Origin of the sequence: Paenibacillus urinalis (assembly GCF_028747985.1) — a bacterium.
GTDB classification, from domain to species: Bacteria; Bacillota; Bacilli; order Paenibacillales; family Paenibacillaceae; genus Paenibacillus; species Paenibacillus urinalis.
Genome location: NZ_CP118108.1, coordinates 3398059 through 3455729, shown reverse-complemented (window position 1 = coordinate 3455729; position 57671 = coordinate 3398059). Strand labels below are relative to the sequence as shown.

The 57671-nt window shown below is 46.1% G+C and carries 51 protein-coding genes and 1 riboswitch (2 of these 52 only partly in view); of the genes, 45 read left to right on the top strand and 6 right to left on the bottom strand.

What is annotated here, in order from left to right:
- Window positions 1-700 carry the 5' portion of an amidase gene (locus PUW25_RS15880; RefSeq protein ID WP_047910582.1) on the bottom strand. The gene continues 794 nt to the left of window position 1, outside the view, so only the first 700 of its 1494 coding nucleotides appear in the window; it begins with the start codon at window positions 698-700; the stop codon falls past the left edge of the window.
- 218 nt (window positions 701-918) lie between these two features.
- Window positions 919-1878 carry a DMT family transporter gene (locus PUW25_RS15875; protein ID WP_047910581.1) on the bottom strand — a complete coding sequence of 320 codons (960 nt, stop codon included), beginning with the start codon at window positions 1876-1878 and terminating at the stop codon, window positions 919-921.
- A gap of 144 nt (window positions 1879-2022) precedes the next feature.
- Window positions 2023-2180: riboswitch (FMN riboswitch) on the bottom strand.
- A gap of 277 nt (window positions 2181-2457) precedes the next feature.
- Between PUW25_RS15875 and PUW25_RS15870 the strand changes: the two genes are divergently transcribed.
- The 13 genes from PUW25_RS15870 to PUW25_RS15810 all read left to right on the top strand — a co-directional run bounded on the left by PUW25_RS15870 (window position 2458) and on the right by PUW25_RS15810 (window position 16885).
- Window positions 2458-3843 (top strand): amino acid permease, encoded by a 1386-nt coding sequence (locus PUW25_RS15870; protein WP_047910580.1) that lies wholly within the window; start codon window positions 2458-2460, stop codon window positions 3841-3843.
- 171 nt (window positions 3844-4014) lie between these two features.
- A complete protein-coding gene (locus PUW25_RS15865; RefSeq protein ID WP_274338420.1) occupies window positions 4015-5280 on the top strand; it encodes a YCF48-related protein in 1266 nt (421 codons plus the stop codon).
- Between the two features lie 116 nt (window positions 5281-5396).
- A complete protein-coding gene (locus PUW25_RS15860; RefSeq protein WP_047910578.1) occupies window positions 5397-5789 on the top strand; it encodes a DUF2500 domain-containing protein in 393 nt (130 codons plus the stop codon).
- A gap of 227 nt (window positions 5790-6016) precedes the next feature.
- Entirely contained in the window at window positions 6017-6766 is a 750-nt protein-coding gene (locus PUW25_RS15855; RefSeq protein WP_047910577.1) for an SDR family NAD(P)-dependent oxidoreductase, read from the top strand.
- 144 nt (window positions 6767-6910) lie between these two features.
- The gene (locus tag PUW25_RS15850) at window positions 6911-8914 is read left to right on the top strand and encodes a hypothetical protein (protein WP_047910576.1); all 2004 of its coding nucleotides are present in this window, start codon (window positions 6911-6913) and stop codon (window positions 8912-8914) included.
- A 339-nt stretch (window positions 8915-9253) separates the two neighbouring features.
- Window positions 9254-10273 carry a zinc-binding alcohol dehydrogenase family protein gene (locus tag PUW25_RS15845; RefSeq protein WP_047910574.1) on the top strand — a complete coding sequence of 340 codons (1020 nt, stop codon included), beginning with the start codon at window positions 9254-9256 and terminating at the stop codon, window positions 10271-10273.
- Window positions 10274-10335: 62 nt separating this feature from the next.
- A complete protein-coding gene (locus tag PUW25_RS15840) occupies window positions 10336-12636 on the top strand; it encodes a glycoside hydrolase family 95 protein (protein ID WP_274337288.1) in 2301 nt (766 codons plus the stop codon).
- A 129-nt stretch (window positions 12637-12765) separates the two neighbouring features.
- On the top strand, window positions 12766-12930 hold the full coding sequence (locus PUW25_RS15835) for a hypothetical protein (RefSeq protein ID WP_193745995.1): 165 nt from the start codon (window positions 12766-12768) through the stop codon (window positions 12928-12930).
- 221 nt (window positions 12931-13151) lie between these two features.
- Window positions 13152-13520 carry a hypothetical protein gene (locus PUW25_RS15830; protein ID WP_047910572.1) on the top strand — a complete coding sequence of 123 codons (369 nt, stop codon included), beginning with the start codon at window positions 13152-13154 and terminating at the stop codon, window positions 13518-13520.
- Between the two features lie 220 nt (window positions 13521-13740).
- Window positions 13741-14163: a cell wall hydrolase gene (locus PUW25_RS15825; RefSeq protein WP_047910571.1), complete on the top strand. Its 423-nt coding sequence runs from the start codon at window positions 13741-13743 to the stop codon at window positions 14161-14163.
- 38 nt (window positions 14164-14201) lie between these two features.
- On the top strand, window positions 14202-14648 hold the full coding sequence (gerQ, locus tag PUW25_RS15820; protein ID WP_047910570.1) for a spore coat protein GerQ: 447 nt from the start codon (window positions 14202-14204) through the stop codon (window positions 14646-14648).
- A gap of 133 nt (window positions 14649-14781) precedes the next feature.
- Window positions 14782-16164: a hemolysin family protein gene (locus PUW25_RS15815; RefSeq protein WP_081872252.1), complete on the top strand. Its 1383-nt coding sequence runs from the start codon at window positions 14782-14784 to the stop codon at window positions 16162-16164.
- 238 nt (window positions 16165-16402) lie between these two features.
- On the top strand, window positions 16403-16885 hold the full coding sequence (locus tag PUW25_RS15810; protein WP_152557660.1) for a hypothetical protein: 483 nt from the start codon (window positions 16403-16405) through the stop codon (window positions 16883-16885).
- 136 nt (window positions 16886-17021) lie between these two features.
- Here PUW25_RS15810 and PUW25_RS15805 read toward each other — a convergent pair whose 3' ends face one another.
- Window positions 17022-17954 (bottom strand): hypothetical protein, encoded by a 933-nt coding sequence (locus PUW25_RS15805; RefSeq protein WP_205052847.1) that lies wholly within the window; start codon window positions 17952-17954, stop codon window positions 17022-17024.
- On the bottom strand, window positions 17932-18522 hold the full coding sequence (locus tag PUW25_RS15800; RefSeq protein WP_205052848.1) for an RNA polymerase sigma factor: 591 nt from the start codon (window positions 18520-18522) through the stop codon (window positions 17932-17934). The genes PUW25_RS15805 and PUW25_RS15800 overlap by 23 nt, the downstream gene beginning before the upstream one ends.
- Window positions 18523-18719: 197 nt before the next feature.
- Here PUW25_RS15800 and PUW25_RS15795 point away from each other — a divergent pair, with 197 nt between their 5' ends.
- On the top strand, window positions 18720-19856 hold the full coding sequence (locus PUW25_RS15795) for a zinc-dependent alcohol dehydrogenase (RefSeq protein WP_047910565.1): 1137 nt from the start codon (window positions 18720-18722) through the stop codon (window positions 19854-19856).
- Between the two features lie 110 nt (window positions 19857-19966).
- Here the strand turns inward: PUW25_RS15795 and PUW25_RS15790 are convergent, their stop codons facing one another.
- Window positions 19967-21199 (bottom strand): aminopeptidase, encoded by a 1233-nt coding sequence (locus tag PUW25_RS15790; RefSeq protein ID WP_205052849.1) that lies wholly within the window; start codon window positions 21197-21199, stop codon window positions 19967-19969.
- A gap of 244 nt (window positions 21200-21443) precedes the next feature.
- On the opposite strand from PUW25_RS15790, the gene PUW25_RS15785 reads away from it, so the two are divergent.
- The 28 genes from PUW25_RS15785 (at window position 21444) to PUW25_RS15650 (ending at window position 52014) form a co-directional block, all read left to right on the top strand.
- Entirely contained in the window at window positions 21444-21683 is a 240-nt protein-coding gene (locus PUW25_RS15785; RefSeq protein WP_047910744.1) for a hypothetical protein, read from the top strand.
- 196 nt (window positions 21684-21879) lie between these two features.
- Window positions 21880-22686: an MBL fold metallo-hydrolase gene (locus PUW25_RS15780; RefSeq protein ID WP_205052850.1), complete on the top strand. Its 807-nt coding sequence runs from the start codon at window positions 21880-21882 to the stop codon at window positions 22684-22686.
- A 260-nt stretch (window positions 22687-22946) separates the two neighbouring features.
- Entirely contained in the window at window positions 22947-23960 is a 1014-nt protein-coding gene (locus PUW25_RS15775) for an aldose 1-epimerase (protein ID WP_047910562.1), read from the top strand.
- 63 nt (window positions 23961-24023) lie between these two features.
- Window positions 24024-25412, top strand: a complete 1389-nt coding sequence (gene fumC / locus PUW25_RS15770; RefSeq protein WP_047910561.1) for a class II fumarate hydratase — start codon at window positions 24024-24026, stop codon at window positions 25410-25412.
- Between the two features lie 252 nt (window positions 25413-25664).
- Entirely contained in the window at window positions 25665-27260 is a 1596-nt protein-coding gene (gene nikA, locus PUW25_RS15765) for a nickel ABC transporter substrate-binding protein (protein WP_238546299.1), read from the top strand.
- The gene (gene nikB, locus PUW25_RS15760) at window positions 27261-28205 is read left to right on the top strand and encodes a nickel ABC transporter permease (protein ID WP_047910560.1); all 945 of its coding nucleotides are present in this window, start codon (window positions 27261-27263) and stop codon (window positions 28203-28205) included. It begins immediately after the preceding gene.
- Complete coding sequence (gene nikC, locus PUW25_RS15755; RefSeq protein ID WP_274337287.1) at window positions 28205-29128, top strand: nickel transporter permease; 924 nt, start codon at window positions 28205-28207, stop codon at window positions 29126-29128. The genes nikB and nikC overlap by 1 nt, the downstream gene beginning before the upstream one ends.
- Complete coding sequence (locus PUW25_RS15750; protein WP_052511762.1) at window positions 29103-29966, top strand: ABC transporter ATP-binding protein; 864 nt, start codon at window positions 29103-29105, stop codon at window positions 29964-29966. Before nikC ends, PUW25_RS15750 begins: the two co-directional genes overlap by 26 nt.
- Before the next feature lie 47 nt (window positions 29967-30013).
- Complete coding sequence (locus PUW25_RS15745; RefSeq protein ID WP_370510316.1) at window positions 30014-30793, top strand: ABC transporter ATP-binding protein; 780 nt, start codon at window positions 30014-30016, stop codon at window positions 30791-30793.
- Window positions 30794-30854: 61 nt separating this feature from the next.
- On the top strand, window positions 30855-32057 hold the full coding sequence (gene cntE, locus PUW25_RS15740; protein ID WP_047910558.1) for a staphylopine family metallophore export MFS transporter CntE: 1203 nt from the start codon (window positions 30855-30857) through the stop codon (window positions 32055-32057).
- Between the two features lie 186 nt (window positions 32058-32243).
- Window positions 32244-32669, top strand: coding sequence for a DMT family transporter (locus PUW25_RS15735; RefSeq protein ID WP_047910557.1), 426 nt, complete (start codon window positions 32244-32246; stop codon window positions 32667-32669).
- 21 nt (window positions 32670-32690) lie between these two features.
- A complete protein-coding gene (locus PUW25_RS15730) occupies window positions 32691-33161 on the top strand; it encodes a DMT family transporter (RefSeq protein ID WP_047910556.1) in 471 nt (156 codons plus the stop codon).
- Between the two features lie 193 nt (window positions 33162-33354).
- Window positions 33355-34962 carry a PucR family transcriptional regulator gene (locus PUW25_RS15725; protein WP_047910555.1) on the top strand — a complete coding sequence of 536 codons (1608 nt, stop codon included), beginning with the start codon at window positions 33355-33357 and terminating at the stop codon, window positions 34960-34962.
- 152 nt (window positions 34963-35114) lie between these two features.
- Window positions 35115-35633, top strand: a complete 519-nt coding sequence (gene uraD, locus PUW25_RS15720) for a 2-oxo-4-hydroxy-4-carboxy-5-ureidoimidazoline decarboxylase (protein ID WP_047910554.1) — start codon at window positions 35115-35117, stop codon at window positions 35631-35633.
- 5 nt (window positions 35634-35638) lie between these two features.
- Window positions 35639-36622: a factor-independent urate hydroxylase gene (pucL, locus tag PUW25_RS15715; RefSeq protein ID WP_274338419.1), complete on the top strand. Its 984-nt coding sequence runs from the start codon at window positions 35639-35641 to the stop codon at window positions 36620-36622.
- Window positions 36622-36978, top strand: coding sequence for a hydroxyisourate hydrolase (gene uraH, locus PUW25_RS15710; RefSeq protein WP_047910552.1), 357 nt, complete (start codon window positions 36622-36624; stop codon window positions 36976-36978). The genes pucL and uraH overlap by 1 nt, the downstream gene beginning before the upstream one ends.
- Before the next feature lie 60 nt (window positions 36979-37038).
- Window positions 37039-38451 (top strand): allantoinase AllB, encoded by a 1413-nt coding sequence (allB, locus tag PUW25_RS15705; RefSeq protein WP_047910551.1) that lies wholly within the window; start codon window positions 37039-37041, stop codon window positions 38449-38451.
- Entirely contained in the window at window positions 38444-39742 is a 1299-nt protein-coding gene (locus PUW25_RS15700) for a M20 family metallo-hydrolase (RefSeq protein WP_238546298.1), read from the top strand. Before allB ends, PUW25_RS15700 begins: the two co-directional genes overlap by 8 nt.
- A complete protein-coding gene (locus tag PUW25_RS15695; RefSeq protein WP_047910550.1) occupies window positions 39729-40982 on the top strand; it encodes a pyridoxal-phosphate-dependent aminotransferase family protein in 1254 nt (417 codons plus the stop codon). The genes PUW25_RS15700 and PUW25_RS15695 overlap by 14 nt, the downstream gene beginning before the upstream one ends.
- Window positions 40976-42571, top strand: coding sequence for a gamma-glutamyltransferase (gene ggt, locus PUW25_RS15690; RefSeq protein ID WP_047910549.1), 1596 nt, complete (start codon window positions 40976-40978; stop codon window positions 42569-42571). Before PUW25_RS15695 ends, ggt begins: the two co-directional genes overlap by 7 nt.
- 65 nt (window positions 42572-42636) lie before the next feature.
- The gene (locus PUW25_RS15685) at window positions 42637-43971 is read left to right on the top strand and encodes a 5'-deoxyadenosine deaminase (RefSeq protein ID WP_047910548.1); all 1335 of its coding nucleotides are present in this window, start codon (window positions 42637-42639) and stop codon (window positions 43969-43971) included.
- A gap of 104 nt (window positions 43972-44075) precedes the next feature.
- On the top strand, window positions 44076-45179 hold the full coding sequence (locus PUW25_RS15680; RefSeq protein ID WP_052511760.1) for an XdhC family protein: 1104 nt from the start codon (window positions 44076-44078) through the stop codon (window positions 45177-45179).
- Window positions 45127-45777 carry a nucleotidyltransferase family protein gene (locus PUW25_RS15675; RefSeq protein WP_047910547.1) on the top strand — a complete coding sequence of 217 codons (651 nt, stop codon included), beginning with the start codon at window positions 45127-45129 and terminating at the stop codon, window positions 45775-45777. The genes PUW25_RS15680 and PUW25_RS15675 overlap by 53 nt, the downstream gene beginning before the upstream one ends.
- A 21-nt stretch (window positions 45778-45798) precedes the next feature.
- Window positions 45799-46698 (top strand): FAD binding domain-containing protein, encoded by a 900-nt coding sequence (locus PUW25_RS15670; protein ID WP_052511757.1) that lies wholly within the window; start codon window positions 45799-45801, stop codon window positions 46696-46698.
- Between the two features lie 30 nt (window positions 46699-46728).
- A complete protein-coding gene (gene pucD / locus PUW25_RS15665) occupies window positions 46729-49020 on the top strand; it encodes a xanthine dehydrogenase subunit D (RefSeq protein ID WP_047910546.1) in 2292 nt (763 codons plus the stop codon).
- Entirely contained in the window at window positions 49017-49520 is a 504-nt protein-coding gene (locus PUW25_RS15660; RefSeq protein ID WP_238546297.1) for a (2Fe-2S)-binding protein, read from the top strand. Before pucD ends, PUW25_RS15660 begins: the two co-directional genes overlap by 4 nt.
- A gap of 237 nt (window positions 49521-49757) precedes the next feature.
- Complete coding sequence (locus tag PUW25_RS15655) at window positions 49758-50228, top strand: GNAT family N-acetyltransferase (protein WP_047910545.1); 471 nt, start codon at window positions 49758-49760, stop codon at window positions 50226-50228.
- Window positions 50229-50496: 268 nt separating this feature from the next.
- Window positions 50497-52014, top strand: coding sequence for a glycoside hydrolase family 43 protein (locus PUW25_RS15650; protein WP_047910544.1), 1518 nt, complete (start codon window positions 50497-50499; stop codon window positions 52012-52014).
- A 145-nt stretch (window positions 52015-52159) separates the two neighbouring features.
- Here the strand turns inward: PUW25_RS15650 and PUW25_RS15645 are convergent, their stop codons facing one another.
- The gene (locus PUW25_RS15645) at window positions 52160-53026 is read right to left on the bottom strand and encodes an AraC family transcriptional regulator (protein ID WP_205052851.1); all 867 of its coding nucleotides are present in this window, start codon (window positions 53024-53026) and stop codon (window positions 52160-52162) included.
- A gap of 165 nt (window positions 53027-53191) precedes the next feature.
- On the opposite strand from PUW25_RS15645, the gene PUW25_RS15640 reads away from it, so the two are divergent.
- The 3 genes from PUW25_RS15640 to PUW25_RS15630 form a co-directional block, all read left to right on the top strand.
- Window positions 53192-54892: an ABC transporter substrate-binding protein gene (locus PUW25_RS15640; RefSeq protein WP_274337284.1), complete on the top strand. Its 1701-nt coding sequence runs from the start codon at window positions 53192-53194 to the stop codon at window positions 54890-54892.
- Window positions 54893-55207: 315 nt separating this feature from the next.
- A complete protein-coding gene (locus tag PUW25_RS15635; protein WP_047910541.1) occupies window positions 55208-56425 on the top strand; it encodes a Bcr/CflA family efflux MFS transporter in 1218 nt (405 codons plus the stop codon).
- A 156-nt stretch (window positions 56426-56581) separates the two neighbouring features.
- Window positions 56582-57671, top strand: the 5' portion of a protein-coding gene (locus PUW25_RS15630) for a PAS domain-containing protein (protein WP_052511755.1). Its footprint extends 809 nt past the window's final position; only the first 1090 of its 1899 coding nucleotides appear in the window; the start codon lies at window positions 56582-56584; its stop codon lies beyond the right edge, outside the window.

Here is a 57671-nt window from a genome sequence, read left to right as displayed (position 1 = left end):
TCTGAAGCACTTGCAGTACATCGAGCAGTGCCGCACTATCCCTCACCGTTCTCGACAGGGCAAAATCAATGGATGCGCCCTGCCACTGCCGGCCAACCCCGGGTCCTACAGGAGTACGTCCACGGGTAGGCTTTAATCCGAACAGCCCGCTGAACGAAGCGGGGATGCGAATTGACCCTCCGCCGTCACTTGCTCCGGCGATGGGTACCATGCCGGAAGCAACGGCTGATGCCGATCCTCCACTGGAGCCGCCTGGAGAGTGGTCTGTATTCCATGGGTTTCTTGAAGGGCCGTGCAGCTTAGGCTCGGTAATATTCTTAAGTCCAAATTCCGGGGTGTTGGTGTGTCCAATCGGAATAAAACCGGCTCTCCGAAGCTTGGCTACATAATGAGAATCGTAGAGTGGCTTGTGTTCAGCAAATAATTTAGAACCTGATGTCAGAGGCTCACCAGCAATTGCTTGTGAAATGTCTTTTAGCAATATGGGGACACCTGCAAAAGGCTGGGCGAGTGTATTCACCTCACCTGCTTCCTGCAGTGCTGCTTCGTAGCGAGTACGGACCACGGCATTCAGCTCAGGATTCAATTGATCGATTTGTTCCATGGCAGCAGTTACAAGCTCTACTGGAGAAATTTGTTTATCTCTTATCAGCTGTGCGAGCCCTACCGCGTCATATGATGTATAAGGAAAAGAAGTCATAGGCTAATTGATCATCCCTTTCTAATCGTTCTCTCTATCATAACGCATAAATCTGTCAGGTTGCCATGTGCAGTTGGAGGGAAGATGGAGGAGAAAGTAAAAATTTATTTATATATAAAAAATCGCCGTCCAAATGGACAGCGACTTCGCTATAACTCTTCAAGTCTAGAAGATATAGAGATCAAAATCCAGCTCAGCCTCATCTTAATCCTTTCATCTCATGTCGTGCGCGAGACCAGCTGCTGGCTGCTCTGTTGCTGCTGACGAGCAAATATAAACAATGTCGTCCAGATCAGCACAAAACCAATGAGCTGAGCAGGAGTAACCAACTGTCCAAAAGCGATCCAGTTTACGAGCACACCCATCATCGGGAAGCTAAGCTCGGCAAGGGTAGCCATCGATGCTTTGGTCGAAGATAAGCCTTTATAATATAGCAGCAGACTCAGCAGGCCAGGAAGCAAAGCCTGTGCCAGCAAGTTAACTCCGATGCTCGCAAGATCCGCTCCTGCCTGTGGAAGATTCATCGATGCTCCTTCCATCCAGGTCATAATAAGGAGTAAAGGCAGCGCGAGTACATATCGAAGAGAGGTTACTGTCTTGTATTGCGCTTGCCCGAGAAGCAGGCGTCCCATCACCGTAGATCCACCCCATAGAGCTGCGGCGAGTAAGGATAATAGGCTTCCTATTTTAATCCATTCGCTGTTTGTTCCAAAAGGAATGGTGAATCCGAAGGTAAGCAAATACGTTCCCACAATAGCGATAATGAAGAAGAAGACGAAACGTTTGGGCAGCGTCTCCTTGAGAATCAGCCTTGCGAGCAGGATGGCAAAGATCGGCTGCATTTTTTGCAGCAGCACAACCGCATTCAGATCACCACTGGACAAGGCTATTGTAAAAATAACGGTAGCTAGTGCAGATCCTCCCCAGGATATGACAAGCAGAGCGAATACATGCTTCAGACGCAGGTTTTTCAGCTCAGATCGGTTAATCCATAGAATCGGTACAGCAACCAGACAGACAAGGAGATGCTCAATCAGGACGACTTGCGTCGAGGTCATGTAGTCCAGCAGATGAATCCGGAACAGAGGACCGATACCCCATAGTGCTGCTCCGAGTGCGACGAGCCAGAAGCCGGTTGAGCCGGCTGCAGGTAATGCTTTTTTGTTCGTGTGTTCCATATTCCAAACTCCTTCGTAAGTGAGAATTTGAATATGGTATCTTCAGATAGTAAAAAACCCATGTGAATACGCACATGTAACCATGCACAATCAACAGGGGTGATCAAATAAACATGCGTCTTCATATAACAACCGCATGTAATCGATGATCTTCTCTCATCCGGACTGTAACCGTCGGCCTTGGAATTGCACCAAGTCAGTCGCGTGCGCAAGGAATGCTTGAGCAGCGAGTCGCGGGCTTCGTTCTTTATTGCAAGAACGTCACCGCCGATTGGGAATTTCACCCTACCCCGAAGATCCATTATTCATTTATTAAGATAGTATAAAATAGTAAGTAGATGATTAGTTGTAACCTACTCCAACATAATAATATAGAAAGCGCTATCGTAGCAATACTTATTTTTGGCCGGTTGATCAATTTATAATAAAAATTCAAGTTCAGGGCAATCTGTTACCAAAGCTTAAGCCAAATGATTCTAATTCAAGGATTAAAGTTGACAAGCTGTGCTAACTTTCGCATAATAATTGTTTGTGCTTAAATGCACTAAAGCGTTGCAACATTCATCTAGGAGTGACATTATGGATTTATTTCGCAAGAAGCATTTTGACCTGAACAAGGGTACAGGCCTTAAGAAGACACTTGGGGCGCTGGATCTGATATCACTTGGGGTCGGTGCTATTATTGGTACCGGTATTTTCGTTATTACCGGACAAGCCGCTGCAGAGCATGCAGGGCCCGCACTAATGATCTCCTTCGTTATTGCCGCCATCGCTTGTATTCTGGCAGCGTTGTGTTACTCAGAACTGGCTTCCACAGTTACTGTATCGGGTAGTGCCTATGCTTACAGCTATGCCGCATTCGGTGAAGTGGTCGGTTGGTTAATGGGCTGGACACTGGTACTAGAGTATGGTGTTGCTGCGGCATCGGTAGCAAGCGGATGGTCAGCCTATGTTCAAGGGCTGCTGGAAGGCTTCGGCATGCATCTTCCCACCGCTATATCCGGTGCTTTTAATTTGTCGCAGGGACAAATCATAGATTTGCCGGCCGTTCTCATTATTTTGGCGATATGCTTATTACTCACCCAGGGAGCGAGAGAAACGGCAAGATTTAATGCAATTATGGTTATTGTCAAAATAGCAGTTATCATCATATTCATTCTGGTTGGTGCATTTTATGTGAAACCTGACAATTGGACTCCCTTCATGCCATTTGGTTTTACAGGAGTAATGAGTGGTGCGGCCGTTGTGTTTTTCGCCTATATTGGATTCGATGCGGTGGCTACAGCGGCAGAAGAAGTCAAAAACCCGCAGCGTAATCTTCCTATAGGAATTATTGGATCACTTATTGTATGTATGATTATGTATTCACTTGTCGCTGTCGTCCTGACCGGGATGGTTCCTTTTACCAATCTTGGAGTTGCGGACCCTGTCGCTTTCGCATTACGTTTTGTTGGACAAGACTTTGTAGCAGGACTTATTTCAGTGGGAGCCATAGTGGGTATTACGACGGTGCTGCTTGTTCTATTGTTTAGTCAGACCCGGCTCTTGTTTGCGATCTCTCGGGATGGGCTGCTGCCTAAGTTCTTATCTAAAGTGGATGAGAAGAAACAGACCCCTGTTCGCAGTACATGGATGGTAGGCATTATTATCGCACTCCTGTGCGGATTGCTGCCGCTGGATCAGCTTGCCAGCCTGACCATCATTGGAACCCTGTTTGCATTTGCTGTCGTATCGCTTGGTGTTATTGGTCTGCGCAAGTCCAGGCCAGATCTCAAACGAGGATTTTCTGTACCTTGGGTGCCGTTTCTTCCACTGCTGAGCGCTGCATTCTGTGTACTGCTGATGCTTCAGCTGGACGGATCAACCTGGGGTGGATTTGCCGTATGGATTCTCGTCGGTCTATGTATTTATTTCTTTTATGGATACCGGAACAGCGAGCTTGGAGACAAGCAATCTAAGAAATAATAACATGAATAAAGTACAAACAATTTCGCCCTTCTGGCAGATGCCAGGAGGGCGAAATGTATTACAGAATAAAGAGGAACAAGTAACAGTTTTGACTCTCATTCAAAATAAAGTATGCTATAATGTCTAACTTAGAGGACAGCCTTAACAGGCACAAAGAGGTGGAATAGCATGCGAGAAATGACAAAGCGGGCTCTAGTATGTATACTTATGCTCACACTGGCGCTGACAGCTTGCACATCTTCGGAACCCGAGGAGGCTCAGCCAGTAGTCGTAAAGGAAGAGCAGCTGGAAGATGGGCAGACAATTACGCTTATTGAACCTAGTAATTACGAAGTCGATGAAATGAACAAATATCAAATTCAGACACGATTAACGGACTTTCAATTAATTCATGGTTATGGCGGTCTGGCTTGGGGAGTAACGAGAAGCGAGCTGCGTTTATATTATACCCGTGACAATGGGGAGACCTGGACGAATATTTCTCCTTCATCTAATGTGAAGTTTGCGACGAATCCGGTTTACGGAGAGGATATTTTTTTCCTGGATGGCATGAATGGCTGGATTGTTCGTTCCGGAACAGATGGAACTGACAATGTGGTACTGCGAACGAATGACGGCGGGGAGAGCTGGATGATTTCTTCATTGAAGGAGACTCAGAAGGTTACTGCACTACATTTTGCTTCAGCCAAGGAAGGCTACTTAATGACAAGTGACAATGCTGGTACGGGCAAAGAGGAGAAGAAAATATTCTCGACGCTTGACGGGGGAATGAATTGGTCTGAAGTGATGACAAGCTCTCCACTTCAGCAGACGGATCATGCTATACCGCTGCGCGGATATGTTGAAGGCATGCAGTTCACGGGCGGAGAGCAAGGAGTCGTATCCGTGCTTGAGCTTGGCGCTCCTAAGATTTATGTAACCAAGAATGCAGGGAAAGCCTGGTCTATTAACGAGCCGTTTTTCAACAGATCATCAGCATTGTATGAGTCTTGCTCTTCTTATTCTCTTGGCGAGATAGAGAGCTTAAGTGTAGATCATCAGCAAATGTATCTTCCCTTAGGCTGTGCGGAAGGCAGCGGTGTTCAGTACAGCGGTCTGTTTACGACAGATGGAGGCTCTATTTGGGAGCATGTCCAGTTTAATCTGCCTTCTCAGCGTGGTGTGAACAAGGATTTGTATCCTACTTTTGTCAGTGAGTCTGAAGGCTGGGCACTGCAGGGGTCTTATGTCTATCATACGATAGATCAAGGGGAGACTTGGGACAGACTGCCTGTAAGTCAAGTTTTGGCAGAGAAGCTTGTAGATTATCCTGAGGTTGTCAAGCTGCAGTTCGTTAGCCCCAAAGTAGGGTGGGTACTGCTTGAGAATGCCAGTGAGAAAAAATCAATATTAATGCAGACGATGGATGGCGGGACCAGCTGGAGCGTCCTTTAAAATTAATCCCATGAAGTATTTCTTCCGCGAACTGACAAGTTGACCGCACTACGGCATATACATAAACAAGTAGTCGGTTATTTACAGACAAGAATCAGAGGACGGGAGGAGACGGCATGGGATTTGAATCTTTCTGGATGTTTGATTTTTTCGGAACGGTATTCCCGGCGGTATTTGTCGTGATTCTCGGTATTGTCGCATTGACCCTGGGAAAAGAGCTCCTTACTTGGGGACGGAACAATAAGCAGCCGGTATTGACTGTCCCTTCAAGAATTACAGGAAGAAGAATTCAGGTATCACAGCAGAGTCAAAGCGAGGGGCAGAATACGCGGACGCTCTATTTTATTACGTTTGAAGTGGACAGCGGAGATCGGATTGAGTTCAAGGTCGGCGGAGATGAGTATGGTTTATGCGCTGAGGGCGATGAAGGCCAGCTTACTTTTCAGGGGACCAGATATCTTGGGTTCAAGCGTTATAACAGAGTATATACCGAACGTGTTCGAGGTTAGCATGTCATTGATCAGCCGTCCCAATGGGGCGGCTTTTTGTTTTTAATCCTTGTTGAATCTGAACCGTTTCAATTGAGATATACTCGATTAATTATTCTTTATTAGGGGCATGATTTCTATTTCATTAGGTTATTGATTCGGATTTATGCCAGAACCTAAATTTGTGTAATATATAGTTATCAGAAAATTATAGCTGGTTCCAATCTCTAGTCATAAGGAGAGGTATAATGAAATTCAAAGATGATGTTGTTATCGTGACAGGCGCAGCGCAAGGTATTGGTAAAGTTGTAGCTGAAGCATACGCTGAGCAGGGAGCGAAGGTGGTCCTTACCGATCAAAATGAAGAAAAAGGGGCCGCGGCAGCCGCAGCCATTCGTCAAAAAGGTGAAACTGCCATATTTGTTGCCTGCGATGTTAGGTCTGAAGAAGCAATTGTACATTTAATGAATACAGCCATGCGGGAATATGGGAAGATCGATATCCTCATTAACAACGCAGGTTATGGCATCTGGAAGTCTCCGCTTGAATTGTCCCTGAATGAATGGGATGACGTCATGAATACCAATGCTCGCAGCTGTTTTTTAACGACAAGAGAAGCGGCTAAATATATGGGGAATAATAAACAGGGCGGCGCTGTAGTCAATATGGCCTCCACGAGAGCGACGATGTCCGAGCCGAACTCTGAAGCCTATGCGGCTTCCAAAGGAGCCATTGTTGCACTTACTCATGCGATGGCTGTATCACTGGCAGATAAACGGATTCGGGTCAATAGTATTAGTCCGGGATGGATTGAAACAGGAGACTACAGTGAACTTAGAGAAATAGATCATGTCCAGCATCCGTCGCAAAGAGTTGGCAAGCCAGAGGATATTGCAAGAGCCTGTTTATTTTTGACGGCACCTGACAACGATTTTGTAACTGGAGAGAACCTGGTCATTGATGGCGGTATGACAAGAAAAATGATATATGAGCCCTAATCCTGGGACTGTAATCGAATAATCAGGCTAAAGACCGAATATAGAAGAATGAGCCCAAGTTGAGCACCAGGGCTCATTCTTTTACTTTTATCCACTGCTATAATAGCGTTGGTTCAAAAAAGAGAGGAGAATTGGAGGGAGGATATGATACGCAATCAATCCCGCGGTTTATTATGGGTTGTCTTATTCATAAGTGTTATATTTATGACTGCTTTTGAATCGAGTCATTCATCTACGCGGGCAACATGGTTATGGCAGGCAGAGACCATCGCAGATGGCGGCCAAGATGTACTGGAATACGCCGACAATCAAAATATTGATCATATTTACTTAAGAATTGATATGAATCAGCCAGAGGAAATGTATCAGACCTTTGTGCGAAATGCGCAGGAGCGGGGGATCAAGGTTGATGCACTCGCAGGCCATCCTTACTGGGCGACAGAAGGTGGGAGAGAACGGCTGCTTCAATTTGCTAACTGGGTTGTTGATTACAATGCTGAATCTGAGGAATCGGAACAGTTTGCAGGAATTCATCTGGATATTGAACCCTATGTTCTGAATGATTGGAGCGAGGACAGCGAGTCTATCATTCAATCCTATTTAACCAATCTTGAGCTGTTTTTAGACGTTGCGAATCAGGATGCTTCTCTAATCAGTGCCATTGACCTGCCTTTTTGGTATGACCAATATGAAGTGCCTGAGACCGATACGCCGCTAATCCAATGGTTCATGAATAGGTTTGATCAAATCACTTTAATGGCTTACCGTGATAAAGCAACCGGCGATGACAGCATTTCTCATGTAATTGAGCAAGAAATGGAATGGTCGGAAGCTTATGACGCAAAGGTTGTTATCGCTGTAAACACAAAACCGATGCCAGGTGAAGAGTACACCTCATTTGCAGGTAAATCAGCAGAAGAAATGGAAGCTGTACTTAACGAGGTGTCATTATCACTGCAGGAATACCGCAATTTTGCCGGCGTAGCAGTGCATGATTATGTGTATTGGTCTAACCTCAGCGAAAACGGTACAGATCCAGAGCCAACACCGGATCCAGAACCAACACCGGATTCAGAACCAACACCGGATCCAGAACCAACACCGGATCCAGAACCAACACCGGATCCAGAGCCAACACCGGATCCAGAGCCAACACCGGATCCAGAACCAACACCGGATCCAGAACCAACACCAGATCCAGAACCAACACCGGATCCAGAGCCAACACCGGATCCAGAGCCAACACCGGATCCAGAGCCAACACCGGATCCAGAGCCAACACCGGATCCAGAACCAACACCGGATCCAGAGCCAACACCGGATCCAGAGCCAACGCCGGATCCAGAACCGGGCTCTATCCGGGGGACGTACATTTGGCAAGCAGAGCAAGTGATTCATGACAGTGAACGCGTGCTCGAATTTGTAGAAGAGAAAAATATAAATTATTTGTATGTAAGACTTGATTTGGAGCAGCCGTTTGAGCTGTATCGAAATTTTGTCAGTCAGGCAGCAGCCATGGGGATCGAGGTTCATGCCATGGGAGGCCATCCGATATGGGGGCTTGAAGAGAACCGACCCCGTATTACCCGGTTAATCAATTATGTTAAGGAATATAATCAGCATGCTTCGGAGCAGGAGAAATTCCATGGTATCCATGTTGATGTAGAGCCGTATACAAATGAGGCCTGGCATATTGACCGTGACCGTGTACTTACAGAATGGGCCGCAAATATGGAATACTTTGCACGAGAGACCAAAAAAAATTCTGATCTGGAGACGAGTGCCGATCTCGCTGTATGGCTTGACGCATATGAGCTTCCAGGCAAGAATATAACGGTTAGTGAATGGATGATTCAGACACTTGATCATGTTTCATTAATGGCCTTCCGTGATACCGCAGAGGGATCAAACGGAATAGCAGCGGTTGTAGCCCAAGAAATGGAGATTGCAGACCGTTTAGGTAAGCCGCTTCTCGTCTCTGTTGAGATGAAACAAAGCCATGAGGGCGATCATATTACCTTCTATGAAGAAGGAGAAGCTTACATGGAAGAAGAGCTTGCTAAATTACCGGATTTGCTTGCTAACTATGAAGCTTACCAAGGATATGTTGTCCATTCTTACGATTATTGGATTACTGCTAATCCTTAATTAAAAATGTTGAACAGCATGTCAGATATTACAGAGCTGCCCTAATGAGGGCGGCTTTTTTTTCGTCTATAGACGATTATACATATTCAGGATACATAAAAAGAGACAAATCTGTTACAGCAGCAAATTCGATGTACTGCATTCTAGCATTTGTGTCGAGGTTGAACGGTGGAGAACGAGCGGCGGAGATCAAATGGCAGCAGAATATAAAGAATCCTACGAGAATACAAAATAAAACCTACCTGAAGAAGGCAATGGAGGTCCTTCCCGCGAATATTCGATTAGGAAGAAATGTTAAAATGTAACCGCATTCATTGGAAGCCGGGAGGGATATGAAGAATGAGAGGTATCATTTGCGAACAAATCGGAACGTTTCGTTATGCTACAGATTTACCTGAGCCGATACTGGGGCAGGATGAAGCAGTAATTGAAATAAAGCGGGTTGGCATTTGTGGGACCGACCTGCACGCTTATCAAGGGAACCAGCCTTTTTTTGAATATCCGCGCATCTTAGGACATGAACTGGCTGGGATCGTCACAAAGATTAGCAACCAAGATCAAGGCATATTACCAGGAGATCAGGTCACCATTGTTCCTTATTTACACTGTAATCATTGCATAGCCTGCAGATCGGGGAGACCCAACTGCTGCATGCAGCTTCAAGTATTGGGAGTACATGTGGACGGGGGACTGTGCGAAAGAATTAAGGTTCCGATATCACATCTATTAAAGTCCGAAGGATTATCCCTGGACCATACAGCAATGATCGAGCCGCTGGCTATTGGTGCTCATGCGGTTCGCAGATCCGGAATTTGTGAAGGTACAGAAGTGCTTGTTATTGGAGGCGGACCCATTGGACTTGGTGTCATGACACTCGCAAAAGAGGCAGGAGCCAATGTCATTGCTATGGATGTTAACAAGGAACGGTTAGATTTTTGCCGCTCGTGGGCTAAGGTTAACCATACCATTAACGCAGCTGACGAGGACCTGCTTGAGCAGCTCTCAAAATTAACGGCTGGAGCGCTTATGCCCATCGTCATTGATGCAACGGGTAATATTACATCCATGACAAATGCTTTCAATTATACTGCTCATGGCGGGACTTTGCTATATGTAGGTCTCGTTAAGGGCAATATTACGTTCAACGACCCAGAGTTTCATAAACGAGAACTAACCATTATGGGCAGCCGGAATGCAACAAGAGAGGATTTTGCTCACGTCATAAAGACTATCTCCACAGGCAGAATCAATCTGGATCAGTATATTACTCATCGTGCTTCGTTAGAAGAGATGGCTAATTTGTTTGATGAGTGGCTAGAGCCTGAATCGAAAGTGATTAAAGCTGTAGTGGAATTATAGAGGCAAGTCGATTGCAGCTAAAGTAAGAATTATATATACGACTTATATTTCAGGAGGACCGAATGTCATTAACTGCCGAAACGACGTTATGGTACGACCAACCAGCCCTAAACTGGAATGAAGCCCTTCCGATCGGGAATGGAAGATTAGGCGGCATGGTATTTGGCTGCGTTGAAGAGGAGCAAATCCAATTTAACGAAGATTCAATCTGGTATGGAGGTCCGAGAGATCGAAACAACCCGGATGCTCTTGCGAACCTCTCTCTTATTCGAGAGTTACTGTTTGAGGGAAGGCTGATCGAAGCCCATCGTTTATCAGAAGCCGCCTTTTCCGGAACACCACGCAGTCAGAGGCATTATTTAACGGCGGGGGACTTTTTCATTCATTTTGATCATCCTGAAGGGGAGCTGGCCAATTACCGCAGGGAACTCGATTTGGAAAAAGCGGTGGCTATCACAACCTATGAATATGGTGGTATTACCTATCGACGGGAGGTATTTTGCAGTTATCCGGATCAGGTGATGATAATAAGACTTGAAGCGGACCGCCCTGGTGCATTGTCTCTCACTTCCCGATTTGAACGGAAGAAGGGCAAGCATATGGATGAGTCTCATCGGCATGGAACGGACACGATTGTAATGACCAATGATTGCGGTGGAAGGGAGGGGCTCGTTTATAGCGCGGCTGCCAAAGCCATCCCTGTCGGTGGAACCGTTAGGGTAGTGGGTGAGCATCTGATAATAGATCAGGCAGATGAGGTTGTTATCCTCCTCGCTGTCGCGAGCACTTTTCGTTTCAAGGACCCAAAGAAGCAATGCTACGAGCTGTTGAATCAGGCCGCAGTCAAGGAATTTAACCTCTTAAAAGAAACACATATTCAGGACTATCAGCATTTGTTTAATAGAGTGCAGCTTAACCTGGGAAAGCCCTCCGAGTCGCCTTCTGTTGAACCCGTAAATAAGCGGCTGGAAAAGTTGCAATCAGGAGGGGAGGATACGGGTCTATACGCGTTACATTTTCACTTTGGGCGATATTTGCTTATTTCGAGCAGCCGTCCTGGATCACTGCCAGCCAACCTGCAAGGGATATGGAATGATTCCATGTCGCCGCCTTGGGACAGTAAGTTTACGATTAATATTAATACCCAGATGAATTATTGGCCAGCGGAGAGCTGTAATCTTGCAGAATGTCATCTACCGTTGTTTGAATTGATCGAACGAATGAGGGCGAACGGCCGTGTAACAGCAGAGAAAATGTATGGCTGCCGAGGGTTTGTCGCTCACCATAATACCGATATTTGGGCAGATACCGCGCCGCAGGATATTTATCCACCTGCTACACAATGGGTTATGGGCGGCGCATGGTTGACGCTTCATCTATGGGAACACTACAAATATAATCCTGATCCAGCATTCTTGGAACAGGCTTATGAAACGATGAAAGAGGCTACCTTGTTCTTTCAAGATTTTCTCATCGAAAGTCCTGAAGGGTATCTTGTGACGAATCCCTCCGTATCACCGGAGAATCGGTATGGGCTTCCTAGCGGAGAGTCAGGTACTCTATGCTACGGTCCTTCTATGGACAATCAAATTTTAACAGAGCTATTGAATGCCTGTATTGAGGCCAGTAGGTTGCTAAGCACCGATGAGAGTCTTCGTAAGGAATGGGCGAAGATCATTTCTCGTCTACCCGATATGAAAGTAGGCCAATATGGTCAACTGCAGGAGTGGCTAGTAGATTATGAAGAAAAAGATCCTGGACACAGGCACATCTCTCATCTGTTTGCTCTTCATCCGGGAACTACAATTAGTCCGGATTATACCCCGGACTTAGCTGATGCAGCCAGGATTACACTTCATCGTCGATTGAAGAATGGTGGAGGACATACAGGATGGAGTAGAGCGTGGATTATTAATTTTTGGGCTCGTTTGTTGGACGGAGAGCAGGCTTACTATCATACTAGAGAGCTGCTGAAGAAATCAACACTTCCCAACTTGTTTGACAATCACCCTCCATTTCAGATTGACGGCAACTTTGGGGCAGCTGCAGGAATTGCCGAGATGCTGCTGCAAAGTCATCTTGATGGTATCCGGATTCTTCCGGCCTTACCACAAGCTTGGAAGCAAGGGAGTGTAACAGGACTTCGCGCAAGAGGAGGCTTCACAATTGATATCGAATGGGAGGAGCATAAACTCACAAACGGAGTAATTACTTCGGATCGTGGAGAGAAGCTTCGTATTTACTCGGATTCCCTCATACGTATTGCATCAGCAGATGGAAGTGAATTATCGGCAGAACGCGTTGGGAATTTATTAGAGTTGCCGACTGTAAAGGGTGATAAGTATATAATAACTGCTTACTAATATATAATACGCTTATCGATCAACTTGAAATGAGTCATTACCCTATTAACACCGGCGTTATTTGCGTCGGTGTTTTTTTGAATACGAGTGCTATGTCTAACCAACCTATGAGCTTAAGAGGAGAATTCAATGCTATTAGAAGAAGAGGTACTATTATTACTATCATTCTGTATGTTAGCGGTTATGGGAACGGTTGTTGTCATTGTAATTGTGTTAATGGTTAGACATAAAAAAGCAGGCTACGGCTTTATCTTAGCACATTTAGTTTTATTTTCTTGGGGAGCAATGGGGTGAATCCAACTGTTGGAAACGAGAGCAACAGCCAGTTCATCACAGAATTCCCTAACGATCGGATGGATTGGAATACTTTGGGCCATTAGTATGATTTGTATGACTATCGGGTTAATACAATTAAGACCTTAAGCCAAGTAAAGAAGAAGGTTAAGTGCGAGTGTTAGATTCGTTGTTACATTGTTCGTGTAATTTATGGAAGTTAGAGGAAGGAGTGTTATCTGATGAAGAAGAACGTACATATCATTCTTGCTGCGGGTCCTGCTATTCCTACGATTCCAGGGAAAGAACTAAACGCCATGTTGTTTTTACAGAATGAAATAAATATTACCCAAACCAATATGAACAGCATTAAGGAATCCAGGATAAATATAGAGAACGCGGATTATGTTGTTGTTTCGAATGAATGGGATCCGCATGCGTATATTGAATTCGGAATAGCAGTGGAGTTGAAGAAAAGAATGATTGTAATCAAGGATGATGTGTTGATTGGCAGTGGTTTTTTTCCTAAATATATGGACATATCTTATGAAATCTCACATCATGAGTCGTTGAAGGATTACTTAGATCGTTTGTTTAAAGATCAGGATTAAGAAATTTATTTCTAACTGGACAGAAAGTAGTGACACTCGTCTGTTTAACATTATTCGTTATTTTCATTGGTTTTGCCTATCCTGTAGATCGTTGCTTGACGCGGATGCAGGATTTTTTTGTATTTTTTTTGTAGAGAAGTGTCACGAACTGGGCGAATGCACAATAGGATATAGGGTACTAGGCGAGAGGCTTACGACTTACAGGGAGGAGGGAACGTATTTGGCGGTTATTAAAGCAAATTCTGAGGATGTAAAAGTGCTCGCACGGCTTATGAGAGCCGAGGCAGAGGAAGACGGAGAAACAGGTATGCTTCTGGTAGGGAACGTGGGTGTGAACCGGATCCTTGGCGGATGTCTTGATTTTCGTAATATTCGCTCCATTAACGATATGGTATACCAGTCACCAGGCGGCTTTGAGGCGATTCAAAAAGGATACTTTTATCAAGCGGCGAGAGAGTCCGAAATTCGTTTGGCCAGACGTGTTATTAACGGTGAAAAAGTATGGCCTGCAAGCAATGCCCTCTGGTTCTTCAGACCAGCTGGAGCATGTCCGGCAACTTGGTATAACCAACAGAATACCGGAAGATTCCGTGCACACTGTTTCTTCAGCCCATCTGGGGCGGACTGTCCGGCGGTTTTTTAGCACATTGATGCACACCTTACTATTAGGGAGGTATTTAAATGTTTAACCAACCATATCAGCCTGTATCGTATAAGATCGGAAATTCGGGGCCTGCAAATGCTCCAAGAAACATGCAAGGGATGCAGGGAGGAATGACTGTAGTTCCACCCGAAGTATCCAGCGGAAGTGTAATGACGCCGAATGGTGCGGTCATTCAGCAAACTATTCCGTTCACTGAGCAATCTTTTGTTGAAAATATACTTAGATTGAACCTTGGGAAATTCGGTACATTCTATGCGACATATGAAGGCAACAGAGAGTGGAACGCTAAAGTATTCCAAGGCATCCTTGAAGCGGCAGGCCGCGACCACATTATTATCAGTGATCCAAACACAGGTCAACGGATCATCATCCTGATGGTGAATTTTGATTATGCAACATTCGATGAGCCGTTGAACTATGAATATCCGTATGCTCCAACAGCGCCTCGTGGCGGAAGACGTTAATACAGTGACGTCGTAATATAAAATAAGGGATAGCCTTTGATGATCCAGGAGAACGAAAACTCTGGACATCAAAGGCTATTTTTTTGCCATTATTTCAGCCAGCGGAGCATATATATCAGCAATTGTATGTGGTATGAGTACTTCATGCTCGATAAAAAGGAGGTGGACCCGTTACCGAATTCGGGATACGGGACCTTATTTGAGTGACCCTCTATCGTTTGGCATCTATGTAATGATTATATTGGCACTCGCTCTAATCAGCGGGTTGTTTGCAGCTCTAGACAGTGCTATTGGCCGGTTGTCACTAGTGCGTAATCAGGTGAGCAGCCAGGAGACCGATCATCACGAAGTGTTATCTATACTTGCAGCTGACAAAGCTAAATATCGCACCACCTGTCAGCTTGGCATATTTTTGCCCGTTATTGGACTCGGCTGGCTCAGTGAAGCTGCAATCTCCTCGAGGTTATCACCGCTTCTGGAAAATATGGGTCTAGATGTATGGCCAGCAGCAGTGCTGTCTACAACGCTTGCTATTATTGTCATTACGTTAACCTATCTTGGGGCAGGACGATGGATACCCTCTGTTTTGTCTTCTCATGTTCAGGAGCGTCTCTTAAGAAAGTCAGGCAGATTTCTTATCTTGTTTACGTTCTTTATGTCTCCTCTCATTTGGTGCTTGAATATAGGAGCAAGAGGTCCTGCTCATCAGGAGGGGACTCATTTATCTGTGAAGAAGGAAAAGGTACAGAGTGAAGAAGAATGGCTGCAGCTTATGAAGGACAGCAAAAATGACGGTGTGATTGATGCATTTGAATATACACTGCTTGATAACATCTTTGATTTCTCCGCAACAACCGCTAGAGAAATTATGATTCCTCGTACTGAGATGATCTGCTTGAATACGGAATGGACGATTCATGAGAATTTGACCATTGCAAGCATGCAAATGCGGACCCGTTATCCTGTCTGTACCGGTGATAAGGATCAGATTATCGGCTTTGTTCACCTTAAGGATTTGTTCATGTCAGGGATGGAGGAATATTTAACGACGATTCGTCCCATTCTTACGGTTCCGGAATCAACGTCGATTGCCATTCTGCTGAAGCAAATGAAGGTGTCCAGAACTCAGATTGCGATCGTAATTGATGAGTATGGAGGAACCTCTGGACTAGTGACGCTTGAAGATATCGTGGAGGAGATTCTGGGTGAAATCCAAGATGAGTTTGATAATGAAAGACCGCTTGTGGAATATATAGGAGCTTCTGAATACTCCATCGATGGACTCATTCTCTTGGAGGAGCTTAACCAGCTCTTGTCCCTCGATATTGAAGAGTCGGGCTATGACACTCTTGGCGGCTGGGCATTATCCATGTTGAATTCCTTTCCACCGAGGCCAGGGGATTGTATCTCGTATGGTGATTACCAATATCGAATTGAGGAAGTGGATCATCATCGAATATCCAGAATTGAGGTCAAGAAGAAGACAGTGAGCAGTCATAAGGAAGCTGGGGCTTAATTAAATAGTTTAGTCATTGTCTAATACTTTGCGGCGGACATTACCGTAAAGTATTTTTTTGTGTTCATAGAGACGATTACAAAATAACTTCCGCTGCTCAAATCAAGGGATTTTAATAGATTCATAATTTTTTGTCATCACCAAATGACAATCTATTAATCAGTGAAACGAGTACAAAACCTCGTCCGTACTATTTGATAGATTTAACCAAATAACATAGTGAGGAATGGTGATGTTAATGTTCAAATCTAAGAAAAATCAAAAAACGATTATTTTATTTCCTCTATTGCTCATCGTATCCCTGATTGCTGCCAGCTTAGCGGGAGCCGAAGAACAGCGTGAACCCGGGGCATTAACGTCAAAGCCGCCTGAGGAATCGGGTTTTATTACTCCGTTTGCAACGTATCAGTTTCTTGTTGGATTTAAATCGGAGTTAACGATGAATGCCAGCAGTATTTACATAGCAGGACATACAGAAGCGAAGCTTGCTGCTGATTTCATCAGTGTGGATGTGACACTGCAAAGATGGGATGGCTCCGCTTGGAGGAGCGAAAGAGCAGTTTCGAATTCTACAACGCATTCCAAAAGTGTCGAAACCAACCAGACGGTATACAATCTAAATAAGGGTTATTATTACAGAACGCTCTCTACACATATGGTTAGAATCAATGGTACCGTGGAAAAGGCTTCATTTTATACACCTGGCTATTTGTATAACTAGCATCTAGAGAATGTGGAATTAATCTTCATTTAATATGAATAATTCATATAACAACGATTTATCGTAATTTTAAATAGACCAAAAGAACATGAAAGAGGTGTCCTACGTAAACGTAAGACACCTCTTTATCTCTCAGCTATTCTTTCATTGGAAATTGATTCGTCTCTTGAATGATGTTAGCGAATTTAAGAAGCTCTTCCTTCGAAATAGATTCGGATCCCATCAGCATGACCATAACGAGATTGCTTCGGTAAGCGAGCTGATCATGTTCCATATTCTCATAGAAGACAGCGACTGTACCATCATCAAGTGCAACTTCCTCAGGAACTCCGCTGAATGCCGGACCTGACTCTGGTGCACCAGGATTCACGGAGAACATTTTCTTAACAGAAACTTTCGCTATTCGTTCATCTCCATCGAAATACTCAATATAAATTTCATTTGATAAGTAAGGATTCTCAGGGTAAACCGGATTCTCCTGATCCAGCAGCAGATGATATTTGATATGCGTTGGAGTCAGCGGGAGATCGAAATTGTTTATATGAAATGTGGTATTGCTGAACGCCTTTTCTTTGGGTACCTCCACGAGAAATAAATTGTGCTGTACACTGACTTGATTCTCGAATTGGCTGTACAGCTCTTCTGGATCCCCGCTAAAATTGTAGCTTGGATTCTCAATCATACCTGGAGGCGGAGGGGTCTTCGCTCCCGAGAAATCCTGCCTAGGTCCCTGGAACACAAGAACCAAATTATCGCCAACCTGCTGCAGTCTCTGAACAAACGTATTTGCCTGAGTTCCTATTGGAGAGCTGAATATGGTTGCACCCATCGTAATTGAAGCGGCGATAACACCTGCAAGCTGCCAGCGTTTGATTCTTTTTTTGCGTTTCTTTATATTCTGAATCTCATGATTAACCTTGTCCCAGGATGCTGCCATAGCTTCCTTATTCACTGATGTGGAGGCAGCTGCAGCATTCTCGAAAGCGAGGTCGAAGGCCTCCTCAAACTCTCGTTCGTATACTTCGTCAAATGGCTCTTCGAGCCAATCATTTGACTTTTCTTTGCTCATGTGCTGCACCCCACTCTCTATGCAACAATTTTTTGATGCGTTCTCTGGCGCGGAAGAGACGCTGCTTAATGACATCTTCTCTTGTGTCCAGCAGTTCTGCCATCTCACGATAGCTGAGTCCTTCCTTCCATCGTAATTCGATCAGAGATCGGTACTCGGGTTTGAGTTTATCCATATAGCGCTCTATGGATTCCTGCATCATCTTCGTTTCCACTACGGATTCGATTGAAGCTGATGTCTGCTGCGCGGTCTCTACATCTAAGAAAACACTGTCCGCGTCAAGTTGGTTACGATATTTTTTATTTTTTCTCAAATAATTAATGGCCGTGTTTTTGGTAACAACCTTCAGCCATGCTTTCAGCTTGGCTTCATTTTCAAATTCGGGCTTATTTTTAATAATTTTGATGAATGCTTCCTGAATAATGTCCTCAGCGGCGGAGTGATCCTTCAACATATATACGATAAACCCGTACATCATCTGATAGTATTCATAGTAGATCTCTCTCTGCAGGGATTCGCCTAGATCATTATAGTCCGCAGCCAACAGCAGTTGGATCCGGTCAGACATATATATCCCCTCTCTATCATGAAGCTTCTCTATTTTTGGACAATCATTCCACTATTTTACTATAATTTGAAGGTTTACTCCATAATTTTGAAATATACGTTTCTATTGTCATTAAGTTAATGTCACAAATAAAAATGATAAATCTGATAGTTCATCCAGCCATATGGTTAAAATAAGCGAGAAAGGAGTGATATTAGATGAAAGCATTAACATATCAAGGTAAAAAGAAGGTAAAGGTGAAAGAGGTCGCTGATCCCTCCTTGCAGGACAATAACGATATCATTATACGAGTCACTTCAAGCGCGATATGCGGATCCGATCTGCATATTTACAATGGGCTGATTCCTGGTATGCATGAAGATTATGTGATCGGGCATGAGCCCATGGGAATCGTCGAGGAAGTTGCCAAAGGAGTAACTCATGTCAAAAAAGGGGACCGTGTCATCGTCCCATTTAACGTATCCTGTGGAGAGTGCTTCTTCTGTAAGCACGAAATGGAAAGCCAATGTGACCATGCTAATGATACGAAGGACAGCGGCGGTTATTTAGGGTATTCAGATACCTATGGAGGATATCAGGGAGGCCAAGCGGAATACCTCAGAGTGCCCTATGGTAATTTTATGCCTTTTGTTATTCCAGAAGACGCTGAATTGGAAGATGACAAATTGTTGTTCTTATCCGATATTCTTCCGACGGCCTATTGGGGAGTCAAGAATGCCGGGGTGAAGCCTGGTGATACCGTAATCGTGCTTGGCTGCGGCCCTGTAGGTCTCCTTACACACAAATTTGCCTGGCAGGCAGGCGCCAAACGGGTTATTGCTGTCGATCATTTGAATTATCGACTGGATCATGCCAAGCGGACGAATCAGGTCGAGACTTATAACTTTGAAGAAATCAAGGGCTTTGAAGGATATTTGAAAGAAATTACACACGGCGGGGCCGATGTCGTCATCGATTGTGTCGGAATGGATGCCAAGAGAACAGCTGTGGAGAAGGTGGAGACAGCGTTGATGCTGCAAGGAGGGTCACTCGGCGCGTTCAGAACTGCATCTGAGGTCGTACGCAAGTTTGGTACGATTCAATTAATCGGAGTGTACGGAGCCAATTACAATATGTTCCCACTCGGCCACTTGTTCGAACGGAACGTAGAGCTGAAGATGGGACAGGCTCCAGTGATTCACCTGATTCCAGAGCTGTACGCACAGATTAAGTCAGGTAAAATCGACCCGACCGATATCATAACACATCAGATGAGATTGGAAGATGCGGAGAGGGCTTATGAAGTGTTTAATAATAAGGAAGAAAACTGCATGAAGGTCATTCTCAAGCCGTAGCTTACCCAGAAACCTATGTGGAGAACAGGACATAAACGGCAGTTCATGAGCACAAGTAAAGAGCCCAGGTCTACTAAGGACCTGAGCTCTTTGATGTTTGTTTTTTTAAATTAAAACGCCCAATTTCCTTTTAGGAAGATCGGCTCTTCATTCCCATCCGCTGTAATGCCATAGATGTCCATTTCACCCGAACCAATCATGAAATCGACATGAGTTAGGCTCGTATTCAGTCCAGCAGCAGCAATTTGCTCCTGATCCATTTCTTTGCCGCCTTCGAGACAGAAGGCATACGCGCTTCCGATGGCAAGGTGATTGCTCGCATTCTCATCAAACAAGGTGTTATAGAACAGAATGTTCGTGTCCGAGATCGGAGACTGATGCGGCACAAGTGCGACTTCACCAAGGTAGTGAGAGCCTTCGTCAATTTCAACCAGGTTTTGCAGTGCTTCCAGCCCTTCTTCTGCGGTTACGTTTACGATTCGTCCATTCTCGAATGTGAGCGAGAACTTGTCAATTAGATTGCCGCCATAGCTTAGCGGTTTTGTACTTGATACCGTACCATTAACACCTGTCTTAAGAGGGGCAGTAAACACTTCTTCTGTTGGCATATTAGCTACAAACGTAAAGCCCTTCTCATTGATACTATCGCCTTGAGCCCAGAGATGTCCTTCGGGAAGCTCAATTGTAAGATCCGTACCCGGCGCTTTGTAGTGCAGCTTCTTATATTTCTTCTCGTTCAATGTCTTAGACTTGCTCTCCAATGTGGAGAGATGTGTCTGCCAAGCAGCTACCGGATCTGCTTCTCCGATTCGAACGGTTTGGAAAATAGCGTCCCATAATAACGATACTTGTTCTTCTTGTGGTGCATCAGGGAACACTTTCGCTGCCCATTCAGGTGATGGTACAGCGATGAGGCACCAGCTGAATTTATCAGCCTGCTGATAAGCACGGTACTTCGCCATCGCTTTGCCGCGTGCCTTTTGAGAAGCGACGATTCTTTCCTGCTTGACGCCCTTCAACAGGTCCGGATTCTCAGACAAGATATGTAACACGGCTGCACCTTGCTCAACGAGCTCCGTCATTTCTCCGGCAGTCCATTTCGGCTCTTTTGAGAACACTTCATCTGCAGCAAGATCGTACTGCATACGGGTGATCTGCTCATCATTCCATTGAACCTTGACGAGAGCGGCTCCGGCATCATAGGCTTCCTTAACGATCAGGCGAGCAAATTCCTTGGATTCGACCGGAGCATGAACGATCAAGGTTTGACCTGGCTGGATGTTGACGCCAACTTTTACAGTGAGCTCAGCATAGGCTTTTAATTTTTGTGCGAAATCATTCATTTCATTAATCCTCCAATACACGCTTGTACATTCACAGCGCAATAATAATTTACCCATGGTAAAAAAAGTACTGCTTACCCAGTTTAACGTAAACGGGTTGCTTTCGCATATCTATTTTATTATTGTACAATATACGTGGTATTCATCAAAAAAACCATTAAAAATTTCATGAACCAGCTGCATACGAAAATAGCTGTCTAATAAGGAGAGAAGAAGAGTGAGTTATAAAATCATCAGAGCCACGATGGGTAAGAATGAGGACAACGAATGGCTGGGCAGTACAGTATTTACTATAGACGAGAGTCCAGTGGAATATGAAATTTCGTTCTACAGTAAGAGAGGGAAGGATTGGGATTACAGCCTTCATTTTGCCGGAGAGCCTGGAGAAGAAGAGGAATTTCTGAAGCTGGATGCCAGAATTGAAGAAGACGATGATCTGTTCGATGAATTGCTGGATGCGGCGATTGATACCATTCCAGAATAGAGGAAAGCATCGGCATTTTTATATTTAAAGCCTTGGACGATTAGTACTTGGTCTATTCCTATGACATGCTGACTATATTTAATAAGGTGAGTTCTCTGCTGATTGACCGTGCATACCGGACTAAGGCTCGGGGTACTCTATAATCTGGTTACATAAAGGAGCGCATTCCAATATATTTATGGGAGGTATCCGTCATATGGAGTCTGACAATCTGATTACTGAGGGCAAGACGGCACTGGAAGAGGTTGCACCCGATATATTGAGTTTGCGCACGTTATTTGTCAATGTCTTGTTTGTAGGCATACCGGGTACTAGACAATGGGTACTGATCGATACAGGACTTGCTGGCTTTGCGAGCGATATTATCCATGTTGCTGAGGAGCGGTTTAAAGGGCCGCCGACGGCGATCATTTTGACACACGGACATTTTGACCACGTAGGTAATGTTATAGAACTGGTACAGCATTGGGGAGCGCCTGTGTATGCCCATCCTATGGAGCTTCCCTATCTGACCGGAGTTAGCGATTATCCTCCTGCGGACCCGTCAGCGAGTGGAGGACTTCTTGCCAAGCTGTCTTTTGCATATCCGAATGAAGCCATTCATTTGGACGATCGGGTGGCTGAGCTGCCTGCGGATTATTCCATTCCTGGAGCCCCGGACTGGCGCTGGATTCATACACCGGGACATTCGCCGGGACATGTTTCGTTGTTTCGAGACGCGGATCACGCACTCATAGCAGGGGATGCAGTGATTACTGTTCAGCAAGAATCTCTATGGCATGTATTGTTTCAGGATAAAGAGCTGAACGGACCCCCTACCTATTTCACAATAGACTGGAAGCAAGCTAAACGTTCTGTTGAGTGCTTGAACCTGTTACAGCCGGCACTGCTGGTTACGGGTCATGGACATGTAATGAAAGGCTCCCAGATGACGGAGCAGCTTGAACGGCTGGCTCGTAATTTTGAGATTCAGGCTGTGCCTAGACATGGGAAATATGTTTAGCGGGTCCTGCTTACCAGAGCGGATCAACAAGATATTTGGCGGAATAATTATAACGAAGATTGCAGCCTTGAGTGATGTGGGGCTGCAATCTTTTTTTTCGCGTGATTAGGGGCGCTGCTTCGCTGTGCTGGATAGAATTTTTTTGAATAACATGGTATATTCGTTCAGTAGGTAAATCATTTTCATATAAAAAATGGATTCACGGAACTAGTTCAATACTAGATATGAAAGCGCTACATAATAGGAGGAATGATGAGAGAATGGCATTAGAACAAATTTATTCCGCAACAGAAGGCGTGTACGGCGGTCTTGCCGCGATCAAGCTGAAGCATGGTGCTTATGAAGCTGCGCTCATTCCAGAAATCGGAGGCAATCTTGTCTCTTTTCGAGATGTAGAGCGTAATCATCAGTATCTCAGAGAGCCTGGGGAAGACAACGTTGAAGAATTGAAGGCGAACCCGGGCATTTACGGCATCCCGGTTCTATTCCCGCCTAATCGATATGAAGACGGCAAATTCCCATGGAACGGCGAGGTATATCAGCTTCCTGTAAATGAAGAAGCAACAGGCAATCATTTGCACGGATTCTTACACTACATCCCTTGGAATGTGGTTAGTTATGGTGCGAATGATCAGGAGAGCTACGTCATTATTGAACAGGTAGTTAGAGAGGGTCATGAGTATTATCAATACCTTCCGTTTGAATATACGATACGTTTACGCTATACATTGAATGCAGCAGGTCTGCAGCAGCAGATCACGATTGAAAATGAAGGTCAGACATCTATGCCGAATCTTCTTGCCTTCCATACCGCCATTAATGCGCCGTTTGAACCGAATAGCACAGCAGCGGATTATGTGGCCAAAGCGACGATTGGACAGCGGATAGAGCTGAATGAACGCAATCTTCCAACAGGCAATACACAGCCTCTGACCGATGAGGAAGTGCTGCTGAAGACGGAAGGAGTAAGCCCCTATTTTGCTTCCATGGACAACCATTACACGGCAGAGCCGCAGAACGGACGGAATTACATGGAGCTGACGAACACGATATCCGGAACCAAGCTTGTGTATGATGTAGGCACATCTTATAAGCACTGGATGATCTGGAACAACAATGCATGTGAGCAGTTCTTCTGTCCGGAACCTCAAATGAATCTGGTCAATGCGCCGAATGTATCAGGACGATCTTCCGAAGAGATTGGTCTTGTTGCCCTTGAACCTGGAGAGATCTTTGAGGAGTCAAGCCGCCTGTATATTGTGAATCCAAAGTAACGCCGAATCTATATGCCATGATGATACAACATCCTATCTCATATACCTAAGGAGGAGTTGCAAGTGGAATATCGCATCGAGAAAGACACATTGGGTGAAATGAAGGTACCTGCTGACCGCTTATGGGGTGCACAAACGCAGCGCAGCAAGGAGAACTTCCCGATCGGGCAAGAGAAGATGCCAATTGAAGTGATTCGGGCTTTTGCAATACTGAAAAAAAGCGCGGCTGAGAGCAACCTGAAGCTCGGCAAATTGTCCGAGGACAAAGCAGCGGCCATCCGTTATGCAGCGGACGAGATTCTTGCAGGACGCATTGACGATCATTTCCCGCTGGTTGTATGGCAGACCGGTAGCGGAACACAGTCCAACATGAACACGAATGAGGTTATTGCTAATCTGGGTAATAAGTGGCTTGCTGAGCAAGGCAAAGAGGAGCGTCTTCATCCGAATGATCATGTAAATATGTCACAGAGCTCTAACGATACGTTTCCAACAGCACTGCATGTTGCAGGTGTACTGGCAGTTGAGGATCAGCTCCTTCCTGCGATCTCTGTCCTGAAAGAAACATTCCGCAAGAAATCAGAAGAGTTCCAGGATATTATCAAGATTGGCCGTACTCATTTGCAGGATGCAACTCCAATTACATTAGGACAAGAAATTAGCGGCTGGGAAGCGATGCTGGCCAAGAGCGAGCGAATGATCAAGACGAGTGTAGAATCTATGAAGGAGCTCGCTATCGGCGGAACAGCTGTTGGAACAGGAATTAATGCCCATCCTAAATTTGGTGAAATGACAGCTGCCGAAATTAGCAGCATTACGGGTAAAGATTTTGTATCGGCACCGAATAAATTCCACGCCCTGACAAGTCATGACGAAGTCGTTTACACTCATGGTGCTGTCAAGGCATTAGCAGCCGATCTAATGAAGATTGCTAATGATGTACGCTGGCTTGCGAGTGGTCCGCGCAGTGGACTTGGTGAGATCACCATCCCTGAGAATGAGCCGGGCAGCTCCATCATGCCAGGTAAAGTAAACCCGACACAGAGCGAAGCGCTGACTATGGTTGTAACTCAAGTCATGGGGAATGATGCGGCAATCGGTTTTGCTGCAAGCCAAGGCAATTTTGAGCTGAATGTATTTAAGCCGGTCATAATCTATAACTTCTTGCAGTCTGTTCAATTGCTGGCGGACTCCATTATTGCATTCAACGACAAATGTGCAATCGGCATTGAACCGAACCGCTCACAGATTGAACACAATCTGAATAACTCTCTGATGCTGGTGACCGCGCTTAATCCGCATATTGGATATGAGAACGCGGCAAGCATTGCTAAGCTGGCGCATAAGAAAGGCCTCTCATTAAAGGAAGCAGCTCTGGAAACAGGACTGCTGACAGAAGAACAATTTGAGGAGTATGTAGTTCCAGCCAAAATGATCGCACCAAAAGCATAATCATATGATCGATTCTAAGCCAGAGCATAGTTCTCTGGCTTTTTTTGTGTGGGAAAGAAGAGGTAGATAAGTTAATAGCAAATTAAGAAAATAGTAATTGACAAATCGTAAGGATTACGATAAATTAATTTTTGTTATTCGTAATACTTACGAAAGTAAATACAGCGTAAATACATACCGTGTACATATCTTTTTTCATGCGGGAGAACGTTCTACTATTATATAAAATGTACTAGAAGGGGAGTCATACGGGTGAGAGGCAGAGGGAAAAACAATAAAAAATGGATTAGTGTACAGATTATAACCCTAATTATGGCCATTATTGTGGCTGGTTGCAGCGGAAATGGTGGAACTTCAGGAGGCAGTGAAGGAACAACGGATACTGCGGGAAGCAGTTCTGCTGGTGGAACCAAGGAACTGGGACTTATGTTTCATTTTAAGAGCGGCACTCTGGATCCTTCAAACGATCTGGTCGCAGTCAGAGCTGGTATTGCAGAGACGCTCGTACGACTGGATGAGAATCTGGAAGTGCAGCCTTGGCTCGCAACAGAATGGACGACAGATGACAATCAAAGCTGGGAGTTTACCATCCGTGACGGAGTAACCTTCCATGATGGCTCTGCTGTTGACGCAGCAGCTGTCAAATCATCATTAGAGAGAGCAGTCCGTGTTAACTCTTCACTTGGGACAGCGCTAAAGATCGATTCCATGACCGCCGAAGGGCAGAAGCTGATCATTAACACGACAGAAGCACATCCGGCCCTGGTATCGGAATTAATCAATCCTTATGCAGCCATTATTAGCACTGCCGCTGAAGAAGAGATGGGTACAGATGCATTTAACCTTGCGCCTGTAGGTACTGGGCCATTTAAGGTCGATTCTTTTACTCCCAACATTCAAATTGATATGATTCGTAATGATCATTACTGGGATGGAGCATCTCCTCTAGATAAAGTAGTCTTTAAGTTTAATGAAGACGGCAACGTTCGTTCTATGGCATTGCAGTCGGGTGAAGTCGATGTAGCCACACAATTACCTGCTGAAACGGTACAAACCATTGAGCAGGCCGAGAACCTTTCCGTCAAATCCATTGCTGGACTAAGAGTGCATTTCCTACTGTTTAATCAAGACAGAGAAGGTGTGAAGGATCTTAAGGTAAGACAAGCACTCGATTTATTGCTGGACCGTGAAAGTATCGCGAATAACATTATGATGGGTCATGCTGTGCCTGCAAATGGCCCGTTTAATACGAGATTGCCATTTGGCAGTCAAGATGAAATAAACGAGCTTCATGTGGAGAGAGCACAGCAGCTGCTAGAAGAAGCAGGATACACTTTACAGAATGGGCAGATGATGAAGGACGGCAAGCCACTGACTCTGAAAGTACTCACTTACAAAGGACGCCCAGAGCTGCCACTTATTGCCCAGCTGCTTCAATCTGAGGCTGCCAAGGCAGGCATCACGATCAATATTCAAACCGTAGAAAATGTAGATACGACAATCCGTGAAAATAAAGATTGGGACATTGTTACCTATAGTAATCTCTCAGCACCTCGTGGTGACGGAGGATACTTCTTGAATTCAGCGTTTATGCCGGATGGGGCGTTAAATGCTACCGATCTCAACATGAGCTCACTTACATCTGTGCTGGATCAATTGAATGAAACAAGTGACCCGAATGAAAGAATACAACTGACTCAAGAGGCAGTTGAAGTTATTAAAGAAGAGGTTCCGCATGCTTACGCTGTATACCCTAACATTATTGTAGGTATGAATGATCGGGTGACAAATTGGGAGCCGGGAGCAGAGGAATATTATATCATTACCAATAAAATGGATGTGAAATAGTTGCTTAAATTAATTAGAGCCCGTCTGATTCAGCTCATCGTCGTTTTGTTTGTCTTATCGATCGTTATATTTGTGCTGATGAAGCTCGCTCCGGGAGATCCCGTCGCATCTCTTCTTAGAATCGATGAGATGGGAGCTACCCAAGCCCAGGAAGAGGCTCTAAGAGAAGAGCTTGGTCTAAACGATCCTGTATATGTGCAGTATTTGGATTGGCTGTCCAATGTGATACAGCTCGATTTTGGGAATTCTTTGCTCAAAAACAAACCGGTTCTGGAGGAGATTATGGACAGGCTTCCAGCCACATTGGAACTAGCGATTGGGGGAATGATCGTCATGATACTGATCGCTGTGCCTGTTGGATTTATTTCAGCTCGTTACCCTAATCGGCTTCCTGACCATCTCGGCAGATTCTTCTCCTTGATCGGGGCGTCTATACCTGTATTTTGGATCGGTCTGCTGCTCATCTATTTTATCGCATTCAAGCTGAACTTGGTTCCTACGATGGGAAGAGGAGAACTGAAGAACTTGCTGCTTCCTTCAATTACTCTTGGGTTGTCTCTTGCTGCCATTCATGCCCGTCTGCTTCGCTCTGGAATGCTGGAGAGCCTTTCTTCAGAATATATTCGAGCTGCCAGGGCAAGAGGATTGTCAGAGCGTAGAATCTACACACGTTACGCATTCAGAGCAGCATTAATTCCGGTGCTCACCGTGTTCGGGATGTCTTTTGGCAGCCTGATCGCCGGGTCTGTGGTGGTGGAGACGCTGTTCTCTTGGCCAGGGCTTGGCAGTATGGCCGTAGAAGCGATCTTCCAGCGTGATTATCCGCTCGTTCAGGGCTACTTGCTGCTGATGGGTGCATGTATTATTATCGTGAATCTTGTAGTAGATCTCGTATATGGACTCATTGATCCACGGATTCGATATGGGAAAGGAGAGACGGGTTAATGCTGTCTGCAAATCGTAAATTAAATGCCGGTAGATACCGAGTATCGATCTTTCAAAAAGTATTTGCTGATCCTATGATACTGATCGGAGCAGGTATTCTTCTATTTATGATCTTGCTTGTGATATTTGGCCCTGTTCTCGTCCCGAATGATCCACTGACGGTAAATATGGCTGAACGTCTTGCACCGCCAAGTGCTCAGTATCCGTTAGGCACAGACCATATGGGGAGATGTTTATTCTCACGCCTTGTAGCTGGTGCGGAAACAACACTCGGAATTGCCGGAATGGTTATTATTATTGTTATGCTTATTGGTATTCCGCTTGGCGTGCTGTCAGGATATGCTGGAGGACGTACGGATCAGTTCATCATGCGTACGGTGGATGGGCTGAGCATATTGCCGGATTTCATGCTGGTCATTGCCATTTCCGGTTTTCTTGGACCGAGCCTCAGCAATATGATTATTGCCATCGTACTAATCAACTGGACAGGATATGCAAGAATAGTGAGGGGTATTGTTCTGTCTGAAAAAGAAAAGGATTATATCGCAGCTGCTCGTGTAGCGGGAAGTGGACCGTTCATCATTATGTTCCGGCACCTGCTTCCATCTGTTATGCCTCAAGTGCTCATCTATGCTGCGCTTGATATTGGTAAAACAATTCTTGTAATTTCTTCACTGTCTTACCTTGGTCTTGGCGCACAGCCGCCTTCTCCAGAGTGGGGTGCCATGCTTAATGATGGCAGATCCTATTTTCAATCTGTTCCAGAGCTCATGATTTATCCTGGAGTTGCAATTATGCTTGTTGTAGTTGCATTTAATTTGATCGGTGAAGGCTTGGGAGATATTCTGAATCCTCGGAGTATGCAGCATAAACCTAACAGAAGGGGGATATTCCGTCGTGTCATTACCAGAAGCCGTAGTTAATATACGCAACCTTCATATTGTATCATCAAGGCAGCCTGAACGGCCGATTATTGAAGATGTGTCCTTGTCCATTCATCCCGGTGAAATGCTGGCTGTCGTCGGGGAGAGCGGAAGCGGTAAGAGTATGACGGCAAGTGCCATCATTGGATTGATGCCTGACTTGTGCTCTGTCACGAGTGGGAGCATTGAGTTCCAGGGTGATAATATTGTGCCATGGACAACCAAGAAGAGAAGAACATTATGCGGCAGCCGTATAGGATATGTTTTTCAAGATTACAAAGGAAGCTTTTCTCCTTTTGTGAAAATTGGGAAGCAGCTTGTAGAGACACTGCGTGCTCATCATTCATACACGAAGCATCAAGCGAAGGAAATGGTACTCGCTGCGCTGGAAGAATGCCGACTTCCCGCAGAACGTGTGTTTAACAGCTATTCCTTTCAACTAAGCGGAGGTCAGCTGCAGCGTGCCGCATTATCTGCTGTTCTGATTCTGAGGCCAGATCTCTTGATTGCTGACGAGCCGACCACAGCGCTGGATGTAATCAATGGAGAGCTTGTGCTGGATCTTATTAAAAAGGTTCAGGATGAAACAGGGTGTGCTGTGATGCTCATCTCTCATGACCTGCGTCTTGTTCTCAGCCGGGCAGATCAGGTTGCCGTTATGAAAGACGGCAAAGTTATCGAGTGTCAGCCTGCACATCTTATCACAGCTCACGCGGAGCATGAATATACGAGAGAATTATTGTCTTCCTGCCCAACGCTTGATGAGCATGATCATCACAGTCATCATGCGGAGCACAATAGTAAAGACAATGATGCTGTACTGCTTGGCCTGCTGTAATTTGATTTAGCTTATCGAAATCGTCATATAGGAGGTATGGTGTTATCGTGGAACCGATGCTTGATGTTAAACACCTCTATAAATGGTACAACGAAGGTTCCAGGAAAATGGCAGCCGTGAATGATGTATCTTTTCAGCTGTTTGAGGGAGAAAGTCTAGGAGTTGTAGGAGAGAGTGGGAGCGGCAAGAGTACGATAGCCCGATTGCTGCTGGGACTTACGAATCTGGATCAAGGTGAAATTCTGTGGAGAGGTGAGCCGATCCACATATTGAAGGGCAAGAAGCTTCGGGAATTTCGCAAGCATATTCAAGTTGTCTTTCAGGATCCTACATCGGCGCTGAGTCCAAGGCTGCCGGTTTATCGCTCCGTAATGGAGCCGCTGGGCAATTTTTCGGCGGTCATTCCTTCATTTCTAGAAGATGTCAGAGGCGACATGCGGAAGACTGCTGTGAAGCTGCTGCAAATGGTAGGGTTGTCTGAGGAGCATATGGATCGTTATCCTCATGAGCTGAGCGGTGGCCAGCGGCAGAGAGTTGCCATTGCACGGGGAATCAGCTTGGGACCTGATTTGCTCATCTGCGATGAACCTACCTCTAGTCTGGATGTAACGGTACAAGCCCAAATACTAAAAATGCTGAAGGAGCTTCAGCATAAGATCGGTATGTCGACTTTGTTTATATCCCATGATATTGCTTCTGTAGCCAACATGACAGATCGTATTCTCGTTATGAAGAATGGTGAAGTTGTAGATTTATTTCGGCGTGAAGAGATTTACGAAGAGAATCGGCATGCTTATACGAAGCTACTGGTTTCCAAAGTTCATTAAGAAGTTCATATGAGGCCGCTGTGATCGCAGGCCTTTTATATATAAAGGAGGAAGACCGGCATTGAGTCAGCTTAAGCCTCTTTCTATATCATTTATTCGCTTATATCTGTTAGCACTACTGTTTTTCGCCGCGAACTCCTTATTGACGATTATATTGCCGCTGCAAAGTGAAGCCGAAGGCATCGGACAAGCGGAAATCGGTCTTATGATGGGGGCATATATGCTGACATGTATGTTTCTGCGTCCCTATGCTGGACAGCTGATGGGAAAATATGGACCTCTGACCGTGATGAGAGGCTTACTGCTTGTTCACGTTCTATGTCTCATTTTATATACCCTCAGCGGAGTGGAGGGTTATATTTGGCTGCGTGCGCTGCAAGGAGCAGGAACGGCGTTCTTTTCCATGACAATGCAGACCGGAATTGTTGAAAGATTGGCAGATAAGGACCGCGCTCAGGGCATGTCCATGTACACGCTCTTCACGATGGTTCCCTCTCTATTTGTACCTATCGTGGCAATGGAGGTATGGGAGAGCGGTATGGGCTGGGTCTATACGCTGGTTGTGATCTCGATTGGAGCGCTCACCCTCTTGGTAGGCTTCAACGTACCACTTCCACAGGAGACAGAGCACAAGAAATCATATACCTTAACGGAAATGTTCAAATCGTTTGCAATGATTGGTAAGAGCAGGCCGCTTCTGATCAGCTCGATCGTTATGCTTCTAGGCTCTTGTATTTTTGGAGCGACGGCCACTTTTCTTCCGCTGTACATGGTGTCAAGTGGATCAGGAAGTGCTGGTCTGTATTTAATGATTCAAGGGATTGTCGTGGTTGGCTGCAGATTTGTGCTGCGCAAAAAAATTCCGTCCGATGGAAGCTGGAACACTTTACTGATCTCATCCATGCTTCTATGTGCCGCAGCAGGATCCTTCCTGCTCGTATTGATGGATTCGATCGGAGGCTTTGTGTACATCTCTGCGGTATTTAACGGTATTGCCGTTGCACTGCTCTATCCAACCCTGACAACGTATCTGTCCTTTGTGCTGCCTGCCGAATCAAGATACGTATTGATGGGATTGTTTATGTCCTCCTATGATCTCGGATATTCTTTGGGCGGACTACTCATGGGGATCGTTATACAGGTCATGTCATATCAAGCGATGTTTGTGGTTTGCACCATACTCGCACTTGCTGCAGTCCTTGCAGTATGGGGGAGCAAGAAGCAAATGGAGAATACTCCGAAGCACTCATCCCTAAGCGTTTAGAGAAAGAAGCTCGATATATAGGATTCAAAAAACACGGATAACGGTATCCTAGAGACGATACGGTTATCCGTGTTTTTTTTATTTTTGAGGACATATGTCCTTTTCTAATGCTTCATCGTGTTATTTAATAATAACAGTCTGATTCAACGAAGTAAGCGACGTAACGCAGAAAGGGGAACACCGCAAGTGAAAGGTATTTTATATGCAGCATTGGGAGGAGCCTGTATTACACTGCAAGGAATCGCCAATGCAAAGATCAGCTCAGATGTAGGGACCTGGCAGGCTGCGACCATAACACAGCTGACCGGATTTATTTTAGCATTGTTTATTCTCATGCTTGTTCGCGATCGAAGCTGGAAAGAGCTGAAGAATGTGAAGCCGCTCTATATAACGGGTGGAGCAATGGGAGCCATTATCATTTTTAGTGAAGTTTCGGCCATTCAGCAGGTGGGAGTAACATTAACCATATCCGCACTGCTGATTGCACAGCTTAGCCTGACTTATCTTATTGATACCAACGGGTGGTTTGGTGTCATGAAACGGAAGATCACCCTTCCCGGCTTAATTGGCATCGCAATGATGATATCGGGTGTCATTATATTAAAACTGTAGAGCAGAAAGGAATATATTATTATGGCACTTGGGATTATATTGGCGCTGGTTGCTGGAGCATTCGTAAGTCTGCAGGTCATCTTCAATAGCAAAATGAACGAGCATACCGGCTCTTGGCTGACCACAACCATTGTATTGGGACTCGGAGCAGTAGCTGCCTTGACAGCCAGCCTCCTCTTCGAGGGAGCAGATACGTTCCAGCTGCAGCATATGAAGCTGTGGTATTGGTTCAGCGGTATGATTGGAGTAGCGGTTGTGTATAGCCTCATGCAGGGCATTAAGCTGCTCGGTCCGACCTTCTCAACCTCGATTACACTCACTGCTCAGCTAGGCTTTGCCGTGCTGTTTGATTCCTTGGGACTGTTTGGACTGGAAAAGATCGATTTATCAGTAAATAAATTGGTCGGTGTTCTTGTCATTGTTGGCGGGATCCTGGTATTTAAATACGGTGAGCGTCTGGGTGACAAGAAGAGGGGCAGAACAGCAGAATAACAGTTCTGTAATCATTGACAACAAAATAAATATAGAACAGGAACGACTCTAGATGTGGATGAGGGTCGTTCTTTTTTATTGAAGAAAAATATTTTTTGTTGTATATTCCCAAATTGCATTTTGATGTTATAATAGTTAACAATACTTGGTTTAACATTACATAAGATGTTAGATATGAAAGAGGTGTGTTCCAATGCAGTTAACGGTAAAAGAAGCCTTATCCATATATCCGCTTTCGGAAGCAAAGCTTGTTGCGGGTGCTGAAGGGACCATGCGTACACTGAAGTCAGTGAATGTCATGGATGCACCTGATATTGCAGATTGGATCAAATCTGGCGAGATGTTGTTTACTACCGCTTTTGTCATGAAGGATAGCGAAGATGATGCGGTTAAACTGCTGCGCCGCTTGAATGAACGAGGCTGCGCTGGACTCGGTGTGAAGCTGGGAAGATTCTGGCAGAACATCCCTGCACAGATCATTGAGGAAGCGGATGCGCTTCAGCTGCCGCTGCTTGAACTGCCTTTTCAATTTACATTTTCAGATCAGATGAACGCCTTGTTTAAGGCTGAATATGAACGGAATACACGAACACTGGAGACGGTTGTAAACAAACAAAAGCGGCTCATGCAGTTTGCGCTTGAGCAGGATCAGAAGAACGATGTTTTCTCAAAATTGGCTGCCGTTCTGAACTACCCTATTGCGGTGATCGGTTCCCGGGGGCATATGCTGTATGTTAGCGAGGAAATGAGGGACACGAATATTCAGCAGGGCTGGCCCTTCAAAAATGTCATGCATCGTGTCAAATGGGATCACGGAAGCTGTTATCGAGTGCCTGTGATGCAAAAGGATGAGGATTACGGATTCTTGTTAATTTATACAGATGGTGCGTACGGACTTAAGGCTGAGGAGGAGTTGTTTCAGCAGGCGTCGGAGGTGCTCGCATTTTATATGGATATGACTTATCGGGAGCACATTAACCCGACGGTTCAAGATGAAATTAGAGTGATTGTGAAGCAGTATCTGGATCGTAAGCTGGGCTGTGAGGAGCTCATACGCAGGTCGGAGGGGCTGGGAGTTCAATTGTTTCAGGATTCCGGGACATACCAATGTGTGCTGACGACAATCGAGTCGGAGGGTTACACAGAAGGGAAGCTGATCAAGCAGGTGCATCGGGAGCTTCAGTATAATCCGATGATGCAGCTGACTGCATCGCATCATATTCAGATGGATGAAGGAATTCTGTCCATCTACGCATGTCCGGCTGACAAAGATTACGGTGAAGAGCTCTCGCGATTCTTGACTTCGCGATTTGAGGATTTGATCGGAGGAAGGAAGACAGGGGGCGTTGGGCCAAGGTTCTGGATAAGCAAGATGAAGCATGAACCCAAATCACTGCGTGAAGCATTCCAGGAGTGCCTGGATACACGGGCCATCGCTAGCCGGTTCGGAATGAAGGATACAGCGCTGCAATTTGAGATGCTGGAATTCGCCTATGTGTTTCAGCACGTTCCTGAATCCATCATGGAAACATATTGTAACAAAGTACTTGAGCCTCTATTAGTGAAGGATGGAGATCCGACACAGGTGCTAATGAACACGCTTGAAGCCTTTATTGAAAATGACGGACTGATCAATGAGGCTGCGAAGCAGCTCTTTGTGCACCGCAACACCGTGACTTATCGAATGGATAAAATAAGCAGTCTGCTGCAAATGGATTTCAAAAAATCGAATGATCTGCTTAAGCTTAAGCTTGTTTTTACCTTCCGCAAATTTCTTCAGGATCAGGGAGTGCATAAGTAATTGTTGTGTAAATGTAACAATCCATACGTGCACGAGACACAAAGGAAATGGCTTGCGTTATTTTATATAACAAATCGGCGTGATTTATATTGTCATATATTCTCTCCCCACACTACAATGCTCTTATACATTCGATCCGGAGGTGATTCTTTCTGAAATTATCAATTGATGATGTTAACTCTTATTCCAAGGAACAATTCACAGAAGCCTTCGGCACGTTATTCGAACATTCGTCTTGGGTTGCAGAAGAGGCGTACAGTAAGAAGCCATTCACATCTATGGCTCAGCTGCACGAACAAATGAAAAGTGTCGTCGAATCAGCAGATACGGAACGGAAACTGATCCTTCTGCGAGAACATCCGGATTTGGGAGCCAGAATCGCGATGAGCAGTCATTCTGTCCAAGAACAAGCCGGCGCCGGGCTCCAAGCCTTATCAGAGGTACAACATAGTGTACTGTCTGAATTGAACCGGAAGTATACGCAGACCTTCAAGTTCCCATTCATTATCGCGGTGAAGGGGAAATCCTCTGACGAGATTATCGCAGCGATTAAGGAGCGAGTCCATCACAGCTATGAGACGGAGTTTGAGACAGCCCTCCGTGAAGTATATCGTATCAGCTGGTATCGGCTTGAAGCATGGATGTTAGAACATATGGAAGAGGAGAGGTAATCAATATGACAAGAGACCAGCTGGATTCCAGAACAATGTATTACGGCAAGGGAGATGTGTGGGTGTTCCGTTCTTATGCTAAACCACTCACAGGGATAACGGTCATTCCGGAATCTCCTTTTCGCGGCAGAGAGAATGTGCTGTTCGGTATGAATATTAAAGTCGCGGTGAAAGGGGAGGATTTTCTAACCTCCTTTACAGAGGGCGACAATTCCCTTGTTGTTGCAACGGATTCGATGAAAAATTTCATATTAAGACATGCAGCTCACTATACCGGAGCAACGGTAGAAGGATTTTTGGAGTATGCAAGCCGCCGTTTTATTGAAACCTACCCGCAGATGACCGGAGTACGCATGAACGCTACACAAGTGCCATTCGAAAATATCCAGGTTGGCTCTCCTGATGGCAATATCCCGAGCAATCTTGTCTTCAAGTACTCCCACAACGAAAGTGCAGGAGCGATTGTAGAAGTAGAGCGATGCGGCGAGAATATCGAATTATCCTATGCCCAGAGCAGTGTCAAGAATCTGCGCCTGATTAAAGTGAAAGGCAGCGGATTCGCAGGTTTTGTCCGCGATGAATATACAACTTTACCTGAAACCTCTGACAGACCGCTGTTTATCTTCCTCGATATCCATTGGAAATACAAGAATCCGGCAGACGGACTTGATGATACCCGTGACAGCTACGTTGATGCAGAACAGATCCGCGATATTGCAGCAACCGTGTTTCATGAGAATAACTCTCCATCCATTCAATATCTAATATATCTGATCGGCCTTCGTATTCTGAAAAACTTCAGTCAGCTGGAGGAAGTATCGTTTGAGTCCAGCAACCGTACGTGGGAAACGATCGTAGAAACTGTAGATGAAGGTCCGGGCTCCGTATTTACTGAACCGCGTCCACCTTATGGCTTCCAAGGCTTCTCGATGACGCAGGAGGACCTTGCTGCTTATGAGAACAAGCCTCAAGAAGCAGGAAGTATATAATGGCGGGTAAACTGACGACCCATGTGTTGGACACAAGCAGAGGTATACCGGGAAGAAGTATGAAGGTTGAGCTGTATTTCATTGAGAGTACAGGTGAGGCGAAGTATTTAGCATCCGCTCAAACGAATGACGACGGAAGACTCGATGCTCCCTTTCTCGAGGGAGAGCTGACAACCGGAACTTATGAGCTGCGGTTTCATGCAGGGGAGTATTTTGAATCGTTTTTGAATGAAACGGGAATCCGCTCAATCTGGGATGTGATCCCGCTGCGATTCGACGTCGCAAACGATGAGGAGCATTATCATGTTCCACTGCTGGTTGCACCTGGAGGCTACAGCACTTATAGAGGGAGTTAGTATAAGAACGCAGATGCCTCAGCTATAGATAAGCTATGCGTCTACAAGGGAGGGCTTCTGATGAAATCAAATTATGAGGTCATTATCCAAGGCGGTCATATCGTCTTGCCGCATGGAGTAGAGAAAATGGATATCGGCATTAATGAAGGTGTCATTGTTGCGATTGAGCCACAACTGATTCCAGATGGGGATACGACGATATATGACGCAACGGACCTTGTCGTTATGCCGGGAGCTATTGATGCGCATGTCCATTTTAATGAACCGGGACTGGATTCATGGGAAGGATTCGAGACAGGCTCTGCATCCCTGGCTGTGGGGGGGATTACAACCTATATTGATATGCCGCTCAATGGTGTGCCTCCGACGACAACGATGCGCGGCTGGGAGATGAAGGGGGCGCGGGCGAAGGGTCACAGCTATGTGGATTATGCATTTTGGGGAGGGCTGGTTCAAGATAATCTCGAAGAGCTGGCACCTCTTGCGGACGCGGGTGCAGCCGGCTTCAAGGCTTTTATGTCTGAGCCAGGTGGAGAAGGAGAAGAAATCTTTACACGAGCGAATGATCAGACGCTGATTAAGGGGATGGAACGCATTGCCGAGATCGGAGGAGTGCTGGCACTTCATGCAGAGAGTGATGAGATGACGAGCGCATTATCTTATGCCAAGCAATCGCGGGGGCATGTCAGTGCTAGGGATTACTTGGACTCGCGTCCACCAGAAGCGGAGATCGAAGCTGTTCAAAGAGCTCTTGTGTATGCCAAAGAGACCGGATGTCCACTTCACTTTGTACATATCAGCACCCGGCGAGCCGTTGAGCTAATACAGACGGCCAAGATAGACGGGCTGGATGTCACGGTAGAGACATGTCCCCATTACCTGGTATTAACCGAGGAGGACGTGCTTGAGCTTGGAGCCATTGCGAAGTGCGCACCACCGCTGCGAAACTTAATCGAGCAGGAACAGCTGTGGGAAGCGATAGAAGATGAACAGATTGATCTCATTGCCTCGGATCATTCACCGTGCCTGCCATCTATGAAAGAAACCGATAACTTCTTTGAGATATGGGGAGGTATTGCTGGTGCCCAGAGCACGTTACTACTAATGCTCGATGAAGGGTACGTGAAGAGAGGTATTCCGCTGACGACGATGGCAAGATTGCTCTCAGCAAATCCGGCAAAAAGGTTCGGACTCGCTGGAACCAAGGGTGAAATACAGATCGGCAAGGATGCAGACTTCGCGATCATTGATTTTAATCAAGGTTATGTCCTTACCGAACAGGATATTCGGTACAGGCATCCGCAGTCGCCCTATATGAACAGAAGCTTCTCATGTAGAATTAAAGGTACATTCAGCCGCGGCATTCTCGTCTACAATGATGTTACAGGATTAATAGAGCAGAAGCCGGGAAGATTCATTGCGGCTGGAGTAAGGACGACATTAGCAAGCAAAGGGGGAGATAGGTATGCCTGATTCCGCTGATATTACATCAATGCCGCTGCTTCAAGACGAAGCGTTCGAGGCATATTCAACTCTTCTACATAAACTGCTGGATGATCTCGAAGAAATGTCCGCCAGTGAGGCGGGGGGGTGCACCAGACTGCTGTACTCTCCCGCCTGGCTGAGAGCCCAGCATCATTTGGCGGCATTCATGCAGGAACGAGGGCTGGGCGTTTCATTTGATGAAGCGGGCAATCTATATGGATGCCTTCAGGGAACAGGGAATGATGCTCCGCTGTATACAGGCTCTCATATTGATACGGTTCAATCTGGCGGCAAGTTTGATGGTGCGCTGGGTGTCGCAGCAGGTATAGCTGCATTATTGTATTTGAAAGAAACCTACGGAGAACCAAGTCGTTCGCTGGTTGCCTTATCACTCAGTGAAGAAGAGGGCAGCCGATTTCCTTTTGCTTTTTGGGGATCAAGGAGCGTCACAGGGCTTAGCAGCTGGGCTGCAGCCGGAGGGCTTAAAGATGCAGAAGGAATCACATTGCAGCAGGCTGCTGAAGCGGCGGGATTTGGTCCTGATTCAGGTCATACTTCTGAAATTCAGGCACCTGCCGGTTATGTGGAGCTTCACATCGAACAGGGTTCAGTACTGGAGCGAACGAATACATCCATTGGCGTCGTAACTGGAATTGTTGGGCAGAAACGAATTGATATCACGGTTCAAGGTGAGGCCAATCATGCAGGCACGACACCGATGTCCTATCGGAAGGATGCTCTGGCTGGTGCAGCCGAGATGATCAGCGAAATAAGGAAGCTGGCGATTACTTATGGGGATCCGCTGGTAGCAACCGTAGGCAATGTAGAAGTATTTCCTGGAGCTGTAAATGTGGTGCCGGGAACGGTGGAGTTTACATTGGATATCCGACATACGGATCAAGTTATCCTTAACGAATTTACAGAGCTCATCCTACAACGAATTCACACGATTGCAGATTCTTATGAGCTAATTGCCAGTTCAGAGGAGCATCTGTCTGTTGAACCGACGCCAATGAATCCGGCATGGGTAGAGAACACCGTAGAAATATGTGAGCGATTAGGGCTCAGTTATCGGAAAATGCCAAGTGGAGCCGGACATGATGCTCAAATCTTTGCGAGCATATGCGATGTTGCCATGATCTTTGTGCCAAGCAAGGACGGCATCAGTCATAATCCACTGGAGTATACGTCACGCGAACAGATTGACCAAGGATTTAAAGTGCTCATTGAGCTGCTGCATCAATATGGCTACAGGGGGAAGACAGATGAAGAAATATAAGGAGCTAAACCCTTCACTTCGAACAATTATGACGCCAGGGCCCGTGGAAGTAGATCCGCGTGTGCTCCGAGCCATGTCATTTCCTATATTGGGTCAATTTGATCCCGAATTTACGTCCTTAATGAATGAAACAATGGAGCTCGTCAGGGATGTATTTCAAACGAATAACCAGTGGAGCTATCCGGTAGACGGTACATCCAGATCCGGACTCGAAGCTGTACTTGTAAGCATTATACAGCCTGGAGATAAAGTGCTGGTACCGATCTATGGCCGATTCGGGCACCTGCTGGTTGAAATTGCGGAGCGCTGCGGGGCAGACGTCGTTCACATCGAGACAGAGTGGGGCGGTGTGTTTGATCCAGAGACGGTGATTGAGGCCATTCATGAGCATAAGCCCGGTATCGTAGCGATGGTGCATGGAGAGACCTCGACAGGGCAGATGCAGCCGCTTGCCGAGATAGGTCGAACGTGCAGGGAGCTGGATATTCTCCTAGTTGTTGATGCGGTCGCTACCATTGGCGGAGTACCGGTCGAGACCGATAACTGGATGCTCGATGCGGTTATGGGAGGTACACAGAAGTGTATCTCTGTTCCTTCCGGTATGGCTCCGATTACTTATAATGACCGAATTGAGCGTAAGCTCCTGTCCCGTAAAAGGGTTGAGCGTGGACTCAGAGACCCGGCTAATGTTGAACTTGCGAATGATGGACAGATGATTCGAAGCAACTATTTTGATCTGAGCCAGATTCAGGATTACTGGAGTGCTGCAAGGCTGAATCATCATACAGAAGCGACATCCATGCTATATGCTCTTCATGAAGGACTCCGAATCCTGCTCGAAGAAGGTCTGGAAGCCAGATTCTTGAGACATGAGCTAAATGCTAGAGCGCTCGTGCAGGGCGTTAAAGGAATGGGACTCACCTTGTTCGGTAATGAAGAGAGCAAGCTTACTTGCGTAACTTGTATTAATATCCCAGAGGGTATTGATGGAGAAGCGGTTCGCAGCAGATTGCTGCATGACTTCGGAATCGAGATCGCAAGTTCGTTCGGCCCGTTGAAGGGGAAAATATGGAGAATCGGAACGATGGGCTTCAGCTGTAATCAGAAAAATGTGCTCCACACCTTAGGCGCACTGGAGGCTGTCCTGATCCGTGAAGGATATCGCTTGCCGGCTGGTGAAGCGGTGCAGGCCGCACTGGATGTCTACTCTGTGGTCAATAAGGAGGGAATTTCATGCTGAATCAAATGCCTGTAGGTATGGAAGTCATGGTTACCTCACCACATTATCTAGCCAGCAGTGCGGGCGCAAGAATGCTCGCTGATGGCGGTAATGCTTATGATGCGGCGATTGCAGTAAGTGCTGCGCTGGCTGTCGTTTATCCCCATATGACCGGTCTGGGCGGCGATTCTTTTTTTCTAACTTACAACGCAGCATCAGGAGAGCTGTCCGGATACAACGGTTCAGGCCGCTCACCAGCCATGCTGACCAGAGAAATGTTTGAACAGATGCAGCTTCGATCCATTCCACAGCGCGGTGTGCTGAGTGCGTTAACTGTACCGGGGATGGTGGATGCATGGTGGGAAGTATCCCAGAAGTTCGGGAAGCTGTCCTGGTCCGACCTGCTCGCTCCTGCCGTCTTCTATGCGGAGCACGGCTGTCCGGTATCTCGCAACTTAAGAGAATGGCTCATCAAGGATGAGCAGTTTATTCGAGCGGATCAAGGACTAGCGTCCGTCTTTTTGAAGGATGGAGAACTGCTCAAGGAAGGCGACATTCTTATTCAGCAAGAGCTGGCCGCATCGCTTAAATTGCTGCAAAGCGGGGGGAAGGACGTCTTCTATAAAGGGGGGCTTGCAGAACAGATTACGAATGCGGTGAAGAAGGATGGCGGTTTTTTGCAAAAAGAAGATTTCGAGAATCATACCGGGGAATGGGTAACTCCTGTATCTACGGGTTATCGAGGTTACGAAGTCTATCAAATGCCTCCGAATTCACAAGGCTTCTCCGTATTGATGATGCTGAACATGCTTGAGCATACAGAAGTATCCTCAGTTGAGCGCATTTCCAGCACTTATTACCATCTCATGACTGAAGTGACGAAGAAGGCATTCCGTGATCGTGATCGATATCTAACAGACCCGGATTTCAGAGAGATTCCTCTTGAGGAATTATTGTCTAAGCCATATGCCGATAAGCTATGGCAGGAGATTGAACAGCATCCGAATAGGGCGGAGCCGACACTGTCCAAAGCCATGGGGCAGGATACAGCCTATGCAGCGGTAGTGGATCACGAAGGGAACGCGGTATCCTTCATTCAAAGTCTCTATTTCGATTTTGGCTCAGCATATATGGCAGAAGGAACCGGTATCGTTTTGCAGAACAGAGGCTCCTTCTTCTCTCTGGATCCAAGTGAAGCGAATGTACTGGAACCAGCCAAGCGCTCCTTCCACACCTTGATGCCTGGAATGGTATTCAAAGACGGGAAACCGTACTTGCTGTTAGGGACTCAAGGCGGTGAAGGTCAGCCGCAAACCCAGCTGTCACTCCTTACGGCTGTGCTGGATTACAACTTGTCTGTTCAAGAGGCGATCAGCCTGCCTCGCTGGGTGTATGGGCGCACTTGGGGAGAAGAGGGGGATGAGCTGAAGCTGGAGCAGCGGTTTGATGATGTAATATTGAATGAACTCGAAGAGATGGGACATAAAGTACGGCCTCTTGGTCCATGGGACGATCTGATGGGGCAGGCCCAGGGAATTTTAATTCAAGAGAACGGATTGCGCAGCGGGGCTGCTGATCCGCGCGGCGACGGAGCTGCCATCGGCTGGTAGGAGAACACATGTAATCGTGAAGAGCACCTGTACACATTTGAATCTTGATCAAGGGAGGTCGTCATATGGGAACGATCCTCATTAAAGGGGCTCAAATCGTCACCATGAATCCGAATGAAGAAGTGCTGATAGGTGATTTATTAATAGAAGATAACCGGATCAAAGAAATTGCTTCCAGCATTGATGTTACCGCGGACCGCATCATTGAAGCGGGCGGCAGAGCACTTCTGCCCGGATTTATACAAACTCATATCCACTTATGCCAGACGTTGTTCCGCGGAAGGGCAGACGATCTGGAGCTCATGGATTGGCTTCGCAAGCGGATCTGGCCGCTGGAAGCAGCACACGATGAGGAGTCGGTCTATTACTCTGCTCTGCTCGGGCTGGGCGAACTCATAGCGAGCGGCACAACCACCATTCTGGATATGGAGACGGTTCATCATACGGAATCGGCCTTTCAAGCCATTGCACAGAGTGGAATCAGGGCCCTCTCCGGAAAGGTCATGATGGATCATGGTGATGAAGTGCCGCTGCCACTGCAAGAGACAACTGCGGATTCCTTGCAGCAGAGCGTTGCTTTGCTTGAGAAATGGAACGGCTTTGGTGGAGGAAGAATTCAATATGCCTTTTGCCCGAGATTTGTTGTCTCTTGTACAGAGGAGCTTCTAACCGAGGTTCGTGATCTGTCGGCACAATATAATGTGAAGGTGCACACCCATGCCTCCGAGAATCGGGGCGAGATTGAGCTTGTCGAGAATGAACGGGGCATGCGCAACGTCGTATATCTAGATCATATTGGGCTCGCGAATCAACGGCTCATTCTTGCACATTGTGTGTGGCTAAGTGAGGAAGAGAAGGAGATTATACGCAAGCGTGATGTCAAGGTAACGCATTGTCCTGGCTCAAATATGAAGCTGTCCTCCGGCATCGCTGACATACCCGATCTGCTGAACCGGCAGGTTCATGTGGGCATCGGAGCGGACGGTGCTCCATGCAATAACAATCTGGATATGTTCCAGGAGATGCGATATACAGCTCTTATTCATAAAGTAGAGCATGGACCGACGGTCATGGACGCAAGGACAGTGCTTCGTATGGCTACGATGGGCGGTGCTGAAGTGCTTGGTCTGGCCAAAGAGATCGGCAGCCTTGAGGTTGGGAAGAAGGCAGACCTGGTTCTGCTCGATTTAAATGATTTTCATACGTTTCCATCCCATGAGGTTGATATCTATTCCCGTGTCGTATATTCAGCCACACGAAGCAATGTAGATACCGTCATTATTGATGGCCAGATTGTTCTTGAGAACCGTATGGTCAAGACCATTGACAGGGGCATTGTGCTGAGAGAAGCAGATCTGAGTATAGCCCGGTTAATGAAGAGAAATAAACATATATCTTAACATGGATTGTCCCGGATACGGGCGGCAGCTGCCGCTCGTATTTATGCATTCTGAAGCCATGTCAGCTTTATGAAGCCGCCAATATCATTTAGGAGGGGATCGGTATGGAAATGCATGATATCTGCAAGCTGGTTCAAACCACGGAAACAAAGTTTGTGCTTGCTACCGCTGTATATGTAGAAGGTCATGCCTACCGCAAACAAGGCGTATCTATGCTGTTCTCAGAACAGGGGCTCATGTATGGAAGCATTAGTCCTGGATGTATAGAGACCGATCTCTCCTTGCATGCAGAGTATGTAATGTCTACTGGATGCCCTCAAAAAATCGTCTATGATATGCGCCCGGACGATGACCTCTCTTGGGGCGAGAACATCGGCTGCGGCGGTTTGCTCCACATTCTGCTGGAGCCTGTCGATGAGGCGTTGAAGCAGATCCTGCTGGAAATGGGCGGGCTGCTAGATCGCGGAATTCAAGTTGATCTGCGTAGAAATTGCTCTGCGGACGAGGGAGCTATTCGAGATTATTCCGTTCAATGCATTCCCCATAAGGATAGCGAACCCTTCAAATCACATGCCAAAATAACCCACCATCCAAGTTACGCAGCTCAAAAGTGGAACAGTGGGGCATGGCTTTACTCTAATACCTACACACCGAAGCCGAGGCTTATTGTAATCGGTGCGGGCAATGACACAATTCCTGTCGTTCGCATGGCACTGGCTTCCGGGTTTCGAGTAGTGGTAGCTGACTGGCGTGAAGCGCTTGTCAGTGCAGACCGATTCCCGGGTGCAGAGCTCTTGGTTGGTTTTCCAGCTGAAATCTATCCTCGCCTCCAAATAACAAGTCAAGATTATATTTTGCTGCTAAGTCACCATTATCCACATGAACGAGGCTTCCTCGAATTGTTGTCAGCTGCAGATACAAATGTAAATTCAGCTTCAATTGCAGATATACCATACACCTATTTAGGTATTCTGGGTTCCCGGACGAGAACTTCCAGATTGATAGACGGCCTGCCTTCATTGCCTCGTTTACACGCACCGGTGGGCTTAACGATTGGATCAGAAGGACCAGAGGAGATAGCGATTGCTATCGTTGCAGAGCTGATCTCCGTTAAAAGAGGTCAGCCCTGGGGTGCCGGTAAGGAGGAGAAGCTAAATGCGGAAGGCAGGAATTATTCTAGCTGCAGGAAACAGTCAGCGAATGGGTGAACCCAAGGTGAATCTTCCTCTGGTTGATGAGATGACGATGGGAGCTGTAGTACTTCAACAGGTGGTTGCTTCTGAGCTGGACTTCATCGTCGTGGTCGTTAGACCGGATGATCCGCTGACATGGGTCAGTACAGCTGAAGAGCAGAAGGTATATATATCCGTGTGCCATGAAGCACGGGATGGAATGGCATATTCTCTGCGGCAAGGAATCAGAACAGTGAAGGAAAAAGGAGCCGATTGTGCCATGATACTGCTTGCAGACCAGCCCCTCATTCAACAGGCTCACATCAATCAACTGATTGCACGTTTAAAGTCTTCTCCTGATCTTGATTATGTAGCAGCCAAAGATCATGACGAGCTTAAGCCGCCCATTTTGTTTAGCCGTACCATGTTCAACTCTTTAATGCAGCTCAAAGGGGATGAAGGCGCACGCAAACTGCTGCGAAGCAGCACTATTCAAGGAATCGGTATTCCTTTTAATAAAGATCAGTTTCTGGACGCAGATACAAAGGAAGAGCTTGCTGTAATCAAACAAAAACTGTCGAAGGAAAGGCAGCTTGTACATTTGCATTCAGATGATCTCTATGAAGATACATAGGAAGCTGAAGGAGGTACTTCAATGTCATTGAATGAGCATAAGCCAATCACTTATCCCACGGTATGGCAGCCTGGAGATATATATGAAGCAAGGAATATAGCAGAAAAATTGAATGCAGGCTTTGTCTGGGCTTCAGGTACAACGCTTCTTCGAACACAGTGGGAGATGGGTACGGCGCTGATGCCCGAGCATCTAATCAGCCTGAATCGAATCCCGGAGATTCGGAACATATCAGAAGATCCAGAGAAGCTGAATATTGGAGCCATGTGCAGGCTCCGGACATGTACCGAGGATATTCGATTTCGGGACAGCTTCCGACTCATTCATGATGCAGCTGAAGTCATCGCGGCTCCTTCTATTCGGAATCTAGCCACCATCGGGGGCAATGTTGCTTCAGGTGTGGGCGATATCATTCCAGCCCTACTCGTCTATGATGCTTCATTGCTATGGCTTACCGAGAAGGGGCTTGAAGAAAAGAGCCTGCTGTCCTGGCTTGAGGAGTGGAAAACAGGACAGCGTAATGCTTCTGATCTGCTGCTGAACATCTATATTCCAGTAGAAACGAGGATCCATACGCATGGTCAGAAATACCGACCTGTATCCTTCTTTCACAAAATCGGCAGAAGAGAAGCTTTTACCCCTTCATTAGTGACCGTTGCAGTTCATGGTTCCATAAATGAGGCAGGCACATGGGATTCCATAGCGATTGCAGCAGGTGGAGGCTCCGGTCACGCGATGAGGCTTAGAGAAAGTGAAGCCTTGCTGCGCGAACATAAGATGAGCGAAGCCTCTCTAACCAAGCTGGCAGAAACGATTGAAGCAGAGTTCGTAACCTATTCAGATCTGTATGCCTCAGATTCTTATCGTAAGCTATCGGCTTCTAATCTGATTGTATCGAGCTTATGGAAGTCCTTGAACTAGGTAGTCATGGGAGAAGGAGTGTGAAGCTTCATGCGGCTAAACAAGGAAAACAGCGGAAAGAGATGGTATACCCGTCCAGACGGCAAAGAAAAAGTAACCGGAACACTTCAATATTTAACCGATAAATCACTTCCCGGCATGTTATATGGAAGGGTACTTCGAAGCATCCATCCCTATGCGAGGATCATTAGTGTAGATACAGCGGCTGCTGAAGGTCTTCCTGGTGTGCAAGCCGTGCTTACCCATAAGGATGTTCCAGGGATGAATGCCTTCGGCATCGCTACCCCTGATCAGCCTGTCTTCTGTGATGAATTTGTTCGCTACACAGGAGACGCAGTCGCAGCAGTAGCTGCAGACACGCTGGAAATAGCGGAAGCTGCCCTTAAGCTGATCAAGGTCGAATATGAGGTGCTGTCACCACTCAGCTCCCCAGAAGCAGCGCTTGCTCCAGATGCGCCTAAGCTCCACCCGCATGGCAATATTTTGCATCGTACAGAAGTGAAGAGAGGGAATGCAGAAGCTGCATGGATAGAAACAGAGCATATCATCAGAGAGACATACTATACGCCTCGTCAAATGCACACTTATATGGAAACAGAAGGAGGACTGTTCGTTCCGGAAGAGAACGGCAGACTCAGTGTGTACGCACCGACCCAGCATGGATACAAGGACAGAATGCAGCTATCCCGTATTTTAAACATGGAAGAGGAAATGATTCGGGTTGTCTCGAGCCCTATAGGCGGATCGTTTGGAGGAAAGGATGAGCTGAATGTTCAGCCCTACGGTGCGCTGCTCGCCCTGAGAACTAAACGTCCAGTCAAAATTCATAATTCTCGCAAAGAGTCTGTACGTGCCGGGTTGAAACGGCATCCGATGAAGATTGAGATGGAGACCGGTTTTACGAAAGAAGGGATGATAACCGCTCATCGTGTAAGGATTACCGCCGATACAGGAGCTTATGCCACGCTTGGCGCGCCTGTATTGAACTTTGCGACAGAGCATTCCATGGGTCCTTATTCCATTCCACATGTAGATGTGGAAGGGCTATCGGTCTATACCAATAATGGAGTTTCTGGCGAGTTCAGAGGGTTTGGCGGAAATCAGGCAATCTTTGCTATGGAAGGGCAGATGGATCGGGCTGCTGCACAGCTAGGAATAGATCCTTGGGAGCTAAGAAGACGGAACCTCAGAAGTAACGGTGATCCGGGACCACTTGGTCAGCAAATTTTGGTTACAAACGGGCTGCAGGAAGTATGGGAAGCCGTTCATCATTCAGATCTATGGATACAAGAGGAGCGTACCGAGCTTCCACCTTGGATTCGTAAAGGGAAGGGTGCTGCGATAGCAATGCACGGTGCGGGTCTTGGTTATGGCATACCTGATCCTGCCGGCGGCAGATTGCGGCTGAATGAGGAGGGGAAGATTGAGGCGGCCTTCAGCTACGAGGAATTTGGGCAGGGACTCGTATCGACCCTCGAAATTATGCTGTGTGAGCTGTTTAACTGTGTCCGGGAGGATCTTGAGATCGTAATAGGGGATACGGATCGTGTACCGCACAGCGGTTCCAGTACAGCTTCCCGGTCAACCACAATGGCTTGGATGGCATTGCAGCGGTTAAAGACACCATTCCGAGACAAGATAACTCTTCTCGCCAGCCAGGCGACCGGGATTCCTGCACACGAGCTTGTCACCGGACCAGGGGGAATTTGGCGCAGGAGCCAGGAGAGTAGAGAGGATCAATACAGGGTTCTGTCATTTCAAGCAATTACACAGCTAGCGTCAGCTGAAGAGCTTACCTTTGATACCAAATTTGATTACCCCACAACCCCCGATGAAGTCGTTGGTGGACATTATTTATATACCTATGCCGCGGTAATGGCAGAGGTTGAGGTGAATACCTTGTCAGGTCAAGTGAAGGTTGATGACATCAGACATGTCGTAGCAGCGGGACCAGTGATGAACCCCATGGGATATGTCGGCCAGATTGAAGGGGGCAGCGGAATGGCCCTCGGGTTTACGCTGATGGAAGATTCCCTCATGGAGAATAGTGAATACATGACAACAAATCTGGACACGTATCTTATTCCAACTATTCAAGATATGCAAAAAAGACTGGATGTAGAGGCGATTGAACATTTGCCGGAGAATGATCCATTCGGACCCAGGGGCATAGGAGAGATCGGATCCGTTGCTCTGGCTCCTGCTATTGTCAGTGCGATATACCAGGCAACCGGAGTCTGGCTTAATAAGCTGCCTGTTCAGAGAGAGCAGCTGATCAAGCCCGTTTTCAGTGACAAGAAGGAAGGGGTGCAGCCATCATGATGGGAAATGAAATGATCGAATGGAGCTGTACGATAAATGGTAGTAATGTTCAGCTGACGGTTCCGGCTACCGAGAGACTGGTGACGATCCTTCGGGATCGTCTTCAGCTGACAGGTACGAAAATAGCCTGTGAGATTGGCCGCTGTGGAGCCTGCATGGTGCTAATGAATGATGAGCCGGTAAACTCCTGTCTGCTTATGGCTTATCAATGTGATCATCAGCAGATCGTTACGATTGAAGGTCTCGCACCTTCTAATGATGATGAGCTTCATCCCATACAGCAGGCTTTTATTGATGAAGGCGGATTCCAGTGCGGATATTGCACACCAGGCATGATATTGACGACCAAAACATTGCTGGATGCTCATCCTGAACCGAGCCTGGAGCAGATTGAGAAGGCACTTTGCGGTAACTTATGCCGCTGTACTGGATACGGGGGAATTGTTCGCGCTGTACAGCAAGCAGCCTGTACGAGTGCGGTGAAGCCTGTGCAGGAATAATAGAGTAGGATTGGAATGACTCATATCGATAAGATATGGGTTGTTTTTTTGCAGGTTGTGCGAGCCGTGGAATAGATAGAGAGTTATACTCTGTATAATCTTAGTCAAACGTTATTGAGAATAACTGGCTTGATGCATTGTCTGATCAAGGGATTTGCACTATGATACATAGCAGAGAAGGCTATCGAGAAACAACGTATTATCCAAATCATTCATGCATATAGGAGAGTTTACATCATGTTATTAAGAGAGATCGAAGAAAGAGATAATAAGCCAGTTGAAGATTTAATCAGAACCTGTCTAATTGAATTTGGAGCGAATAAGCCGGGAACGGCATGGACAGATCCGAATTTGGGAGATTTCTATCATCTATACAACAAAGAAGGCTCTAAATATTGGGTTGTCGAGAAGGATTCCAAGATCATAGCGGGCTGTGGTATCGGACCCATCAGTGGATTCCCACATATATGCGAGCTGCAGAAAATGTATGCCTTCAAAGAAGCACGCGGTACGGGAGCAGCAAGACAGCTGCTGGAGGTCGCTTTGGATTATGCCCGATTGCACTACAGTGAATGTTACCTCGAAACGTTTAACAGCATGTCTGCGGCTAATCGATTCTACCAGAAGAATGGATTTGTGGCTTTAACGAAGCCTCTGATGGATACGGAGCATTTCGCATGCGATGCATGGTATATCAGATCACTGTAACTGGGTTCGATAAAGGTCGATAAAGGGATTCTATTCCTATCAGTTGAATAATAGGAGTGATATTGGATCAGCAGGAAGTTAACAAATCCTGATTGATACTAATATGATCAAGCGGCTGTTATATACGGCCGTTTTTTTGTTTATATAAAATCCCCGTCTAAATCGTGCTAGAAACGTGACTTATTAATCAAGGTTTCTGAAGGAGGAATGCAATAAAATGATGTACATCTTAGTTAATAAGTTAAAAAGATAGAATGGAGTGCATCGTATGCAGTACACAAACCCTGTTATTCCCGGATTTTATCCGGATCCCAGCATTTGCAGAGTGGGTGAAGACTATTATTTGGTTACCAGCTCTTTTCAATACTTTCCAGGTGTACCAATATTTCATAGTATCGATCTCGTGAATTGGGAGCAGATTGGACATGTACTTACAACAGAACAGCAGCTTCCCTTAACGAATGTACCGAGCTCATGTGGCATCTTTGCTCCTACAATCCGATACCATGAAGGCTGGTTCTATATGGTAACGACAAACGTAGGGGGCATCGGCAATTTCTATGTGAAGACACAGAATCCGGCAGGAACATGGTCTGACCCGATACGTGTAGCACAGGATGGAATTGATCCTTCCCTTTTGTTTGATGAGGATGGTAGTGTCTACTTTCAGTCAACCCGTTCCGGAGATCAAGGGGATGGAGTTTATCAATGTGAGATTGACATAGAAACCGGCGACATGCTGACAGACAGTCGTCTGATCTGGACGGGAACAGGAGGCGCATACCCGGAAGCCCCTCATTTGTACCGGATAGGGGATTACTATTATTTGATGCTGGCCGAGGGGGGAACCGAGTACGGGCATATGGAGACCATAGCGAGAAGCAAACAGCCTTACGGGCCATTCGAAGCTTGTCCCCATAATCCCATTCTGTCCCATCGTAGCCTGAAGAGCAGCATTCACGCTACAGGCCATGCTGATATCATTGAAGCTCATGACGGCAGCTGGTGGGCTGTATTTTTGGGTATCAGGCCGGCTTCTTACCCGATGAGGCACCATTTGGGAAGAGAGGTATTCCTAGCACCTGTGACTTGGACCGAGGATCAATGGCCAATCATTGGTAATGGAGGACGAGTTGAGCCTGTTATGGATGCACCACAATTTATAGGGAATCCGCTGCCAAAGAAACCTATTAGAGATGACTTTGACCAGGCTGAGCTTGGAGTAGATTGGACGTTTCTGCGTAATCCGAGACCGGATAGCTGGTCATTGACAGAGCGGGCAGGTTATCTAGCGCTCCGAGGAGATTCCGTTACACTCGGTGATATCGGATCTCCGGCATACATAGGACGCAGGCTAAGTCATTTTAAGAGCAGAGTAACGACTTCGGTTGAATTTGAGCCTGCGGTCGATGGTGACGAGGCAGGACTTACCGTATATATGAATGAGAAATACCATTATGAACTGGCGATCGCTTCTGTGAATGGATGCAAGAAGATTATATTCAGAAGAACCGCAGGTTCCTTGAAAGTCGAAGAGCATTATGACTGCCCTTCAGGACCAGTTCAGCTGGAGGTTCAAACCGACCGAGAATACTTCACCTTCTCATTTCGTGATTCGGCTGGTTTTGTATCGGTTACAGCTGGAACGGCGGAGACGGCCTTCCTGTCTACAGAAGTTGCCAGCGGTTTTACGGGGGTTATGATTGCGATGTTCGCGGCAAGTCCTGCTGGTGATGCTGTGCCTTCCTATTTCGATTGGTATGAGTATGAACCTCAAGATGAATAGAATAGAATGAAGGAGCCTCTATTTTCTGACCATTCAATACTATTAAATGTTTTTTTAAAATGACAAAAGAGACAGATTGACATCAAGAATGACGTCGATCTATCTCTTTTTTTGTATTACATAGCACTATACATTTCTCTATACATCAGGATGAATCACTTTGCCTGAATGCTTTGGGGGAGAAGCCATATGCTTTTTTAAATTGTCTCGCAAAATAATTACTGTCATTGAATCCGGATTGATATGAAATTTCCGTAATGGGGAGCCGGGTCAATCTCAACAACTGACAGGCCCGCTCTAATCGGAGACGCTGTAGATACGCCATCGGTGAGGTTTGGTAATAGGATTTGAAGATCCGGTTCAGATGCCTCACAGAGACATCGGCATGCGCTGCAACCTCTTCAAGTGTGATCGGCTCCAAGTAATGATCTTCGATGTAGGAAACCGCTGCAGCCAGGTGCATGACATGGCCACCCGTATCGGTATCATTATTCTCATAGTGGCGGGACAAGTGCACAACCAGCTCCATAAATCGGGAGATGAGCATTGTTTTATAGCCCTGCTGCTTGTTCTCATATTCATCAATCATGGTAGTCAGAATGGAGGTGACATAGTCCAAGTTAGTGAGTGACATATAAAGCTTGCTAGCATTCGACTGAATGTTCCGATAGAGCGGCTCAAGCACAAATAGTGCTTGATAACCTTTTGAAGCATTTAGATCAGAGCCTATGTAGGTCAACAAATCAGCCTTGTACATAATGTTGCAGATTCTAAAATCCTGAGGATCCTTGTACCCATGAACGGTCTCGCCGTTAATGACAAATACATGCCCTTTCTTGATAAAGGATACTTCATTATTAACGATATGGTTTGCATGCCCTTGAAGAACGATGACCAGTTCTGAGAATTCGTTATGTCTATGCAAGGTCGTATCCTCATCATGACCGCCATATTGAATAAAGAACGGAAACTCTTCATCCAGTGTAAACCAGTTTAATTGTACCTTATTCACAATATCACCACCGAGCCGTACATCATCATGTCTATATCATCCTATATTGCTGACTGAAAAATCAAGGTTTGAGTTCTATTTATTCCATATACTGTGATTAAGAATTTGTTGTAAACGCATTCATCAATGAGATCAGAAATTCATAAGAAATAGGGGGTTCTAGAGATGAGACCTAGTTTGAAGAAAAAGAGATTCGCCGCTTTGTTACTCACAAGCTCCTTACTCCTGGCTGCTGGATGCGGCAGCTCCACAGGGAGTGATGCACCCGAGAGTACAGATGAAGATGGGCCGATTACATTCACATTCTTCGGTGCAGATGCCAGTCCCAATTGGAACAGAATGGAGGATGCTGTAGGCAAGAAGATTACGGAAATGACGGGTGTAACCATTAATGCAGAGTTTGATATCTCCAGCGGAGGCGGAAATGACCGGATTTCACTCATGGCTGCAAGCGGCGAATATCCTGATTTAATTTTTCCTAAAGGGAACTTATCCAGACTGGTAGAAGCTGGAGCTATGCTCGATCTTACAGACTTAATTGAAGAACATGGACCAAACATCAAGAAAGCTTATGGTGAGCATTTCAATCGATTAAAATACAGCAATGAGGATCCATCGATATATTGGCTTCCAACCAATGGTGCTATTGACCAAACGTATTTCGATGCCACAAACGGGGTAGCCATTCAACACCGTGTTGCCAAAGAGCTTGGGTATCCCGAGATCAAGACCATAGAGGATTACGAAAAAGTAATTCGAGAGTATTATGAGCTGCATCCAACTACAGAAGACGGTCAGCCGACGATCCCGCTCACACTGAGCGCAGATGGATGGCGGAGAATGATTACGGTAACGGACCCTGCAGTAATGGCTACAGGCGGTCCAGGGGATGGGGAGTATTTCATTGATCCCGAGACTTATGAAGCGCAGCTTCATTACAAGCGTCCCGAAGAGAAAGAATATTTCCGTTGGTTAAACAAATTGTGGAACGATGGTTTAATAGATAAAGAAAGCTTTGTTCAGAAGGATGATCAGTATAAGGCCAAAATTGCAAGTGGTCGTGTGCTATCCCTGTTCGATCCAAACTGGGGATTCAGTGATGCAGAGAACGCGCTCAAAAGCTCGGGCATGGACGAAAACACGTATGGATTCTATCCAGTTACCTTGGATGAGTCCTTCAAGCGCGCAGACTTTCAGCCAATGGGCTTCGATGGATATGGTATTGGTATAACGGTGGATGCGAAGGATCCAGTTCGTGCTATCAAGTTCTTAGACTGGCTGTCCTCTGAGGAAGGGCAAATTTTAAGAAACTGGGGTATCGAAGGCGAGCATTATGTTGTAGAGGATGGGGTCCGGAAGATTCCGACAGACATTCAAGATCGAAAAAACAACGATAACAGTAACTTTACCAAAGAAACAGGGATTGGTCTCTACAACATATTTGGAGCACATTATGGTGACGGCGTGAAGGATTCGACGGATAACTACTACACAACTAATTTCCCGGAGCAGATTCAAATGGGGTATTCAGAGGCTGAGAAGGAAGTGCTTGCAGGCTACGGAATCAGCACCTGGAAGGAACTATTCCCATCCGAAGATGAATTCGCAGTTAAAGAGTGGGGAGCTGCATACAATATGCCAATCCCGACCGACAGCGGAAATTACAATGTTATCTACCAAAAAACGCAGGACATTATTCAGAAGCGCATTCCTGAAGCAATTATTGCAGCTCCGGATCAATTTGATGCCATCTATGACAATATGCTTGCTGAGCTGGATAAAGAAGGCGCAGTAGAAATGGAGCAGCAATATACGGGATGGATTAAAGATCGAGTGAGATTGTGGACCGGTCAGGAAATAGATTAAGAAAGATGAATACAGGGATTAAGAGGTTGTTAATCGCCTGAGTATTAAAGACTGGATTAGAAAGTCGCCTTCATGGCGGCTTTTTTGATATGGAAATCCACGGCGAGTTTACTGTGCCATATAGGAATGAATCACTTCGTGTTAAAGAAATGTCTTAACAAATAGCCAATCAATGCTTATAATGTTCAGAGCTTTGTCTTTTTTCGGAAATCTCATGCTTGTGCATGCATCTTCAGGGGGACAAGCCTGTGGCTTGTTATGTAAGACCGAAACAAACTTAAGCTAAATTCATAAGAAATAAGGTGTATACTGCGCATGCTGCATAATCCAACAGGTAAAGAGCGGTTAGCTTTAGCGTTTTTGTTAAGCTTGCTCGGCATATTAGGACCGTTCAATATCGATATGTACCTTCCCAGCTTCCCCGAGATTGGAGAGGATCTGGGTGCAAGAGCTTCACTTGTTCAGTTAAGCTTAACTTCATGCTTGATTGGTCTCGCTGTAGGTCAAATTATTGTAGGTCCCATTAGTGACGCTCGCGGTCGAAAAATCCCGCTGCTCATTTCACTCAGTTTATTTGCTTTGTCATCGTTATTTTGTGCCCTTGCGCCTAATATTTCTCTGCTGATTGCGGCAAGGTTCCTTCAAGGCTTCACCGCTGCTGCCGGACTTGTAATCTCACGTGCGGTGGTGCGAGACGTGTTTGACGGCAGAGAGCTCACGAAGTTTTTTGCCTTGCTGTCAGTCATTAATGCTGTAGCTCCAATGGTAGCGCCGATGTCTGGGGGAGCTATCCTGCTCATACCGTCAGCAAACTGGCAATCGATCTTTTATTTCCTATGTTTGTTTGGACTCTTTATCGTGCTGATCATCGGGATGCGTCTCAAAGAAACACTGCCTCCGGAGAAGAGGATGCCAAGCTCGCTTGGACATTCCGTGAAGACGATGGGAGACTTGTTTAAGGATAAGGTGTTCATGGGATACGCCCTTACCGTCGGGTTTATTCATGGCGGGAGCTTTGCCTATGTCTCAGGAACCCCATTTGTTTATCAGGAGATCTATGGAGTGTCACCACAAGTATTCAGCGTCCTGTTTGGCATTAACGGGATTGCCATCATCTTCGGAAGCTTTCTGATTGGTCGTTTTGGCGGTATTGTTCCTGAACGAACACTGCTCAGAATTGGGGTATGGGTAGCCGTTAGTGCTACACTCCTGCTCTTAATTACAACCGTACTGCGCGGACCTTTATTCCTCGTTGTGATATGTATCTTCATCTATATGATTACCATCGGAATTGTCGCGACAAGTACTTTCACGCTGGCAATGGAGCATCAAGGACATCGGGCTGGAAGCGCCAGCGCGGTATTAGGTTTAGTACCACTGCTGATCGGTTCTGCCGTTTCTCCTCTCGTCGGTATTGACGAAACAACCGCAGTGCCCATGGGAGCTATTTTATTCGTTACAGCCTGCTTGGGAGCATTCGTATTTACGAAACTGACCCGTGAGAATAAGCCAACTGATATTGGCAAATATTAATCGTGAGGCAGCCGAATTGGCTGTCTTTTCTTATATATAATCTTATATATAATCAACACAATAAAATTCAATAAATTCATTTTTATTTCTTCGTTTTGAACTCGGCTGCTTCCGGTTATTAATAGTATAGTTCTAGAAAAATAGAGGGGGAACTGAATGTCTGACTTAATCACAAAAAGCAAGCATTGGGAAAGTCTGTTTTACAGAGCTCCGATTCCCTCTGCGCTTGTGTTGGAAGAAAATGGCGTATGCGTCAATGTGAATAAGGCCATGGAGAACTGGCTGGGTATAAGCAGTGATCAGGTGAACTCACAACTGACTTTATTAGATATCATGGTGAATCCGAATCCTACTGAATTCAATCTTGTCCATATTGTGCAGCAGCTGAAGACAACTGAAGAAATGTCAATAAGCCGGCGCCTGCAATTCGTGGATCAGCGGGGCGCCGTCAGCACAGCAGACATGTGGATCAGTCTTATAGAGGAAGAAGGGTATGTCATTGTACAATTTGTCCCTTCTCCATCGAATAGTCCAGTAAGCAAGGTACAGAGCTTAGAGCCTGATGATATGGAGCGGGAGCTGCTGGAATATAAATCTCTTTTTAAATACAACCCGCTCGGCGTAGCGTCTTTAGATCTAAATGGTAACCTGATTCGAGTTAATGAAGGCCAGTGTGCGTTGACGGGGCATACCCAGGAGGAGCTGTTATCAGGTCATTTTTCACCCTTAATTGATCCGGACAGTTTACAGAAAACCCACGATCACTTCGCTCAAGCGGCCAAAGGAATTCCCCAGGAATACAATATCAAAATGCTGCATAAATCCGGTCATACCTTCGAAGCTCACGTCATCAATGTGCCTATCATTATGGATGGCCGTGTCGTAGGTGTCTATGGCATTACAGCCGACACAACCGAAAACACCGTCTATTTGAAGCAAATCGAGAATCTGGGTAAACAGCTGGAGTTAATCTTGAATACGGTTAAGGATGCGATCTTCGGTGTGGATTCGGAAGGACGGATATTGTATTTAAATAAAGCAGGTGCGAAGCTGCTGACAATGAACGAGGATGGGGTAATTGGATCTCGGCTGGCGGATTATCTAAACCAGTTTAATGAAAACTACTATCCGTACGACAAGAATCAGATGCCGATCCACAGAGCGATTCTATCAAATGAAGCACACACCTGTGTTCAAGAGGCAGTCTTTGGAAAAGAGGATGGCACCACTTTTATTGCCGAATATC

Coding starts and splice junctions, on each gene's coding strand:
- PUW25_RS15875 (WP_047910581.1), bottom strand. CDS start 1,878: ATGGAACACACGAACAAAAAAGCATTACCTGCAGCCGGCTCAACCGGC.
- PUW25_RS15870 (WP_047910580.1), top strand. CDS start 2,458: ATGGATTTATTTCGCAAGAAGCATTTTGACCTGAACAAGGGTACAGGC.
- PUW25_RS15865 (WP_274338420.1), top strand. CDS start 4,015: ATGCGAGAAATGACAAAGCGGGCTCTAGTATGTATACTTATGCTCACA.
- PUW25_RS15860 (WP_047910578.1), top strand. CDS start 5,397: ATGGGATTTGAATCTTTCTGGATGTTTGATTTTTTCGGAACGGTATTC.
- PUW25_RS15855 (WP_047910577.1), top strand. CDS start 6,017: ATGAAATTCAAAGATGATGTTGTTATCGTGACAGGCGCAGCGCAAGGT.
- PUW25_RS15850 (WP_047910576.1), top strand. CDS start 6,911: ATGATACGCAATCAATCCCGCGGTTTATTATGGGTTGTCTTATTCATA.
- PUW25_RS15845 (WP_047910574.1), top strand. CDS start 9,254: ATGAGAGGTATCATTTGCGAACAAATCGGAACGTTTCGTTATGCTACA.
- PUW25_RS15840 (WP_274337288.1), top strand. CDS start 10,336: ATGTCATTAACTGCCGAAACGACGTTATGGTACGACCAACCAGCCCTA.
- PUW25_RS15835 (WP_193745995.1), top strand. CDS start 12,766: ATGCTATTAGAAGAAGAGGTACTATTATTACTATCATTCTGTATGTTA.
- PUW25_RS15830 (WP_047910572.1), top strand. CDS start 13,152: ATGAAGAAGAACGTACATATCATTCTTGCTGCGGGTCCTGCTATTCCT.
- gerQ (WP_047910570.1), top strand. CDS start 14,202: ATGTTTAACCAACCATATCAGCCTGTATCGTATAAGATCGGAAATTCG.
- PUW25_RS15815 (WP_081872252.1), top strand. CDS start 14,782: ATGAGTACTTCATGCTCGATAAAAAGGAGGTGGACCCGTTACCGAATT.
- PUW25_RS15810 (WP_152557660.1), top strand. CDS start 16,403: ATGTTCAAATCTAAGAAAAATCAAAAAACGATTATTTTATTTCCTCTA.
- PUW25_RS15805 (WP_205052847.1), bottom strand. CDS start 17,954: ATGAGCAAAGAAAAGTCAAATGATTGGCTCGAAGAGCCATTTGACGAA.
- PUW25_RS15800 (WP_205052848.1), bottom strand. CDS start 18,522: ATGTCTGACCGGATCCAACTGCTGTTGGCTGCGGACTATAATGATCTA.
- PUW25_RS15795 (WP_047910565.1), top strand. CDS start 18,720: ATGAAAGCATTAACATATCAAGGTAAAAAGAAGGTAAAGGTGAAAGAG.
- PUW25_RS15790 (WP_205052849.1), bottom strand. CDS start 21,199: ATGAATGATTTCGCACAAAAATTAAAAGCCTATGCTGAGCTCACTGTA.
- PUW25_RS15785 (WP_047910744.1), top strand. CDS start 21,444: ATGGGTAAGAATGAGGACAACGAATGGCTGGGCAGTACAGTATTTACT.
- PUW25_RS15780 (WP_205052850.1), top strand. CDS start 21,880: ATGGAGTCTGACAATCTGATTACTGAGGGCAAGACGGCACTGGAAGAG.
- PUW25_RS15775 (WP_047910562.1), top strand. CDS start 22,947: ATGGCATTAGAACAAATTTATTCCGCAACAGAAGGCGTGTACGGCGGT.
- nikC (WP_274337287.1), top strand. CDS start 28,205: ATGCTGTCTGCAAATCGTAAATTAAATGCCGGTAGATACCGAGTATCG.
- PUW25_RS15730 (WP_047910556.1), top strand. CDS start 32,691: ATGGCACTTGGGATTATATTGGCGCTGGTTGCTGGAGCATTCGTAAGT.
- PUW25_RS15725 (WP_047910555.1), top strand. CDS start 33,355: ATGCAGTTAACGGTAAAAGAAGCCTTATCCATATATCCGCTTTCGGAA.
- pucL (WP_274338419.1), top strand. CDS start 35,639: ATGACAAGAGACCAGCTGGATTCCAGAACAATGTATTACGGCAAGGGA.
- uraH (WP_047910552.1), top strand. CDS start 36,622: ATGGCGGGTAAACTGACGACCCATGTGTTGGACACAAGCAGAGGTATA.
- allB (WP_047910551.1), top strand. CDS start 37,039: ATGAAATCAAATTATGAGGTCATTATCCAAGGCGGTCATATCGTCTTG.
- PUW25_RS15700 (WP_238546298.1), top strand. CDS start 38,444: ATGCCTGATTCCGCTGATATTACATCAATGCCGCTGCTTCAAGACGAA.
- PUW25_RS15695 (WP_047910550.1), top strand. CDS start 39,729: ATGAAGAAATATAAGGAGCTAAACCCTTCACTTCGAACAATTATGACG.
- ggt (WP_047910549.1), top strand. CDS start 40,976: ATGCTGAATCAAATGCCTGTAGGTATGGAAGTCATGGTTACCTCACCA.
- PUW25_RS15685 (WP_047910548.1), top strand. CDS start 42,637: ATGGGAACGATCCTCATTAAAGGGGCTCAAATCGTCACCATGAATCCG.
- PUW25_RS15680 (WP_052511760.1), top strand. CDS start 44,076: ATGGAAATGCATGATATCTGCAAGCTGGTTCAAACCACGGAAACAAAG.
- PUW25_RS15675 (WP_047910547.1), top strand. CDS start 45,127: ATGCGGAAGGCAGGAATTATTCTAGCTGCAGGAAACAGTCAGCGAATG.
- PUW25_RS15670 (WP_052511757.1), top strand. CDS start 45,799: ATGTCATTGAATGAGCATAAGCCAATCACTTATCCCACGGTATGGCAG.
- pucD (WP_047910546.1), top strand. CDS start 46,729: ATGCGGCTAAACAAGGAAAACAGCGGAAAGAGATGGTATACCCGTCCA.
- PUW25_RS15660 (WP_238546297.1), top strand. CDS start 49,017: ATGATGGGAAATGAAATGATCGAATGGAGCTGTACGATAAATGGTAGT.
- PUW25_RS15655 (WP_047910545.1), top strand. CDS start 49,758: ATGTTATTAAGAGAGATCGAAGAAAGAGATAATAAGCCAGTTGAAGAT.
- PUW25_RS15650 (WP_047910544.1), top strand. CDS start 50,497: ATGCAGTACACAAACCCTGTTATTCCCGGATTTTATCCGGATCCCAGC.
- PUW25_RS15640 (WP_274337284.1), top strand. CDS start 53,192: ATGAGACCTAGTTTGAAGAAAAAGAGATTCGCCGCTTTGTTACTCACA.
- PUW25_RS15635 (WP_047910541.1), top strand. CDS start 55,208: ATGCTGCATAATCCAACAGGTAAAGAGCGGTTAGCTTTAGCGTTTTTG.